Origin of the sequence: Aeromonas sp. R7-5 (genome assembly GCF_040908015.1) — a bacterium.
Taxonomy (GTDB): Bacteria; Pseudomonadota; Gammaproteobacteria; order Enterobacterales; family Aeromonadaceae; genus Aeromonas; species Aeromonas caviae.
The window spans coordinates 443,461-499,668 of record NZ_JBFOCZ010000026.1 but is presented as its reverse complement, the minus strand read 5'-3'; the positions used below and the strand labels follow the sequence as shown (position 1 = coordinate 499,668).

The 56,208-nt window shown below is 63.4% G+C and carries 49 protein-coding genes (2 of these 49 cut by a window edge); 25 read left to right on the top strand and 24 right to left on the bottom strand.

The window, feature by feature from the left end; all coding sequences use genetic code 11:
• From AB5Y53_RS10815 to aroG, 4 genes are all read left to right on the top strand, one after another.
• A protein-coding gene (locus tag AB5Y53_RS10815) for an electron transfer flavoprotein subunit alpha/FixB family protein (protein ID WP_368181958.1) crosses the window boundary here: on the top strand, positions 1 to 634 show its 3' portion. The gene continues 296 nt to the left of window position 1, outside the view; only the last 634 of its 930 coding nucleotides appear in the window; the start codon falls outside the window, past its left edge; its stop codon occupies positions 632 to 634.
• A gap of 224 nt (positions 635 to 858) precedes the next feature.
• Positions 859 to 1,947: a 3-phosphoserine/phosphohydroxythreonine transaminase gene (gene serC, locus AB5Y53_RS10810; protein ID WP_010674452.1), complete on the top strand. Its 1,089-nt coding sequence runs from the start codon at positions 859 to 861 to the stop codon at positions 1,945 to 1,947.
• Between the two features lie 170 nt (positions 1,948 to 2,117).
• Positions 2,118 to 3,398, top strand: a complete 1,281-nt coding sequence (aroA, locus tag AB5Y53_RS10805; protein WP_049636217.1) for a 3-phosphoshikimate 1-carboxyvinyltransferase — start codon at positions 2,118 to 2,120, stop codon at positions 3,396 to 3,398.
• A 198-nt stretch (positions 3,399 to 3,596) separates the two neighbouring features.
• The gene (aroG, locus tag AB5Y53_RS10800; RefSeq protein WP_041212942.1) at positions 3,597 to 4,652 is read left to right on the top strand and encodes a 3-deoxy-7-phosphoheptulonate synthase AroG; all 1,056 of its coding nucleotides are present in this window, start codon (positions 3,597 to 3,599) and stop codon (positions 4,650 to 4,652) included.
• Positions 4,653 to 4,738: 86 nt separating this feature from the next.
• On the opposite strand, the gene AB5Y53_RS10795 is transcribed toward aroG, so the two are convergent.
• A complete protein-coding gene (locus AB5Y53_RS10795) occupies positions 4,739 to 5,461 on the bottom strand; it encodes a TerC family protein (RefSeq protein WP_010674455.1) in 723 nt (240 codons plus the stop codon).
• 117 nt (positions 5,462 to 5,578) lie between these two features.
• Between AB5Y53_RS10795 and AB5Y53_RS10790 the strand changes: the two genes are divergently transcribed.
• The 3 genes from AB5Y53_RS10790 to AB5Y53_RS10780 all read left to right on the top strand — a co-directional run bounded on the left by AB5Y53_RS10790 (position 5,579) and on the right by AB5Y53_RS10780 (position 8,844).
• Positions 5,579 to 6,694, top strand: a complete 1,116-nt coding sequence (locus AB5Y53_RS10790) for an ATP-NAD kinase family protein (RefSeq protein WP_368181957.1) — start codon at positions 5,579 to 5,581, stop codon at positions 6,692 to 6,694.
• A 107-nt stretch (positions 6,695 to 6,801) separates the two neighbouring features.
• Complete coding sequence (locus tag AB5Y53_RS10785) at positions 6,802 to 7,080, top strand: YfcL family protein (RefSeq protein WP_010674457.1); 279 nt, start codon at positions 6,802 to 6,804, stop codon at positions 7,078 to 7,080.
• Between the two features lie 99 nt (positions 7,081 to 7,179).
• Positions 7,180 to 8,844 (top strand): AMP-binding protein, encoded by a 1,665-nt coding sequence (locus AB5Y53_RS10780; protein WP_010674458.1) that lies wholly within the window; start codon positions 7,180 to 7,182, stop codon positions 8,842 to 8,844.
• Positions 8,845 to 9,641: 797 nt separating this feature from the next.
• Here AB5Y53_RS10780 and cdd read toward each other — a convergent pair.
• The 3 genes from cdd to AB5Y53_RS10765 form a co-directional block, all read right to left on the bottom strand.
• Entirely contained in the window at positions 9,642 to 10,523 is an 882-nt protein-coding gene (cdd, locus tag AB5Y53_RS10775; protein ID WP_368181956.1) for a cytidine deaminase, read from the bottom strand.
• A 226-nt stretch (positions 10,524 to 10,749) separates the two neighbouring features.
• On the bottom strand, positions 10,750 to 11,436 hold the full coding sequence (locus AB5Y53_RS10770; protein ID WP_041212945.1) for an LrgB family protein: 687 nt from the start codon (positions 11,434 to 11,436) through the stop codon (positions 10,750 to 10,752).
• Entirely contained in the window at positions 11,433 to 11,792 is a 360-nt protein-coding gene (locus tag AB5Y53_RS10765) for a CidA/LrgA family protein (protein WP_368181954.1), read from the bottom strand. The genes AB5Y53_RS10770 and AB5Y53_RS10765 overlap by 4 nt, the downstream gene beginning before the upstream one ends.
• A gap of 129 nt (positions 11,793 to 11,921) precedes the next feature.
• Between AB5Y53_RS10765 and AB5Y53_RS10760 the strand changes: the two genes are divergently transcribed.
• A complete protein-coding gene (locus AB5Y53_RS10760; RefSeq protein WP_368181953.1) occupies positions 11,922 to 13,637 on the top strand; it encodes a glycoside hydrolase family 36 protein in 1,716 nt (571 codons plus the stop codon).
• Positions 13,638 to 13,694: 57 nt separating this feature from the next.
• Here AB5Y53_RS10760 and AB5Y53_RS10755 read toward each other — a convergent pair whose 3' ends face one another.
• The 3 genes from AB5Y53_RS10755 to AB5Y53_RS10745 all read right to left on the bottom strand — a co-directional run bounded on the left by AB5Y53_RS10755 (position 13,695) and on the right by AB5Y53_RS10745 (position 16,666).
• Positions 13,695 to 14,201: a hypothetical protein gene (locus AB5Y53_RS10755; RefSeq protein ID WP_010674463.1), complete on the bottom strand. Its 507-nt coding sequence runs from the start codon at positions 14,199 to 14,201 to the stop codon at positions 13,695 to 13,697.
• A gap of 148 nt (positions 14,202 to 14,349) precedes the next feature.
• On the bottom strand, positions 14,350 to 15,777 hold the full coding sequence (sbcB, locus tag AB5Y53_RS10750) for an exodeoxyribonuclease I (protein WP_368181952.1): 1,428 nt from the start codon (positions 15,775 to 15,777) through the stop codon (positions 14,350 to 14,352).
• A 178-nt stretch (positions 15,778 to 15,955) separates the two neighbouring features.
• Entirely contained in the window at positions 15,956 to 16,666 is a 711-nt protein-coding gene (locus AB5Y53_RS10745) for a metallophosphoesterase (protein ID WP_368181950.1), read from the bottom strand.
• Positions 16,667 to 16,885: 219 nt separating this feature from the next.
• Here AB5Y53_RS10745 and mprF point away from each other — a divergent pair, with 219 nt between their 5' ends.
• On the top strand, positions 16,886 to 19,441 hold the full coding sequence (gene mprF / locus AB5Y53_RS10740; protein ID WP_368181949.1) for a bifunctional lysylphosphatidylglycerol flippase/synthetase MprF: 2,556 nt from the start codon (positions 16,886 to 16,888) through the stop codon (positions 19,439 to 19,441).
• A gap of 10 nt (positions 19,442 to 19,451) precedes the next feature.
• Positions 19,452 to 20,165, top strand: a complete 714-nt coding sequence (locus tag AB5Y53_RS10735) for an AcvB/VirJ family lysyl-phosphatidylglycerol hydrolase (RefSeq protein ID WP_368181948.1) — start codon at positions 19,452 to 19,454, stop codon at positions 20,163 to 20,165.
• 92 nt (positions 20,166 to 20,257) lie between these two features.
• Here AB5Y53_RS10735 and AB5Y53_RS10730 read toward each other — a convergent pair whose 3' ends face one another.
• From AB5Y53_RS10730 to AB5Y53_RS10720, 3 genes are read right to left on the bottom strand one after another with little or no spacing between them, the layout of a single operon-like run.
• Entirely contained in the window at positions 20,258 to 21,028 is a 771-nt protein-coding gene (locus tag AB5Y53_RS10730) for an ABC transporter substrate-binding protein (protein WP_139737327.1), read from the bottom strand.
• A gap of 53 nt (positions 21,029 to 21,081) precedes the next feature.
• Positions 21,082 to 21,897, bottom strand: a complete 816-nt coding sequence (locus AB5Y53_RS10725) for a carbon-nitrogen hydrolase family protein (protein ID WP_368181945.1) — start codon at positions 21,895 to 21,897, stop codon at positions 21,082 to 21,084.
• Positions 21,898 to 21,905: 8 nt separating this feature from the next.
• Entirely contained in the window at positions 21,906 to 23,057 is a 1,152-nt protein-coding gene (locus AB5Y53_RS10720) for a methionine aminotransferase (RefSeq protein ID WP_226044337.1), read from the bottom strand.
• Between the two features lie 115 nt (positions 23,058 to 23,172).
• On the opposite strand from AB5Y53_RS10720, the gene AB5Y53_RS10715 reads away from it, so the two are divergent.
• Positions 23,173 to 24,066 (top strand): LysR family transcriptional regulator, encoded by an 894-nt coding sequence (locus AB5Y53_RS10715; protein ID WP_368181944.1) that lies wholly within the window; start codon positions 23,173 to 23,175, stop codon positions 24,064 to 24,066.
• Positions 24,067 to 24,162: 96 nt separating this feature from the next.
• Here the strand turns inward: AB5Y53_RS10715 and araA are convergent, their stop codons facing one another.
• Genes araA through AB5Y53_RS10700 form a run of 3 tightly spaced genes read right to left on the bottom strand, consistent with a single transcriptional unit; the run spans position 24,163 to position 28,048 of the window.
• Positions 24,163 to 25,662, bottom strand: a complete 1,500-nt coding sequence (gene araA, locus AB5Y53_RS10710; RefSeq protein ID WP_167826327.1) for an L-arabinose isomerase — start codon at positions 25,660 to 25,662, stop codon at positions 24,163 to 24,165.
• 14 nt (positions 25,663 to 25,676) lie between these two features.
• Entirely contained in the window at positions 25,677 to 26,375 is a 699-nt protein-coding gene (locus tag AB5Y53_RS10705) for an L-ribulose-5-phosphate 4-epimerase (protein WP_042863753.1), read from the bottom strand.
• Complete coding sequence (locus tag AB5Y53_RS10700) at positions 26,372 to 28,048, bottom strand: ribulokinase (protein ID WP_113724936.1); 1,677 nt, start codon at positions 28,046 to 28,048, stop codon at positions 26,372 to 26,374. Before AB5Y53_RS10700 ends, AB5Y53_RS10705 begins: the two co-directional genes overlap by 4 nt.
• Positions 28,049 to 28,408: 360 nt before the next feature.
• Here AB5Y53_RS10700 and AB5Y53_RS10695 point away from each other — a divergent pair, with 360 nt between their 5' ends.
• The 4 genes from AB5Y53_RS10695 to araC all read left to right on the top strand — a co-directional run bounded on the left by AB5Y53_RS10695 (position 28,409) and on the right by araC (position 33,049).
• Positions 28,409 to 29,392 (top strand): arabinose ABC transporter substrate-binding protein, encoded by a 984-nt coding sequence (locus AB5Y53_RS10695; RefSeq protein WP_045524711.1) that lies wholly within the window; start codon positions 28,409 to 28,411, stop codon positions 29,390 to 29,392.
• A gap of 66 nt (positions 29,393 to 29,458) precedes the next feature.
• Positions 29,459 to 30,955: an L-arabinose ABC transporter ATP-binding protein AraG gene (araG, locus tag AB5Y53_RS10690; protein WP_368181942.1), complete on the top strand. Its 1,497-nt coding sequence runs from the start codon at positions 29,459 to 29,461 to the stop codon at positions 30,953 to 30,955.
• Positions 30,956 to 31,003: 48 nt separating this feature from the next.
• Positions 31,004 to 32,005 carry an L-arabinose ABC transporter permease AraH gene (gene araH, locus AB5Y53_RS10685; protein ID WP_010674477.1) on the top strand — a complete coding sequence of 334 codons (1,002 nt, stop codon included), beginning with the start codon at positions 31,004 to 31,006 and terminating at the stop codon, positions 32,003 to 32,005.
• 132 nt (positions 32,006 to 32,137) lie between these two features.
• On the top strand, positions 32,138 to 33,049 hold the full coding sequence (gene araC / locus AB5Y53_RS10680; protein WP_048207522.1) for an arabinose operon transcriptional regulator AraC: 912 nt from the start codon (positions 32,138 to 32,140) through the stop codon (positions 33,047 to 33,049).
• 67 nt (positions 33,050 to 33,116) lie between these two features.
• Here araC and ykgO read toward each other — a convergent pair whose 3' ends face one another.
• Positions 33,117 to 33,242 (bottom strand): type B 50S ribosomal protein L36, encoded by a 126-nt coding sequence (gene ykgO / locus AB5Y53_RS10675; RefSeq protein WP_010674479.1) that lies wholly within the window; start codon positions 33,240 to 33,242, stop codon positions 33,117 to 33,119.
• Positions 33,239 to 33,508: a type B 50S ribosomal protein L31 gene (locus AB5Y53_RS10670; protein ID WP_039040091.1), complete on the bottom strand. Its 270-nt coding sequence runs from the start codon at positions 33,506 to 33,508 to the stop codon at positions 33,239 to 33,241. Before AB5Y53_RS10670 ends, ykgO begins: the two co-directional genes overlap by 4 nt.
• A gap of 225 nt (positions 33,509 to 33,733) precedes the next feature.
• On the opposite strand from AB5Y53_RS10670, the gene AB5Y53_RS10665 reads away from it, so the two are divergent.
• Positions 33,734 to 33,988 (top strand): DinI family protein, encoded by a 255-nt coding sequence (locus AB5Y53_RS10665; protein WP_010674481.1) that lies wholly within the window; start codon positions 33,734 to 33,736, stop codon positions 33,986 to 33,988.
• Positions 33,989 to 34,757: 769 nt separating this feature from the next.
• Here the strand turns inward: AB5Y53_RS10665 and AB5Y53_RS10660 are convergent.
• The 5 genes from AB5Y53_RS10660 to dcuC all read right to left on the bottom strand — a co-directional run bounded on the left by AB5Y53_RS10660 (position 34,758) and on the right by dcuC (position 41,241).
• Positions 34,758 to 35,570, bottom strand: a complete 813-nt coding sequence (locus AB5Y53_RS10660) for a DUF2927 domain-containing protein (RefSeq protein ID WP_045524714.1) — start codon at positions 35,568 to 35,570, stop codon at positions 34,758 to 34,760.
• A gap of 20 nt (positions 35,571 to 35,590) precedes the next feature.
• Complete coding sequence (locus AB5Y53_RS10655; RefSeq protein WP_010674483.1) at positions 35,591 to 36,094, bottom strand: M48 family metallopeptidase; 504 nt, start codon at positions 36,092 to 36,094, stop codon at positions 35,591 to 35,593.
• Between the two features lie 131 nt (positions 36,095 to 36,225).
• On the bottom strand, positions 36,226 to 37,869 hold the full coding sequence (locus AB5Y53_RS10650) for a hypothetical protein (protein ID WP_279987947.1): 1,644 nt from the start codon (positions 37,867 to 37,869) through the stop codon (positions 36,226 to 36,228).
• A 279-nt stretch (positions 37,870 to 38,148) separates the two neighbouring features.
• Positions 38,149 to 39,798 (bottom strand): bifunctional UDP-sugar hydrolase/5'-nucleotidase, encoded by a 1,650-nt coding sequence (locus AB5Y53_RS10645; RefSeq protein ID WP_368181940.1) that lies wholly within the window; start codon positions 39,796 to 39,798, stop codon positions 38,149 to 38,151.
• A 90-nt stretch (positions 39,799 to 39,888) separates the two neighbouring features.
• Positions 39,889 to 41,241, bottom strand: coding sequence for an anaerobic C4-dicarboxylate transporter DcuC (gene dcuC / locus AB5Y53_RS10640; protein WP_368181939.1), 1,353 nt, complete (start codon positions 41,239 to 41,241; stop codon positions 39,889 to 39,891).
• A 323-nt stretch (positions 41,242 to 41,564) separates the two neighbouring features.
• Here dcuC and AB5Y53_RS10635 point away from each other — a divergent pair, with 323 nt between their 5' ends.
• Positions 41,565 to 42,170, top strand: a complete 606-nt coding sequence (locus AB5Y53_RS10635; RefSeq protein WP_045524720.1) for a DUF922 domain-containing protein — start codon at positions 41,565 to 41,567, stop codon at positions 42,168 to 42,170.
• A 118-nt stretch (positions 42,171 to 42,288) separates the two neighbouring features.
• Here AB5Y53_RS10635 and mnmC read toward each other — a convergent pair whose 3' ends face one another.
• The gene (gene mnmC / locus AB5Y53_RS10630) at positions 42,289 to 44,304 is read right to left on the bottom strand and encodes a bifunctional tRNA (5-methylaminomethyl-2-thiouridine)(34)-methyltransferase MnmD/FAD-dependent 5-carboxymethylaminomethyl-2-thiouridine(34) oxidoreductase MnmC (RefSeq protein ID WP_368181938.1); all 2,016 of its coding nucleotides are present in this window, start codon (positions 44,302 to 44,304) and stop codon (positions 42,289 to 42,291) included.
• A 90-nt stretch (positions 44,305 to 44,394) separates the two neighbouring features.
• Here mnmC and fabB point away from each other — a divergent pair, with 90 nt between their 5' ends.
• The gene (fabB, locus tag AB5Y53_RS10625; RefSeq protein ID WP_052815292.1) at positions 44,395 to 45,606 is read left to right on the top strand and encodes a beta-ketoacyl-ACP synthase I; all 1,212 of its coding nucleotides are present in this window, start codon (positions 44,395 to 44,397) and stop codon (positions 45,604 to 45,606) included.
• 69 nt (positions 45,607 to 45,675) lie between these two features.
• Here fabB and AB5Y53_RS10620 read toward each other — a convergent pair whose 3' ends face one another.
• The 3 genes from AB5Y53_RS10620 to AB5Y53_RS10610 all read right to left on the bottom strand — a co-directional run bounded on the left by AB5Y53_RS10620 (position 45,676) and on the right by AB5Y53_RS10610 (position 47,992).
• Positions 45,676 to 46,200, bottom strand: a complete 525-nt coding sequence (locus AB5Y53_RS10620; RefSeq protein ID WP_151027722.1) for a GNAT family N-acetyltransferase — start codon at positions 46,198 to 46,200, stop codon at positions 45,676 to 45,678.
• Positions 46,201 to 46,297: 97 nt separating this feature from the next.
• Positions 46,298 to 46,612 carry a DUF4377 domain-containing protein gene (locus tag AB5Y53_RS10615; RefSeq protein WP_221366464.1) on the bottom strand — a complete coding sequence of 105 codons (315 nt, stop codon included), beginning with the start codon at positions 46,610 to 46,612 and terminating at the stop codon, positions 46,298 to 46,300.
• A gap of 93 nt (positions 46,613 to 46,705) precedes the next feature.
• Positions 46,706 to 47,992, bottom strand: a complete 1,287-nt coding sequence (locus tag AB5Y53_RS10610; protein WP_010674492.1) for a citrate synthase — start codon at positions 47,990 to 47,992, stop codon at positions 46,706 to 46,708.
• 423 nt (positions 47,993 to 48,415) lie between these two features.
• Here AB5Y53_RS10610 and sdhC point away from each other — a divergent pair, with 423 nt between their 5' ends.
• From sdhC to sucC, 7 genes are all read left to right on the top strand, one after another.
• A complete protein-coding gene (sdhC, locus tag AB5Y53_RS10605; RefSeq protein WP_029314418.1) occupies positions 48,416 to 48,805 on the top strand; it encodes a succinate dehydrogenase cytochrome b556 subunit in 390 nt (129 codons plus the stop codon).
• Entirely contained in the window at positions 48,799 to 49,143 is a 345-nt protein-coding gene (sdhD, locus tag AB5Y53_RS10600; RefSeq protein WP_010674495.1) for a succinate dehydrogenase, hydrophobic membrane anchor protein, read from the top strand. Before sdhC ends, sdhD begins: the two co-directional genes overlap by 7 nt.
• Before the next feature lies 1 nt (position 49,144).
• Positions 49,145 to 50,911 carry a succinate dehydrogenase flavoprotein subunit gene (sdhA, locus tag AB5Y53_RS10595; RefSeq protein WP_029314421.1) on the top strand — a complete coding sequence of 589 codons (1,767 nt, stop codon included), beginning with the start codon at positions 49,145 to 49,147 and terminating at the stop codon, positions 50,909 to 50,911.
• A gap of 17 nt (positions 50,912 to 50,928) precedes the next feature.
• Positions 50,929 to 51,645, top strand: coding sequence for a succinate dehydrogenase iron-sulfur subunit (locus AB5Y53_RS10590; RefSeq protein WP_010674497.1), 717 nt, complete (start codon positions 50,929 to 50,931; stop codon positions 51,643 to 51,645).
• Between the two features lie 114 nt (positions 51,646 to 51,759).
• Positions 51,760 to 54,570, top strand: coding sequence for a 2-oxoglutarate dehydrogenase E1 component (gene sucA, locus AB5Y53_RS10585; RefSeq protein WP_368181934.1), 2,811 nt, complete (start codon positions 51,760 to 51,762; stop codon positions 54,568 to 54,570).
• 87 nt (positions 54,571 to 54,657) lie between these two features.
• Positions 54,658 to 55,851 carry a 2-oxoglutarate dehydrogenase complex dihydrolipoyllysine-residue succinyltransferase gene (odhB, locus tag AB5Y53_RS10580; protein ID WP_042863770.1) on the top strand — a complete coding sequence of 398 codons (1,194 nt, stop codon included), beginning with the start codon at positions 54,658 to 54,660 and terminating at the stop codon, positions 55,849 to 55,851.
• A gap of 106 nt (positions 55,852 to 55,957) precedes the next feature.
• A protein-coding gene (sucC, locus tag AB5Y53_RS10575) for an ADP-forming succinate--CoA ligase subunit beta (protein WP_005300220.1) crosses the window boundary here: on the top strand, positions 55,958 to 56,208 show its beginning. It continues 916 nt past the right edge of the window; only the first 251 of its 1,167 coding nucleotides appear in the window; its start codon is at positions 55,958 to 55,960; the stop codon falls past the right edge of the window.

Below are 56,208 nucleotides of genomic sequence, written 5' to 3'. Positions count from 1 at the left end.
GCCGCGAGTGGCGGCCAGGCTCGGGGTGGAGATGATCGCCGAGGTGACCGGCATCGAGGGGCCCGACACTTTCCTGCGTCCCATCTATGCGGGCAACGCCATCGCCCGGGTGGCGAGCAGCGCCCCCATCAAGGTGCTCACCGTGCGGCCCACCGCGTTCGCCAAGGCCGGGTCCGGGGAGGAGCGTGCCGTGATGGAATCGCTGCCGGTGGGCGAGGTGTGCTGCCGTACCCGGCTCATCGAGCGGCGTGCGGTGCGCTCCGCCAGACCCGAGCTCGGGGCGGCCCGGGTGGTGGTCTCCGGCGGGCGGGCGCTCGGCTCGAAAGAGCACTTTGCCCTCATCGACGCACTGGCGGACAAGCTGGGGGCTGCCGTCGGGGCATCGCGGGCCGCCGTGGATGCGGGTTATGTCTCCAACGACCTGCAGGTGGGGCAGACCGGCAAGGTGGTGGCCCCCGAGCTCTACATCGCGGTGGGCATCTCGGGCGCCATCCAGCATCTGGCGGGGATGAAGGAGTCCAAGGTGATCGTCGCCATCAACAAGGACGCGGAGGCCCCCATCTTCCAGGTGGCGGACTACGGTCTGGTGGGGGATCTCTTCACCCTGCTGCCGGAGCTCACCGCCAAGCTGTAAATTTGCCACAAAGGGGCGAAGAAAGCCGTCCGTGCTGTCTCGCCCCCGTTTCCATGCATATTCTCTGCAAGCCCTGGCCCGTTCAGGGCTTTTGTCTGATGGGTGCCCGGTGGCGCCAGGGCAAAAGGTTGCGCTGGATCCCAAAAAGCCTTTGCCCCCACGGGGGGCTGTCGTGTAAAAACGTTCGAGTCACCGATCACACACATCCATTCACGGAAAGCGTCATGAGCAAACAGATTTACAACTTCTGCGCCGGCCCCGCCATGTTGCCGGTTGAAGTCATGGAGCGCGCCCAGCGCGAATTTTGTAATTTCCAGGGGCTGGGAGCCTCGGTCATGGAGCTTTCCCATCGCGGCAAGCCCTATATGGCGGTCGCCGAGAAGGCCGAAGCGGACCTGCGCGACCTGCTGGCGGTGCCGGACAACTACAAGGTGCTCTTCATGCACGGCGGTGGCCGCGGCCAGTTCTCCGCCGTGCCCATGAACCTGCTGGGTGGCGCCAACAAGAAGGCAGATTACCTGGTGACCGGCGTCTGGGCCCAGAGCGCCGTGGATGAAGCCCAGAAATACGGTGACATCCAGACCTTCCAGGGGGTAGCCAAGAACGAGCAGGGGGTCTCCCACCTGCTGCCGACGCCGGCATTTCGCGCCGATGCCGCCTATGTACACTACTGCCCGAACGAAACCATCGATGGCATCGAGATGTTCGACATCCCGGCCACCGGCGATGTGCCCCTGGTGGCGGATCTCTCCTCCACCATCCTCTCCCGTCCCCTCGACGTGAGCCGCTTCGGCATCCTCTACGCCGGTGCCCAGAAGAACATAGGCCCCTCTGGTCTGGCCATCGCCATCGTGCGCGATGACCTGCTGAACCAGGCCCGCGCCGATGTGCCGTCCATCTTCGACTACCAGCTCACCGCCAAGAACGACTCCATGTTCAACACGCCCCCCACCTACGCCTGGTATCTGGCCGGTCTGGTGTTCGAGTGGCTCAAGGAGCAGGGTGGCCTGGCGGCGATGGAAGCACGCAACAAGGAGAAGGCCGACTTCCTCTACGGCTACCTCGATCAGTCGAGCTTCTATGGCAACAAGGTGGATGTGGCCTGCCGCTCCCGCATGAACGTGCCCTTCCAGCTGAAAAACGAGGCCCTGGACAAGCTGTTCCTGGCGGAGTCGGAAGCGGCCGGTCTGCTGGCCCTCAAGGGACACCGCATCGTCGGTGGCATGCGCGCCAGCCTCTACAACGCCATGCCCCTGGAAGGGGTCAAGGCCCTGGTCAGCTTTATGGATGACTTTGCCAAACGCCACGGTTGAGGCGTGTCTCCCCATTGCCAGACGCCGGGGACTCCCCGGCGTCTGTTTTTCAGACCCATCCTGACCCAGGCTGCCCTCTCCCGCGGTCGTGCCACTGTCGAACTTGCCGCGGGGGACGCGGGCTGTTAACGTCCGGTCAGGTGATTTAATTGAGATCGAACAGGAAGTCTATGAATTCGTTGCGTTTGGAACCCATTTCTAGCGTGGCCGGGGTGGTCAATCTGCCCGGCTCCAAGAGTGTCTCTAACCGGGCTCTGCTGCTGGCGGCTCTGGCCCGGGGCACCACCCGGCTGACCAACCTGCTCGACAGCGATGACATCCGCCACATGCTGGCGGCGCTGACCCAGCTCGGCGTCAAGTACAAGCTCTCCGCCGACAAGACCGAGTGCACCGTGCACGGTCTGGGTCGCAGCTTCGCGGTCTCGGCACCGGTCAACCTGTTCCTCGGCAATGCCGGTACTGCCATGCGCCCCCTGTGCGCCGCCCTGTGCCTGGGCTCCGGCGAGTACACCCTGGGCGGCGAGCCGCGCATGGAAGAGCGCCCCATCGGCCACCTGGTGGATGCCCTGCGCGAAGCGGGTGCCCACATCCAGTACCTGAAGAAAGATGGCTATCCGCCCCTGGTGGTGGATGCCAAGGGGCTCTGGGGTGGCGATGTCCACATCGACGGCTCCGTCTCCAGCCAGTTCCTGACGGCGTTTTTGATGGCGGCCCCCATGGCGGCCGGCGACACCCGCATCCACATCAAGGGGGAGCTGGTCTCCAAGCCCTACATCGACATCACCCTGCACATCATGAAGCAGTTCGGGGTGGTCATCGAGCACGACGACTACAAGGTGTTCTACATCAAGGGCAACCAGACCTATGTCAGCCCAGGCGACTTCCTGGTGGAAGGGGATGCCTCCAGCGCCTCCTACTTCCTCGCGGCGGGCGCCATCAAGGGCAAGGTGCGGGTTACCGGCATCGGCAAGCACAGCATCCAGGGGGACATCCACTTCGCCGACGTACTGGAGAAGATGGGGGCCCGCATCACCTGGGGCGATGACTTCATCGAGGCCGAGCAGGGGCCGTTGCACGGCATCGACATGGACATGAACCACATCCCGGATGCGGCCATGACCATCGCCACCACGGCGCTGTTTGCCGAGGGCACCACCACCATCCGCAACATCTACAACTGGCGGGTGAAGGAGACCGACCGCCTGCACGCCATGGCGACCGAGCTGCGCAAGCTGGGCGTGGAAGTGGAGGAGGGGCACGACTTCATCACCGTGATCCCGCCCGCACAGCTCAAACACGCGGCCATCGACACCTACAACGATCACCGCATCGCCATGTGCTTCTCCCTGGTGGCGCTCTCCGATACGCCGGTCACCATCAATGATCCGGGTTGCACCTCCAAGACCTTCCCGGACTACTTCGACAAGCTGGCCAGCGTCAGTCAGGCCTGAGCCCTTTCGGCCCGCTTCGTGCGGGCCTTTTCATCTCTGCCCCCCGCTTTTTTTCATGCCTCCTAGCAGCATTATGCAAACTTGCAAGGTGCGATAATAAAATTCCTTGCCGAAGAATGTAATTTTCTATTTACACCGACCCGGCACAGGGCTAGATTGAGATCTCTTTATCGCAGTCATCTAGCAGGAAACTTGGTCATGCAGCATCAAACCGACGACGTTCGTATCAGTGAAATCAAAGAGTTATTGCCCCCGGTTGCGGTGCTTGAGAAGTTTCCGGCGACCGACACCGCCTCGGCCACCGTGTTTGAATCCCGTCAGGCCATCCACAACATCCTGGCCGGCGACGATGATCGCCTGCTGGTGGTGATCGGCCCCTGCTCCATCCACGATCCGGTCGCCGCCCTGGAATACGGCAAACGCCTCAAGGTGCTGCGCGACGAGCTGAAAGATCAGCTGGAGATCGTGATGCGGGTCTACTTCGAAAAACCCCGTACCACAGTAGGCTGGAAGGGGCTGATCAACGACCCCTACCTCGACAACAGCTGCCAGATCAACGACGGCCTGCGCCTGGGTCGCAAGCTCTTGCTGGATCTCAACGACATGGGGCTGCCGACCGCCTCCGAGTTCCTCGACATGATCACCCCGCAATACGTGGCGGATCTGATGAGCTGGGGTGCCATCGGCGCCCGTACCACCGAATCCCAGGTACACCGCGAGCTGGCCTCCGGTCTCTCCTGCCCGGTGGGCTTCAAGAACGGCACCGACGGCACCATCAAGGTGGCCATCGACGCCATCGGCGCCGCCAGCGCCCCGCACCACTTCCTGTCGGTGACCAAGTACGGTCACTCCGCCATCGTCTCGACCGCTGGCAACCCGGACTGTCACATCATCCTGCGCGGTGGCCGCGAGCCCAACTACAGCGCCCGTCACGTGGATGAGGTGGTGAGTGGTCTGGACAAGGCCGGTCTGCCCCAGAAAGTGATGATCGACTTCAGCCACGCCAACAGCAGCAAGCAGTTCAAGAACCAGATGCTGGTGGCCGAGGACGTGGCCGGTCAGCTGCGTGCCGGCAGCAAGGCGGTGTTCGGCGTCATGGTGGAGAGTCACCTGGTGGAAGGGCGTCAGGATCTGGTGGACGGGTGCGAGCTCACCTTCGGCCAGAGCATCACCGACGCCTGCATCGGCTGGGCCGATACCGAGGTGCTGCTGCGCAACCTGGCGGACGCCGTGGCCGCTCGCAACGCCCTCTGAGCCCAAGGCGCCCCGCTGGCGGGGCAATAAAAAAGCGCGACCCTGGGTCGCGCTTTTTGTTTGGCCATCTCTCGGCAGGTCGCGGTTTACTTGGCCCGCTCCTGGTGGCCGCGCAGGCGGATGTTGATCATCTCCACCACCAGCGAGAAGGCCATGGCGAAGTAGATGTAACCCTTGGGAATGTGCAGATCCAGCCCTTCGGCCATCAGCGCCACCCCGACCAGGATAAGGAAGGAGAGGGCCAGCATCTTGATGGTGGGGTGGGTATCGACGAAGTCGCCGATGGCCTTGGCGGCAAACATCATGACGCCGACGGCGATGATGATGGCCAGCACCATGACAGGGACATGATCCGCCATGCCCACGGCGGTGATGACGGAGTCCAGGCTGAAGATGATGTCGAGGATGGCGATCTGCACCAGGGTGGACAGGAAGCCCGCGGTCTTGCTCACCACACCCGCCTCTTCGGCGGCCCCTTCCAGGCTCTGGTGGATCTCGTGGGTGCTCTTGGCGATGAGGAACAGACCTCCCACCAGCAGGATGAGATCCCGTCCCGAGATGGCTTCCCCCAGCACGGTGAAGAGGGGCTCGGTGAGGCGCATCACCCAGGCCAGGGAGAGCAGCAGCAGGATGCGGGTGCCCATGGCGAGCCCCAGCCCCAGGATGCGCGCTTTCTGGCGCTGGGCTTCCGGCAGGCGACCCACCAGGATGGAGATGAAAATGATGTTGTCGATGCCGAGCACGATCTCGAGCAGGGTCAGGGTGGCGAGCGCGACCCAGGCGGAGGGGTCAGCAATCCATTCCAGCATGATTGAACCTTGGTTGAACAGTGATTGAGGTAGAAGCCGCGCATTTTAGCAGGGGGTCATGGCTTGTCCCAGTGGCGGGAAAAGATAAAAATGGCGGCGATCCAACAGGAGGGAAACATGTTTCGATTAGGGCTCATCATCAACCCCGTCGCCGGCATCGGCGGGGCCGTCGGTCTCAAGGGCAGTGACGGCATGGTCGCCGAGGCGCTGGCGCGCGGGGCCGTCCCCAAGGCCCGGGAGCGGGCCCGCCAGGCCCTGTTGCCCCTGTGCGAGCTGACCACCCCCTTCGAGCTGCTGACGGTGGCCGAAGAGATGGGGGCCGACCTCGCCGCCGAGCTGGGGTTGCCCCATCGCATCGTCCATCGGCCTGCCGGGGCGCAGACGAGCGCCGAGGACACCCGAGCTGCCGCCCTGGCCCTGCGCGATGCCGGGGTGGATCTGCTGCTCTTCGCCGGTGGCGATGGCACCGCCCGTGACATCTGCGCGGCGGTGGGGGAGTCCTGCCATGTGCTCGGCATCCCGGCGGGGTGCAAGATCCACTCCGGGGTCTACGGGGTGACGCCGGCGGCGAGTGGCCGGGTGGCGGCCAGAATGATCGCAGGGGAGCTTCTGAGCCTGGTGGATGCGGAGGTGATGGACATCGACGAGGAGGCGTTTCGCGCCGGCAAGGTGCGCGCCCGCCATTACGGCCAGTTGCTGGTGCCCGGGGATCTGCGCTACGTGCAGGCGGTCAAGCAGGGGGGGCGGGAGTCCGAGGAGCTGGTGCTCGCCGATATTGCCGCCGGTGTGGTGGAGCAGATGGAGCCCGATACCCTCTACCTGATGGGGTCAGGGAGCACGGTGGCCGCCTGCATGGGGGAGCTGGGTCTGGAAAATACCTTGCTCGGTGTGGATCTGGTGGAAAATGGCCGGCTTATCGGGCAGGATCTCAGCGCCGCCGAGATCCTGACCCGGATCCGCGGCCGTCGCTGCCGTCTGATCATCACCCTGATCGGCGGTCAGGGACATCTGTTCGGGCGCGGAAATCAGCAATTGAGTCCAGACGTGATCCGGGCCGTCGGGCGCGAGCATATCCAGGTGCTCGCCACCAAAGCCAAGCTGGCGGCGCTAGAAGGCCGTCCGCTGCTGGTGGACACCGACGATCCGGCACTGAACCGGTCGTTGAGTGGTTATCTGCGCATAACCACGGGATACAAGGATCAGGTCATCTACCCGGTGGCCAACCCGGAATAGGACATCAAGGATGCGGCTGGCCTGGCGCCAGAGAGCCGCGATCAACCGGATCGCGGTTCCACTCCCCGAATTTTTTGCCGGCAACCCCGGAAATGAGGCTGCGTTAAATGACGATTCACGATTTTGAACACAAGTTGTTGGGACTGATCGACGCCATGGTCGCCACGGCCAGCGAAGACGAGCTGTTTGCGGGCGGCTATCTGCGGGGGCACATCTCCCTTGCGGTGGCGCGCGCCGAGCTGGAGGGCAAGACCCTGGTGCGGGACGTCAAGAGCTATGTGCTGCGCAGCCTGAACGAGGCCATCTTGCAAGGTGAGCTCTCCGAGCAGGACGAGGTGCTGGTGCAGGAGATGTGGAAGCGTCTGCAGGCCCAGGCGGAAGCTTGATCCCATTCGCAGTTCAAACACAAGTTTAAGTAATCTGCTTCCCTGAGTGTTATCAAAAGGTTAATAATGAGGCTCGCCTTTTGTTTCAGGGATTAAACCATGGCCTCCACCTCACGCATTGCCACCAGACTGCCGCTCGAGATGCTCTATCACTGGGAGCGGCAGTGTCCCGACCGAATCTATCTGCGTCAGACCATCCACCGCGAATACGTCGACTTCACCTGGGGTGAGGTTGCCGACGAGGCGCGGCGCATGGTGACGGCACTGCGCGCCCTGGGCCTGGAGCCCGGTGACAAGGTGGCCCTGCTCTCCAAGAACTGCGCCCAGTGGTTCATCGCCGATCTGGCGATGCAGATGGGGGGATACGTGAGCGTGCCCATCTACCCCACCGCCAACGTCGACACCATCGAATACGTGCTGCGCCACAGCGAAACCAGGGCGATCTTCGTCGGCAAGCTGGACGACTGGAAGAGCCAGGAGGCGGGGGTGCCCGGGGATCTGCTGCGTATCGCCCTGCCTTACGACACCATGCCGGCCGCCCACCAGTGGGACGATCTGCTGGCGCAATACGACCCCATCCCGGACAGCCCGGTGCAGGCGCCGGATGCCCTGCTGAGCCTGGTCTACACCTCCGGCAGCACCGGCAAGCCCAAGGGGGCCATGCTGAGCGTGGAGCGCTACGCCTGGTCCTGCGAGAAGCTGGTGGAGGCGGTCTCCCTCACCGCCGAGGATCGCGGCTTCTCCTACCTGCCCCTTGCCCACATCACCGAGCGGGTCTACATCTACGGCGGCAGCCTGTTCAGCGGTGCTACCATCGCCTTCCCCGAATCCCTCGACACCTTCATCGAGGACGTCAAGCGCTGCCGTCCCACCGTCTTCATCTCGGTGCCGCGGCTCTGGGCCATGTTCCGCATCAAGATCCACGAGAAGCTGCCCCAGAAAAAGCTGGCGCTGCTGCTCAAGATCCCCCTCGTCTCCAGCCTCATCAAGAGCAAGCTGCAAAAGGGGCTGGGGCTGGATCAGGCGCGGGTGCTGGGCTGCGGCTCGGCGCCGGTGGCCCCGGCGCTGCTGGAGTGGTATCACAGCATCGGCATCCATATCACCGAGGCCTGGGGCATGACCGAGAACCACGCCTACTCCACCCTCAACTACCCGTTCCGGGCGGACAAGATAGGCACCGTCGGCAAGGCCGGGCCCGGGGTGACCATCAAGATCTCCGACGAGGGGGAGATCCTCTGTCGCTGCGACGGCATGATGGTGGGCTACTACAAGGATCCCGAGCACAGTGCAGAGGCCATCGACGCCGAGGGCTGGTTGCACACCGGTGACATGGGCAAGCTGGACAGGGAGGGTTACCTCACCATCACCGGCCGCATGAAGGATGTCTTCAAGACCGCCAAGGGCAAGTACGTGGCCCCGGTGCCCATCGAGGGGATGCTCGGGCAGGAGCCCATCATCGAGCAGCTCTGCGTCATCGGCTACGGCATGCCGCAGCCGGTCGCCCTGGTGCAGCTCGCCGAGAGCGCCATGAAGGGGGACAAAGCCGGGGTGGAAGCCCAGCTGGAGGCCGCCCTCAATCGGGTCAACGACAAGCTGGAATCCCATGCTCGCCTGCGGGGCATCCTGGTGGTCAAGAGCCCCTGGAACATCGAGAACGGGGTGCTGACCCCCACCATGAAGATCCGCCGCCACCTGCTGGAACAAAAATACGCGGACATCGGCGAACGCTGGTCCGGCAGCCAGCGCATCCTGTGGGAGTCCTGACAGGGGCCGGCGCCGCCATATGGGCCACATCAATGACAGTCGGGGGAGCCAGTGGCTCCCCCGCTGTATTTCAGGGGGAAGCAAGCCGACAGGGGGCGGGCGGGGCTGGGGCATTGACCCCTTACCCGAGGTTTCTCGCCGCCATGCCGCCGCGCATCGAGGGAACAGGCAGGGAAAGGCATTTGCAAAATCCATGGAGAGGGGTGATCCCAGTGGCTGGGCGAATGCATCTTGGGGTCACACACGGGGGCCGCAAGGGGCGGGGGCGAGGTATTTATCCCTTCCCCGAGGTTTCCCGCCGCCACCATGCCGCCCCGCGTCGAGGGAACAGGCAGGGAAAGGTATTTGCAAAATCCATGGAAAGGCGGGATCCCAGTGGCTTGGCAAATGCATCTTGGGGTCACACACGGGGGTCGCAAGGAGCGGGGTGGGGCATTGGCCCCTTACCCGAGGTTTCCCGCCGCCATGCCGCCCCGCGTCGGGGGAATCGGCAGGGAAGGTATTTGCAAAATCCATGGAGAGGCGGGATTCCAGTGGTTTGGCGAATGCATCTTGGGGTCACACACGGGGGCCGCAAGAGGCGAGGGCAGGGCATTGACCCCTTCACCGACGCTTCCCGCTGCCGCAGAGGAGGTCTGCCAATAAGGTCATCGGAGGGAGACCGCCCTCACATGGGGCAGGGGGGCATCTGGTGCACGGCGCCAGAGGCGCAGAGAAAGGGGGTGAGGGGCAGGATGAGAGCCGCAGAGAGCAAGAAGGGGAGCCGCAGCTCCCCTTCCCGTTGGTGGATGCCGGGGTCAGACGGCTTTGTACTCAAGCTCGACCGAGCCCAGGGCCTTCAGGGTGGACTGGGCCGAATCCCGCTGACTGATCTGGCCATCCTTGCTCTCCAGCAGCACGGCGCGGTGCACGGTGGCGAGATCCTCGCCACCCAGCACAGCGTGGGCGCAGGCCATCTGCATCGGCGGCAGGCTCGGGTTGAAGGCGGCGTTCTCGGCATAGCGGCCGCAGAAGATGCGCCCGTCCTCGAACTGCAGCGCCACCGCGGCATAGCCCTGGCTGTAGGGGGCATAGCTCTGGCGGGCGGCGGCGAGCGCAGCCTGCCACAGGGGGTCGTCGCTCTCGAGCACCAGCTCGTCGTGAGCCTGGGGGCTCATCAGGGCATCGGTGATCTCGAGATCGGCGGGGCCGAAGGAGTGGGGCAGGAAGGATTGCAGCTCGCTGAGATCGTCCGGCAGGGAGACCTTCAGGGTCTTGGCGGTGCTCAGCTCGTTCATGAACTGGCGGCAGTGGCCGCAAGGGGTGTAGTTCACGGTGATCTCGGAGATCCCGGTCTCGCCACCCAGCCAGGCGTTGGAGATGGCGGACTGCTCGGCGTGGACCGAGTGGAACAGCCCCTGGCCCGCGAACTCCATGTTGGCGCCAAAGTACCAGGTGCCGCTCAGGCCGCAGGCGATGGCGCCGACGAAGAACCTGGAGATGGGGGCCACCGAGCAGGCGGCCGCCAGCGGCAGCAAGGCCAGACGCAGGGCCCTGTCATCCAGCCCGGTGGCGGCCTTCAGGGTCGCGACCTGGTCCGGGGTGAAACGGGCCTGGAAATCGTCCCCCAGCATGGGCAGCAGGGCGGCCTGGAGCGGGGCGGAAAGGGTCTCGAATGGCTTGGCAAAGCGGGGATGCATACTGTGTCCTCAAAGGCCAATTGGGGGGCCATTGTAGGGAGCAAGCGCGGCAAATTGTGTGAGCGCGCTCACGCCTTGATGGGCAAAGGGGCGGGGATGGTAAAGGAAACGTTTGTCTTTCGCAATCTGTGCGCCAGCTCCCGGCATCAGGGAGGCGAGGGTATCGGATGGAAACGGTGAAAGGGCACAGAGGCCATGACCGCAGGGGCGGCCACGGCAACGGGGATCAGGTCAGCCAGTGGTAGAGGGCGAACAGCAGGGGGGCGATGGCCGCGGTCAGCACACCGCACACCACCATGGCCAGCGACGAGAAGGCGCCCTGGGTCACCCCCTGCTCGGCGGAGGCGGCGGTGCCGATGGCGTGGGCGCAGGCACCCATGGCGAGTCCCTGGGCCTCGGGGTCGGTGACCCGCATCAGCTTGAGCAGGGGATAGCCCGCCAGGGCCCCCAGGATCCCCACCACCACCACCACGGCGGCGGCGATGGCGGGAATGCCGCCGAGGGACTGGCTGACGCTCATGGCGAGCGGCGTGGTGATGGACTTGGTGGCGATGGAGGCGAGCAGCGCCGGATCCGCCCCCATCAGGTGGCCGACCCCCAGGGTGGTGCAGACCGAGATGAGCACCGCGGTGAGGGTGCAGGCCAGGATGGGTGTGAGCTTGTCGCGGATCTGGCGTGCCTGCTGGTACAGCGGCAGGGCCAGGGCCACCACGGCGGGTTCCAGTAGGGCGGTGAGGGGCGAGGCCCCCTGCTGGTACTGATCCAGGGGCAGATCGAGCCAGAGCAGCAGGCCGATGATGACGGCGGTGGGGATCAGCACCGGATTGATGACGGGCCAGGGCAGGCGGCGGTAGAGGGCCCGGGTCATGAAATAGAGGGCCAGGGTGAGGGGCAGGGCGAACCAGAGGATCATGGCTTGTTCATCCTTTGATAGAGGTGGCCGACCGCGCCCAGGATGAGCACGATGCCGAGTACGACGCAGAACATGATGAGACCGAAGGATTGGCGCAGGGGCTCGAGCCAGGCCACCAGGCCCACCGCCACCGGCACGAACAGCACCCCCATGTGGCGCAGCAGCAGGCCGCCCCCCAGCTCGACCCAGGAGAAGCGGACGATCTGCATGGAGAGCAGCACGAACAGCAGCAGCATGCCGATGATGCTGCCGGGGAAGGCGAAGGGCAGGATGGCCGCCACGGCCTTGCCTGCCAGCAGACAGGCGATGATGACCAGAAAATCACGAAGGTAGCGCAGGGTGCGTTGCAGCAGCACGGGGGCCTCATCTTGGCAAGTGTGAGCGAGGTCGCAGTTTAACAGGCACGGGGGGGAGGGAACAGGGTCAACTGGCCCGCAGGGGATACAATGGCCCGGCTTCAACCCCATTCACAAGAAGGAGTTCCCATGTCGACCCCCTCTCTCCTGGCCCGGTTGCGCCAACTGCCCGCCGATCCCGCCCTCCCTGACACCCTGCTGCAAACCCGCCAGTGGGAGGGGCCGCTTTGCCGGGTGAGGCTCGACAACACCGGGAAGCAGTCCGAGGCCGTCCACCACTGGCGGCTGTTTGAGGGGGATCTCGGACTTGCGCCCGACGCGGCCATCTACGGAGAGGGGTTCCAGATGCTGGCCCAGACCGGGGGACGCTGGAATGCCCCCGAGCACCTGGGCCGCTGCCCCGATGCGTCTGTCTATCGCATCACCGCCGACGATAGCTACCACACGGTGCACAACCTGCTGCTGGTGGCGCTGGAGGGGGGCTGGCTGCTGCTGGCCTTTGCGAGCTGCCAGCGTTTTGGCGGGGAGTTTCGTCTCCATCCCGACGGGCGCCTCGAGATAGTGATGAACACCGAAGGGCGCACTCTGGCGCCGGGTGCACACTGGCAGAGCGAGGCGCTGATCTGCCTGGAGGGGCCGGACAGGGAGGCCCTGCTCGCGACGCTGGCGCAGCATATCGCCGCCGAGCACGGCTCCCTGGTGGGGGAGGTGCCCACGCGCCCGAGCGGCTGGTGCTCCTGGTATCACTACTACGCGAACGTGAGCGCGGCGGACATTCGCGAGAACCTGGCGGTGCGGGCCGAGCGTTTCCCGGCCCTGCGCTACGTGCAGATAGATGACGGCTATCAGGGGAAGATGGGGGACTGGCTCACCCCTTCCGCCAAGTTCGAGGAGGGGGTGGCGGCCCTGGCAGGGGAGATCCGCGCCGCCGGTTGCGAGCCGGCGCTCTGGGTCGCCCCCTTTATCGCCGAGCCCGGCTCGCAAGTGTTCCAGGATCACCCTGACTGGTTCGTGAAAGGGGAGGATGGCCTGCCGCTCCCCTCGGAGCGGGTCACCTACGGGGGCTGGCGCTGCACCCCCTGGTACGTGCTGGATGGCACCCACCCCGAGGTGCAGACGCACCTGGAGCAGGTATTTCGCACCCTGCGTACCCAGTGGGGCATTCACTACTTCAAGCTCGATGCCAACTTCTGGGGGGCCATCCACGGTGGTCGCTTCCACGACCCCGCCGCCACCCGGGTGGAGGCCTATCGGCGCGGCATGGCCGCCATCCTGCGCGGCGCCGGGGAGGGGGCCTTCCTGCTCGGCTGCAATGCGCCGCTGTGGCCGAGCCTCGGCCTGGTGCACGGCATGCGGGTGAGCGATGACGTGGAGCGCCAGGGCCCCCGTTTTCGCCAGATAGCGCGAGAAGCCTTCTGCCGCGCCTGGCAGCACGAGCGGCTCTGGGTGCTGGACCCCGACTGCGTCTGCCTGCGGGATATTCCGGGCCAGCACGGGAGCCGCGCCGAGTACGACTTTCACCTGGCCGCCCTGGTGGCGAGCGGTGGCATGGTGCTGGCGGGGGACAGATTGCAGGATCTGGACGAGGCGCAAGGGGCGCGCCTTGGCAAGCTGCTCGCCCTGTGCGCCGCGCGCACCCCGGCGGCCCGCTTCGAGGGGATGGCATTCGAGCGCGGGCGGGTGGCGCTGCCCGGGGGCGGCGAGCTGCTCTGCCTGTTCAACTGGGGGGAGCACCCCTGCGAGTTCCCGTTGACGCCGGGGGGCACGGACTTCTGGGACGAGACGCCCCTGGGGAGCACCCTGGTGCTGCAAGGGGGGCAGGGGGCGGTGATCCGCTACCCCTGATGGCGTTGCACTGCAAAAAGGCTCCCTCGGGAGCTTTTTTACGTGGCGAAATGGTCTCTAGAAGTGCCACTCCATCCCGATGGCGTAATTGGCGGAGCCATAGCCCGGGATCTCGTTGCTGGAGGCGAGCGCCTTGACGGTGAGGCGAGTTGTCAGGGGGATGCCGAGCCCCATGCCGATGGCGATCTCGTCGCTCTGATCCCCCATCATGTCCACCCGCAGGGTGCGATAGAGGGAGAGATCCTGGCTCATCTGGGCATAGATCTGGGACGACTTGTTGTAGAGCTGGCCGAACACCTCCATCTGGAAGCCGTTTTGCGGCGTGATGGCCAGGGGAATGCCGGCGAAGCGGTAGAGATCCGAGTGGTTGAAATAGCTGTTGGTGATTTGCGGGGTGAAGTCGGTCTGCTGGTAGAGGGTGCTGAAGTTGTGCTCGATGAGCCGATAGGTCTGCTCCGGCAGGCGCAAGAGGTAGTCTGGCACCTCGAACCGGGCGCCAGCGAGGGCGGCCTGGGGCAGCAGGGCACAGGCGACGAGTGTCAAAGCAGGCAGAGCTGAACGCATAAAACGAGAGTTCCCCAACAGTCGAAAGCACGGCATCCATGCCGTCAGCGCATCTAAATATTCACACTATCAGGAGCTTGGGCTCCCTGCCCATTATGTCGCGAGCCGGGGAAACGCATCGGTTTTTAACTGTGAAACGGCTCACATCTCACAGATTTTCAAGGTAGTGATAGAGACTCTTTAGAATCGCAAAGTTCCGTTCGTTACTCTGGTTCTGCTCGGCCAGTGCCTCGAGACGGGGCACGTAGTCCGGCAGACGGCGGCTGAAGTAGTCGCTGCAGTGCAGGCGCCAGCGTTTCTGCTCCGCTTCGCTCAAGGTGTGTGGCCAGTTGCGGGCGCGGTAGCGAAACAGCATCTCCGGTAGCCGGGCGTCGGTAAAGGCGAACTCCCGTTCACCCAGCAGATCCGCGGGGGTGGCACGCACCAGATCCATGGTGGACTTGTCGCCATGGCCAAAGAATCCTGCGTAGAGCTGGGTATCGGGGTCGCTCTCATTGCTGCCGGCGAACTCCTGATTGAACACCTCCACCAGTTTTTCCCGCACCTCGGGGTGGGCGCGCAGCAGATCCAGGCTCTTGCGGCACTGCTCCCGATCGATGCCCAGCTCGTCTGCCCGCTCCGGCGTCAGGGTGGCGGCCGGCGCCAGCACCGGGCACTTGTTGATGTGCACCAGTTTGACCGGAATGCCCGCCAGATCCCCCAGCTCCTCTTTTTTGGTGTAGAGGCGCTCGCGGATCTCCTCGCTGGTGAGCTCGATAAGCGGAGTCGGGTCACGGGTCAGATCCACCATGATCACCGCGTTCTGGTTGGTGGGGTGCCAGGCGAGCGGCGAGACCCAGCTTGCACACCCCTGCCAGGGGGAGAACATGCCGGAGACGTGCACCAGGGGTTTCATGGTCACCACGTCGATGAGGGCCTTCACCTTGTTCTTGTTGCGAAGATCAAAGAGGTACTCGAAGAGCTTGGGCTGGGCTTTTTTCACCAGCCTGGCCATCTCGATGGTGGCCAGCACATCCGAGAGCGCATCGTGGGCGTTGGCGTGGGCCACGCCGTTGGCCACCGTCAGCTTCTCCAGCCTGAAGCTCGGCTTGCCCTCTTCATCGAAGGCCCACTCTATCCCCTGCGGGCGCAGGGCGTAGCAGGCCCGCAGCATGTCGAGGATGTCCCAGCGGGAGTTGCCGTTCTGCCAGGCGTAGGCATAGGGGTCATAGAAGTTGCGATAGAGGGTGTAGCGGGTCACCTCGTCATCGAAGCGGATGCTGTTGTAGCCGAGCACGCAGGTGCCCGGGGTGGCGAACTCTGCGTGGATCTGGCGGATGAAGTCCGCCTCGCACAGGCCGTCCTTCATCGCCTTTTGCGGCGTGATGCCGGTGATGAGGCAGGCTTCCGGCTCCGGCAGGTAATCCGCCGGCGGCTTGCAATAGATGACCAGCGGCTCGCCGATGAGGTTGAAATCCGCGTCGGTGCGAATGCCCGCAAACTGCGACGGCCTGTCTTTGGCCGGACTGATGCCGAAGGTCTCGTAGTCGTGGAAGTAGAACGTGGGCCCGCTGGCCGGGTGCGCTGATGTGCTCATGTTGCTCGAAAGGAGTATCCGATGACGGCGGCGCCTGGCGCCTGGGTGGGGGTGCCATGCACCGCAATTGCCTGCATGGTAAACCATCGCGCTGGCAGAGCGAAGTCCGGGGCGTTCGCCTGGCGCTTTAATGGGCAGTGGGCGTTGTCCGTGAGCCTGGTCATCCCATCGGCCCGGCTCAGGGCTGGGGAAAGTGAGGAGTCAGGGTATTGAGGTCCAGCAGGGTGAAGTAGCCGCCCTCCTCGGGATACCAGCCGCCGGTGTCGATGTAGTGGACGTTGCCAAGGCGCACCGGCACCCTCACCGGGGTGTGGCCCACCACCAAGGCAGCGAGATCCGCGACCCCGCTCTCGTCCAGCCGTTCGATACGGCGCCTTGACCAGAGGCAGACGTTCTTGATGGCCCGAAGCCGTCCGCCGCTCACCCCGGCATCGAGTTGGTCCAGCAGCCCCTGCCAGGAGGAGAAGGGACAATCGGCGTGAAGCAGCCCGACCGGACCGGCCGGGGTGGCCACCTCGATGGCCAGGGGCAGGCTGCGGTAGTGGACGGCGAACGCCGCCTGCTCGGCAGGGGTCAGCTGCTGAAACCAGCCGCCGCCGTTTCGGATCCAGTTCTCCCGATCGCAGCTCTCGTAACGGCAGACGTAGTCGTCGTGATTGCCGCAGACCGGGTGAAACCAGGGCCTGGCCAACCAGTGGATCACCTCGCTGCACTCGGGCCCGCGATCCGCCAGATCCCCCACGGAGAAGAGGCGATCCCGAGCGGGATCGAATCCCGCCTGATCCAGCGTCTGTGCTAGCCGCGAAAAATAGCCGTGGATATCGCCGACGGCCAGATCGCGCCCCAGGGCGTTTTGGGGGAAGCGTCTTATCAGGGGAGAGGGTGTCATGGCGTCTCCTGCCTCTATCCCGGACGGGGATGTTTTGTCTGCCTGTACATAAGGTTACAGAAGAAAAGTGGCGAGCGGGCTGGGCCTGGTAAATCATAGGATTGCCCCCGTGAACGTGCGGCGTCACGCGCCGCCTGTGGGGGAGTCACTCCGGGAGGGCGCCTTGTCCGCCCGCTTTCGGAGCCTCTCTTTCTCCACGCTTTTTGACAGGAATCTTGAATGCGGCGTCAGCTGTTGATCTGGATAGGCCCCCTGTGCAGCCTGCTGCTGCTGGGGGCGGCCTTGACCGTCCTCTATCATTTGACCCACCTGTGGCACTGGCACGACATCCGCCAGGCCATCTGGTCACAACCCTTGCCGCAGTTGGGGGGGGCCCTGCTGCTCACCCTGCTCAGCTATGGTTGCCTCTGCTGCTACGATCTGCTGGCCCTGAAGGTGCTGGACAAGCGACTGCCCTGGCAGCAGGTGGGGATGACCTCCTTCATCGCCTACACCTTCTCCAACACCCTGGGCTTTGCGCTGCTCACCGGCTCCTCGGTACGCTACCGGCTCTACTCCTCCCTGGGGCTTGGCACCGGGGAGGTGGCCAGGGTGATTCTCTTTTGCTCCATCACCTTCTTCCTCGGTCTGCTGGGCTGGGGGGGCAGTGCCCTGTTGCTGGGGCAGGGGGCGGCCCTGCTGATGGACTGGCCCCGCTGGGCGACCGGGTTGTTGCAACTGGCGGGGGGCCTGGCCCTGCTGACGGTGCTGGCATATCTGGTGTGGCCGGGGACAGCCCTGGTCTGGGGCGGGCACCCGCTGTTCCTGCCGCGCATCAGATACCGCCTGCTGCAACTGCTCATCGCCCTGCTCGACTGGATGGCCGCCGCCGCCGTGCTCTATGTGCTGCTGCCATCGGGCAGCGTGCCCTATCCGGTGCTGCTCAGTGCCTTCGTGCTCTCCAGCCTGCTCGGGGTGCTGGCCCATGTGCCGGGGGGCATCGGGGTCTTCGAGGCGAGCATGAGCCTGCTGCTCACCCACTATCTGCCGGTGGACAAGCTGCTCGCCTCCCTGCTTATCTACCGCTGCGTCTACTACTTCCTGCCCTTCCTCTGTGCCCTGCTGCTGTTCGCAGGTCAGGAGCTGCTGCAACAGCGGGCCCGCCTGCACCGGCTGCAGGGGGTGATGATGGCGACCCGGGAGTTCGTGCCCGCCCTGGTGAGCATGGGTACCTTCGCGGCGGGTACCCTGCTGCTCTGCTCCGGGATGATCCCCACCATGAGGGGGCGGATCGAAGCCTTCCTGGAGGTGCTGCCCCTGCACCTGCTGGAGCTCTCCCATGTGCTCGGCAGTGTCAGCGGCGTGTTGCTGCTGTTGCTGGCCCACAGCCTCTACCGCCGTCATGACGGGGCATTCAGGATCACCCAGTGGCTGCTGGGGCTTGGCATGCTGTTCTCCCTGTTCAAGGGGTTTGACTGGGAGTCCGCTCTGCTGCTCGGGGGCTTCTTGCTCATCATCACCCCCTGCCGCCCTCTCTTTTATCGCAAGGGTTCCCTGCTTCACGCCCGGTTTACCCCTTCCTGGCTGATGTCGGTGGGGGCCGTGCTGCTGGGGGCCTTGTGGTTGCTGCTCTTCTCCTACCGCCATGTGGAGTACGACCCCTCCCTCTGGCTGCACGTCTCGGCCCACGGGCCCGGGGCCGCCTCCCGTGCCCTGCGCGCCATGGGGAGCGTCATCGGCGTGCTGGCGGTGGTCGGGGTGGCCCATCTGCTGGCTCCCTTGCGTCTGGCCGTCGGCAAGCCGGATGCCGAGGCGCTCTCCCGTGCCCATGGGCTGGTGATGCGGGCAGGGGGAGGCCACGGCTACCTGGCCCAGCTCGGGGACAAGTCCCTGCTGTTCCACCCAAGCGGCGAGGCCTTCCTCATGTACGGGGCCGAGGGCAGCAGCTGGATAGTGATGGGGGATCCCGTCGGTCAGCCCTCCCTCGTGGAGGAGCTGCTCTGGCAGTTTCGCGAGCGCTGTGACGAGCACGACGTCAGCCCGGTCTTCTACCAGGTGTCGGCCCGATATCTGCCTGTCTATCTGGATCTCGGGCTCATCCCCTTCAAGCTGGGGGAGGAGGCCATCGTGGATCTGCCGAGCTTCGATCTCGCCGGCAGTCGCCTGCGCAACCTGCGCCAGAGTCACGCCAAGGGCAAGCGGGAAGGGCTGCGCTTCGAGGTGGTGGCCCCCGGTGAGATTGTCGCCTTGCTACCCGAGTTGAAGGGGATCTCCGACAGCTGGCTGCACAGCAAGCAGGGCAAGGAGAAGGGCTTTTCCGTGGGCAGTTTCGATCCCGCCTACCTCACCCTCAACCCGATGGCGCTGGTGCGGCGGGAGGGGCAGATCGTCGGGTTTGCCAACCTCTGGACCAGCGACAACAAGGAGAGCCTCTCCATCGATCTGATGCGCTACAGCCTGGACACGGGGGCGGCGCCGGTCATGGATTTCCTGTTTGTCGAGCTCCTGCTGTGGGGCAAGCAGGAGGGGTATGCCAGCTTCAACCTGGGGATGGCCCCCATGTCGGGCTTCAACGACAACCCCCTCGGCGGTTACTGGGCCCGCCTTGGCAACACCCTGTTCACCCGGGGCAGCCGTTTCTACAACTTCCAGGGATTGCGGCGTTACAAGGAGAAGTTCGGCCCAAGGTGGGAGCCCCGCTACCTGCTCTGTACCGGTCATCTGGTGCTGCCCCGCACCCTGACCCACCTCGTCTCCCTCATCAGTCGCGGCCCCTTCGGGCTCATGAAAAAATAGGAGTTGGCCCATGAGAGCCATGTTGTTGCTGTTGATTTGCTGTCTCGTCTCCTCGTTCACCCTCCCAGCGGTGGCCGCCCAGCCGGGCCGGGTCGGCGCGGATCTGGGGCTGGTGGAGTTGCCCGTGGCGCAAGCCTCGTCCGCCCCCATGGTGGTCTTCATGAGCGGGGATGGCGGCTGGGCGGCGCTGGACAAGGGGCTCAGCGCCCAGTTGCAGGCCCACGGCATGCCGGTGGTGGGTTGGAGCTCGCTCTCCTATTACTGGAAGAAGAAGACGCCGGAGCAGGCGACGGCGGATCTGGTGCGCATCCTCACCGAGTACCAGTCCCGTTGGGGGCGCCAGCGCTGGTTGCTGGTGGGTTTCTCCTTTGGTGCCGAGATAGTGCCCTTCGTCATCAATCGTCTGCCGCCGGCCTATCGCGACAGCCTGGCGGGGGCCGTGATGCTCTCCCCCTCGACGGCGTCGGATTTCGAGATCCACGTCAGCGACATGGTGGTGCACGGCAAGGGGGGCAGCTATCCCACCCTGCCGGAGGTGACACGGATCCAGACTCTGCCGCTGCTCTGCGTGCAGGGGGCGGAGGACGACTCCCCGGTCAAACTCTGTCCGCGCTTGCAGCAGCCGAACGTGACGACGGTGACCCTGCCGGGATCCCACCACTTCGACGACAACTACCAGACCCTGTACCAGCAGATTGCCGGGCACCTGGGCCTGGCCCAATAACGGCGAGAGGCCGGGAAAACGACACAGGGCGGCCAATGGCCGCCCTGTTGCCATGGCCCCTTGCAACTGTCCAGGGGGCCGGCATGCCGGGATCAGAGCAGGTCTTCGAGCTGGTACTTCTTGAGCAGGGTGTTGAAGGTGCCGTCGGCCTTGACGCTCTCGATGGCGGCATCGAAGCGGGCCTTGAGCTTGTCATCGTGCTTGCGAAGGGCCACCGCCACCCCTTCTCCCAGGATCTTGTCCTGGGTGCCGTTGAACTGGGGACCGACGAAGGCGAACTGCTTGCCCATCTCCTTGTCGAGGAAGCCCACCTTCAACTGCACCATGTTGCCGAAGGTGTAGTCGGCGCGGCCGGACTGCAGATCCAGCATGGGGGACTGGGCATTGACGTAGCGCTTGATCTTGGCCACCTCGCCATAGCGGGCGGTGATGAAGTTGTCCTGGGGAGTGCCCTCCTGCACCGCGATCACCTTGCCCTTGAAGTGGGCCGGATCGTCTGCAAAGTCGGCCGCCTTGTCGCTGCGCCCCACGAAGCGGTTCTGCATCATGTAGTAGACCTGGCTGAAGTCCACTTTCTGGCGCCGCTCGTCCGTGATGTTCATGGAGGACATGATGGCGTCGTACTTGCGCACCTGCAGGCCGGGCAGCAGGGCATCCCAGGGCTGGTTGATCACCTCGCACTCGGTCTTCATGGCCGCGCACAGGGCATAGGCGAGATCGACCTCGAAGCCGCCGAGCTTGCCGCTGCTGTCGACCATTTCGAAGGGGGGATAGGTGGCATCGGTGGCGATCACCAGGGGTTTGGCGGCGGCCTGGCCGGCGGTGGCCAGGGCCATCAGCATCATCAGTGTGTTGAGTTTCATGGTCAGTCCCTTGAAGTGTGGTGTCATTCCTAGCGTGCTAAAGGGTGCCGGCCTCAAGGGCCGACGGCTATCTTGCGATGGGTGAGGGCCGGCAACTGGCTGCGCACCGTGCGCTGTGCTGCCAGATCCAGGGTGGCGATGGCCATGCCCTGACCCTCCTCTACCTGGGCCAGTATCCGGCCCCAGGGATCGATGATCATGCTGTGGCCGAAGGTGCGCCGCCCACCGGGGTGGTGTCCCCCCTGGGCACTGGCAAACACGAAGGCCAGGTTTTCCACCGCCCGGGCCCGCAGCAGCAGCGCCCAGTGCGCAAGCCCGGTGGTGTGGGTGAAGGCCGCGGGCAGGGCGATGAAATCGGGGGCGGGCCCCAGGCGAAACAGCTCCGGGAAGCGCAGGTCGTAGCAGATCCCGATGCGCAGCACGCCCCAGGGCAGGGGATGGCTCACCACCTCCCGGCCCGGGGTCATGGTCGCGGCCTCGTCATACTGCTCCTGCCCGGTGCAAAAGCCAAACAGGTGCAGCTTGTCGTAGCGGCTTGCGAGCTGCCCTTGCGGGTCGATGAGCAGGCTGCTGTTGTGCATCTTGCCGGGCTCGTGGCTGGCAAGCGGCAATGTGCCGGCCAGGATCCAGACGCCGAGCTCCCGGGCCAGCCTCTGTACCCAGGCCAGCAGGGGGTGATCGCCAGCGGGGGCGGCCAGGGCCACCCGCGCCCGCTCATCGACCGGCATCAGGTAGAAGTATTCGGGCAGCAGGGCCAGCTCGGCCCCCTCGGCCGCGGCCTGACGCAGCAACGCTTCGGCCTGGGCCAGGTTGTGGTCAAGGTCATCCCCGGAGACCATCTGGAGGACGGCAACGCGCAGTGAATCCATGGTGCCCCCTAGACGGCGCACAGGCGCTCGGCGCCCGCCAGCAGGGTGTCGTCATCCTTGGAGAAGGAGAGGCGGATGACCCGCTGATCCGTGCCGTCGTGATAGAAGGCGGAGACCGGAATGGTGGCGACCCCGTGATCGCGGATGAGCCGCTGCACGAAGAGGCTGTCCGGCTCGTCGCTTACCCGCTCGTAGCTCGCCAGCATGAAGAAGCTGCCTGCCGAGGGGAGCAGGGTCAGGCGCGAACCGGCCAGGGCCGTGGCGAGCAGGTCACGCTTGCGCTGGTAGAAGGCTGCCAGCCCCTGATAGTGGGCCGGTTGCTGCAACAGGTGGGCGAAGCCGTACTGCATGGGGGTGTCGGCGGCGAACATGGCGAACTGGTGCACCTTGCGGATCTCCTCCATCAGGGGGCGGGGCGCCACGCAGTAGCCCACCCGCCAGCCGGTGACGTGGAAGGTCTTGCCGAAGGAGAAGACGGCGACGGAGCGCTCCACCAGCTCCGGATAGCGGATGACGCTCTGGTGCAGGGCGCCGTCGAACACCACGTGCTCGTACACCTCGTCCGAGAGGATCAGGATGTCGGTACCGCGCACCAGGCGGGCGAGGCGCTCCTGATCCCCTGCCTGCCAGACGGTGCCGGTGGGGTTGTGGGGGGTGTTGAGCACTATCATGCGGGTGCGGGGGGTGATGCGGGCGGCTACCTCGTCCCAGGGAATGGCGAAATCCGGCGCCTTGAGGGCGATCACCACAGGGGTGGCGCCCTGCAACTGGATCATGGGGCGGTAGCTGTCAAACGCCGGCTCGAACATGATCACCTCGTCGCCGGGGTGAACCAGGGCGGTGATGGCGCAGAACAGGGCTTCGCTGGCGCTGGCGGTGATGGTGATCTCCTCGCCCGCGTCATAGTGATGGCCGTAGCTGGCTGCAATCTTGGCTACCAGTTGTTCGCGCAGGGCAGGCAGCCCCGTCATGGGGGCGTACTGGTTTTCACCGGCCAGCATGGCCTCGTGGGTCACCCGGATGAGCTCGGGATCGCAGGGGAAGCTCGGCGCCCCCTGGGAGAGGTTGATGCTGGGGTGGCGGGCGGCCAGATCCCCGATCACGGTGAAGATGGTGGTGCCCACCTGGGGCAGTTTGCTGGAAACCTGGGGGATGGACATGGGGCCGTCACCTGCGTGTGTGAAAGAGGTCCCTTTTTAGCCCCCCCAAGGCTTGCCGGACAACGGATTATTCGGCATGGTATGCATGAGTTTTTCTCAAGCATGGAGGCTTGTCATGTTGTCCACCCAGCCGCGTACTCAGTTGCCTCTCTATGGCCTGCAGGTCTTCGAGTGTTCTGCCCGCCACCTGAGTTTTACCCTGGCTGCCGACGAGCTGTGCGTGAGCCAGGGGGCGGTGAGCAAGCAGATCGCCCAGCTGGAGGCGCGCCTGGGCCACCTGCTGTTCGTGCGCGGCACCCGTTGTCTCACCTTGACCCCCGCCGCCGAGCGGCTGCTGCCTTTCGTTCGTGAAGGGCTGGCCCGCATGGGGGAGGGGCTCAGTGCCTTGCAGACCCTGCCCCACGAACAGGCGATCAGCATCAAGGTGCCCTCCTGCGCCAGCCGCTGGCTGCTGCGGCGGTTGCAGGCGTTCGAGGGGGAGGCGGTGGAGGTGCGTGGCAGCCACAGCCATGGCATCGACTTCTCCCGGGAGCCCTTCGATCTCGCCATCGTCTACCAGCCCTGCCTGGGGCGCTATCCCCACAGCCAGCCCCTGTTTCGGGAACGGCTGACCCCGGTCTGCGCCCCGGCGTTTGCTGCCAAGCATCGTCTGTTCGAGCGCGACCTGAACGAGCTGCCCCTGCTGCCCCTCATCCATGCCAGCGCCGATAGGCGGGACTGGCGCAACTGGTTTGCCGCCTTCCTTGACATCCCCTGGCAGCCCCAGGGGGGGCAGCTGTTCGATACCCTGGACTTGGCGATGAATGCCGCCTTGCAGGGGTTTGGCCTCTCTCTCGGGGATCCCACCATAGTGGCCGAGGAGCTGGAGAGCGGCGCCCTGGTCGCTCCCTTCGCCCCCGTGCTGGAGACGGATCACGAATACGCCCTGATCGCCCGGCCCGACAGCCAGCGCCACGGGGTGCAGCGAGTCTGTCACTGGCTGCTGGAGGGGGAGGAGGGTCATCCCTGAGGGGACGCGAAATGAAACAGCCCCACGTGCGGGGCTGTTGTCAGGCGAATACCATATCCATACAGTCATGGTGATGGCCGCTGGCCGATTAAAGGGTCACTGGCAGATCTTGTAGTAGACCTCGTTCCAGCGCAGTTGCTCCTTGAGCGCGGGGATGCGGGTGTGCTCGTCGATGACCACAAACTCGATGCCCATGATGTCGGCGAAGGTGCGCAGCTGCTCGATGTCCACCGCCTGGGTGAACACCGAGTGGTGGGCGGCGCCCGCCAGGATCCAGGCCTCGGCGCTGGTCTGCAGGTCCGGCAGGGGTTTCCACAGGGCGCTGGCCACCGGGAGTTTCGGCATGGCCTCTGGCAGGTCCACCACTTCCAGCTGATTGACCACCAGACGGAAGCGGTTGCCGAGATCGATGAGGCTGGCGTTGACCGCCTTGCCCGCCGGGGCCGCGAACAGCAGGCGGGCCGGATCGGCCTTCTTGCCTATGCCTAAATGCTGGGCGTCCAGCACGGGTTTGCCTGCGGCGATGGAGGGGCAGACCTCCAGCATGTGGGCCCCCAGCACCAGGTTGTTGCCCGCCTCCAGGTGGTAGGTGTAGTCCTCCATGAAGGAGGCACCCCCCGCAAGGCCATATCCCATCACTTTCAGGGTGCGCAAGAGGGCCGCGGTCTTCCAGTCCCCTTCAGCCCCAAAACCGAAGCCTTGTTCCATCAGGCGCTGGCAGGCGAGGCCCGGCAGCTGGTGCAGACCATAGAGATCTTCGAAGGTGGTGGTGAAAGCGCCAAAACCACCGTCGGTGAGGAACTTCTTCATCCCCAGCTCCTGGCGCGCCGCCTCATACAGGGAGGCACGAAGCCCCCCGCCCGCCTGCACCGCCTCGGTCAGGGTGTAGGTCGCCTCATACTCGGCTAGCAGCGCCTCGATGTCGCTTTCGGGCACGGCATCGATCACCTTGACCAGATCGCCGACCGGGTGGTAGTTCACCTGGTAGCCGAACTGGATCTGGGCCTCAATCTTGTCGCCCTCGGTGACCGCCACGTTGCGCATGTTGTCGCCAAAACGGGCGATCTTGAGGTGGCGGCTGTCGTGGATGGCGGCGGCGATGCGCATCCAGTTGCCAATCTTCTGTCTGGCCTCTTCATCCTGCCAGTGACCCACCACCACGGTGCGGGGCAGCCGCAGGCGGGCCCCCATGAAGCCGAACTCGCGTCCGCCGTGGGCGGTCTGGTTCAGGTTCATGAAGTCCATGTCGATCTCGCTCCAGGGGAGATCCCGGTTGAACTGGGTGTGGAACTGCAGCAGGGGCTTTTGCAACTGGCTCAGCGCCGGGATCCACATCTTGGCAGGGGAGAAGGTGTGCATCCACACCATGAGCCCGGCGCAGCGCTGGTCGTGGTTGGCATCCCGGGCCACCGCGCTGATTTCATCCAGGGTGGTGCCGGTGGGTTTGAGCACTATCTTGAGGGGCAGGTTCGCCCCTTCGTTGAGCTGGCTGGCGATGGTGTGGGCGTGATCGGCCACCTGCTTCAATGTGGTGGCGCCATACAGGTGCTGGCTGCCGACCAGGAACCACACTTCCAGCTGTTTCATCAATTCCATGAGTTTGTCCTCTTTTAGGCTTTTGTTTGGCCGTAATAGGCGTGTTTGCCATGCTTGCGCTGGTAGTGCTTCTCCAGCAGGTAATCGGGCAGGGGGCGGGCCCCCGGGTTGATCTGGCCGGTGAGCCAGGCCATGCGGGCCACCTCTTCCAGCACCACGGCGTTGTGTACTGCATCCTCGGCGCTCTTGCCCCAGCTGAAGGGGCCGTGGTTGGCCACCAGTACCCCCGGCATGGTGAGGATGGGGGTCTGCTTGAGGGTTTCGACGATGAGATGACCGGTCAGCCCCTCGTAGTCCTCCTCCACTTCGCCCGGGGTGAGCAGGCGGGAGCAGGGGATCTCGCCGTGGAAGTAGTCGGCCTGGGTGGTGCCGAAAATGGGGATGGGGCGCCCCGCCTGGGCCCAGGCGGTGGCGTGGGTGGAGTGGGTGTGCACCACGCCGCCAAGCTCCGGATAGGCGCGATAGAGCACCAGGTGGGTGGCGGTGTCGGAGGAGGGGCGCAAGGCGCCCTCAACCTGCTTGCCCGCCAGATCCAGCACCACCATGTCCTCGACCCGCATCCGCTCGTAGCTGACGCCGCTTGGCTTTATCACCACCAGATTGCGCTCTCGGTCGATGCCGCTCACGTTGCCCCAGGTGAAGGTCACCAGGCCATGGCGCGGCAGATCCAGATTGGCGGCGAGCACCTGCTCCTTGAGGGTCTTGAGGTTCATGCCGGCACCCCCCGGTTGTAGAGCGGTTCGGCGGCGGCGCCCCAGGCGAGGTAGCGCTGGTAGAGGCGTTCATACTCGGCGACCCGCTCGGGGTGTGGCTGGTGGGTGCGCTCCACGGCGCTCGCCATGTGGTGCTGGGCCTTGGCCACATCGGGATGGATCCCGGCCGCCACGGCGGCAAAGATGGCCGCTCCCAGGGCGCAGCACTGATCCGAGGCCACCACCTGGATGGGCCTGTTCATCACGTCGGCGCAGGTCTGCATCACAGTGGTGGACTTGCGGGCGATGCCGCCAAGGGCGATCACCTGCTCCACCGGCACCTGCTGACTGGTCATGCACTCCATGATGCTGCGGGCGCCGAAGGCGGTGGAGGCCACCAGGGCGCCGAAGAGATCGGGGGCATCGGTGCCGAGGTTGATCCCCGTGAGGGTGCCCTGCAGGCGCTGGTTGGCATAGGGGGTGCGCCGGCCGTTGAACCAGTCGAGTACCACCGGCAGGTGCGCCAGGTCGCGCTGCTGATCCCAGGCGGCGGCGAGGCTGGGTAACAGGGCCTGCTTGTGGCGCTCGATGGCGGTGCGAAGCTCCGGATACTGGGCGGCGAGGCTGTCCAGGGGCCAGCCGAGCTGGCGCTGATACCAGGCATAGATGTCACCGAACGCGGATTGTCCCGCCTCCAGCCCCACCATGCCCGGCACCACGCTGCCATCTACCTGGCCGCAGATCCCGGCAATGGCCCGATCACCTATGGTGGCCTCGTCGGCGATCAGGATGTCGCAGGTGGAGGTGCCGATCACCTTCACCAGGGCATTGTTGCCGGCCCCGGCCCCCACCGCCCCCATGTGGCAGTCAAAGGCGCCGCCGGCAATCACCACCTCGCAGGAGAGGTGCAGCCGCTCCGCCCACTCCGGTGTCAGGGTGCCGACCGGGAGATCGGCGGTCCAGCTGTCGGTAAAGAGGGGGAAGTCGAGATCCTCCGTCAGCAGGGGATCCAGGGCATTGAGGAAGTCGGCGGGGGGCAGGCCGCCCCAGCTCGGGTGCCAGAGGGACTTGTGGCCGGCGGCGCAGCGCCCGCGCTTGAGGGTGGCCGGGGCCTGGGTGCCGCTCAGGATGGCGGGTACCCAGTCACACAGCTCGACCCAGTTGCAGGCGGCGGCGCGCACGGCGGCATCGGCGCGGGAGACGTGCAGGATCTTGGCCCAGAACCACTCGGAGGAGTAAATGCCGCCGATGTAGCGGCTGTAGTCGGGGAACTGGCCGCCGTGGCACAGGGCAGTGATGGCCTCCGCCTCCTCGATGGCGGTGTGATCCTTCCACAGCACGAACATGGCGTTGGGGTTGTCGGCAAACTCCGGACGCAGGGCCAGCACGCGCCCCTCTCTGTCGATGGGGGCGGGGGTGGAGCCGGTGCTGTCCACCCCGATGCCGCGCACGGCGGTGCGCTGACTCGGCGTGAGCTGGCTCACCACCGCCACCACCGCCTGCTCCATGGACTCCAGATAGTCGAGGGGGTGGTGGCGGAACTGGTTGTTGACCGGTTGGCAGTAGTGGCCAGCCTGCCAGCGCGGGTAATAGACGACATGGGTCGCCAGCTCGGCGCCGTCCTGGCAGCGCACGGCGAGTGCCCTGACCGAGTCGCTGCCGAAATCGAGTCCGATGACGATGTGCTCAGACATAAGTGCTCCTGACCATCAATGAGGGGTGACTGGGGGGAACCATAGGAGATGGGCAGGAGGGGCGGTTAGCCATTGGCTGCTGGAAATATGGATTTTAACGCTGTCAGTGCGACAGGGTGACGGCTCTCTAAAATTCAACATGTGACGAAATTGCTAATTATATAGACGAAATGGCTGCAATCTCATGGCGTGATCCTGCTCTCCATTTTTAATTGTGAAAACGATTACAACTTGGTTCGCTCAACCAGTAACAACAATAACGTCCTGTTTAAGCATGTTTTTATATGGCTGCGACTTGATTGACTCAACGAGCAGCACTGCGTGGATACATGGATTGATAGAACCGTTGGAGACATTCGCATGAACAAAATCGTTAAAGGCATGATCGCGATGGGGTTCGCCCTTGGTATGGCAAATTCTGCTTTTTCGGCCGAAGCGCTGAAGCTGGGCTACCTGGTCAAGCAGCCCGAGGAGCCCTGGTTCCAGACCGAGTGGAACTTCGCCGACAAGGCGGGCAAGGATCTGGGCTTCGAGGTGATCAAGATAGCCGTCCCCGACGGGGAGAAGACCCTCAATGCCATCGACAGTCTGGCGGCGAATGGCGCCAAGGGCTTCGTCATCTGTACCCCGGATCCCAAACTCGGTGCCGCCATCATGGCCAAGGCCAACAGCATGGATCTGAAGGTCATCACGGTGGATGACCAGTTCGTCAACGCCAAGGGCCAGCCCATGGAGCAGGTGCCGCTGGTGATGATGGCCGCCACCAAGATTGGCGAGCGTCAGGGGCAGGAGCTCTACAAGGAGATGCAAAAGCGCCAGTGGGACGTAAAGGCGACCGGGGTGCTCGCCATCACCGCCGACGAGCTCGATACCGCCCGTCGCCGGGTCGAGGGCTCTTTGAGCGCGCTCAAGGCTGCCGGTTTCCCCGAGGGCCAGATCTTCCGCGCGCCCACCAAGAGCAACGACATTCCGGGGGCGCTGGATGCCGCCAACTCCATGCTGGTGCAACACCCCGAGGTCAAGAACTGGCTCATCGTCGGCATGAATGACAACACGGTGCTCGGCGGCGTGCGCGCCACCGAAGGGCAGGGCTTCAAGGCGGAGAACGTCATCGGCATCGGCATCAACGGGGTGGATGCGGTGAACGAGCTCTCCAAGTCCAGCGCCACCGGCTTCCTCGGCTCCCTGCTGCCCAGCCCGGACGTACACGGCTACAAGAGCATCCAGATGCTCCATGACTGGGTCGTCAACGGCGCCGAGCCTGCCAAGTTCACCGAGGTGACCGACGTGGTGCTCATCACCCGCGACAACTTCAAGGCCGAGCTGCAAAAGAAAGGGCTGTGATCCCCATCCCTTGATACCCATGCCGGCATGGCGGAGTGCGCCGTGCCGGCTGGCTGGAGTCATCTCATGAATCAAGTTCCATATCTGGAGTTTTGCGGCATCAGCAAGGAGTTTCCCGGCGTCAAGGCGCTGCAGAACGTCTCCTTCGCCTGCCAGCAGGGCACGGTACACGCGCTGATGGGAGAGAACGGGGCCGGCAAGTCCACCCTGCTCAAGATCCTGAGCGGTTTTCAGGCGCCCACCCGCGGGGTGGTGAAGCTGGCGGGTCAGAAGAAAGTGTTCCAAAACACGGTCGATGCCCTTGAGAGCGGGATCGCCATCATCTATCAGGAGCTGCACCTGGTCCCTGAAATGAGCGTGGCGGAGAACATCTACCTGGGGCAGTTGCCGACCCGGCGCGGCGTCATCGATCGGGAGAAGCTCTATCAGGATGCGGCCAGGCAGCTGGCACGCCTCGGGATGGACGTTTCCCCCGAAACGCCGCTCAAGTACCTGTCCCTGGGTCAGTGGCAGATGGTGGAGATCGCCAAGGCCCTGACCCGGGACGCCAGCGTCATCGCCTTCGACGAGCCGACCAGCAGCCTGTCGTCCCGCGAGATTGAGCAGCTGTTTCGGGTCATCCGCCAGTTGCGGGACGAGGGCAAGGTCATTCTCTACGTCTCCCACCGCATGGACGAGATCTTCGCCCTGTGCGATGCCATCACGGTGTTCAAGGATGGCCAGTTCGTGCGCACTTTCGCTTCCATGGCCGAGGTGGACCGGGATCTGCTGGTCAAGACCATGGTGGGGCGCGAGCTGACCGACATCTATGGCTACAGCCCAAGGCCGCTTGGCGAGGCGGGCCTCAAGGTGGAACACTTGATGGGACCCGGCCTCAAGGCGCCGGTGTCGCTCGAGGTGAAACGCGGGGAGATCCTCGGCATCTTCGGGCTGGTGGGGGCCGGGCGCAGCGAGCTGATGAAGCTTATCTTCGGCGCCGAGACACCTCGAGGGGGCGAGATATCGGTGTTTGGCAAACAGGTGGTCATTCAGAGCCCCATCGACGCCATTCGCAGCGGCATCATGCTCTGCACCGAAGACAGGAAGGCGCTCGGCATCATCCCCATCCATTCGGTGCAGGAGAACATCAACATCAGCGCCCGCCGTCACCACGCGTGGGGAGGCTTCTGGATCAACCAAAAGTGGGAAGACGAGAACGCGAGGCTGAGGATCCGCGATATGCGGGTCAAGACCCCGTCTCCCCAGCAGGCCATCATGAACCTCTCCGGCGGCAACCAGCAGAAGGCCATTCTGGGGCGCTGGCTGTCGGAAGACATGAAAGTGATCCTGCTCGATGAACCGACCCGGGGCATCGACGTCGGGGCAAAGAACGAGATTTACAACGTGATTTACGATCTGGCCAAGGTGGGCATCGCCGTGGTGGTGGTCTCGAGCGAGCTGCCGGAGGTGCTGGGCATCGCGGACCGGATCCTGGTCATGCGGGAGGGGGAGATCGCCGGCGAGCTTTCCCACGACGAGGCCAACGAGGTCAAGGCGCTCAATCTGGCCATGCCGGCCCGTTGATCTGCTGACCGCAACGAGATAGCACCCGGAATTTTCAGGAGAAATACCATGACAACAACGACCTCGGTCGGCCAAGCCGCCAACGACACCGCGGCGAGCGGTACCCGCCTGCAACTGACCCGCATCTGGGATCAGTACGGCATGCTGGTGATCTTCGCCATCCTGTTCCTGCTCGCCTGCGTGCTGGTCCCCAACTTCGCCAGCCTGATCAACATGCGGGGGCTCGGGCTTGCCGTCTCCATGTCGGGCATGGTGGCCTGCGGCATGCTGTTCTGCCTCGCCTCCGGCGAGTTCGACATGTCGGTGGGCTCCGTGGTGGCCTGCTCCGGGGTTGCCTGCGCGGTGGGCATCAACGCCACCGAGAGCATCCCCCTTGGCATTCTGGCCGGTCTCTCGGTGGGCCTTGTCTTTGGCCTCATCAACGGCATCGTCGTGGCCAAATTCAAGATCAACGCCCTCATCACCACCCTTGCCACCATGCAGATGGCGCGCGGGGTGGGCTACATCATCTCCGACGGCAAAGCGGTGGGCATCGTGGAGGAGGGCTTCTTCGAGCTTGGCAACTCCGCCCTGCTCGGCATCCCGACGCCCATCTGGCTGACGGCTGTCTGCTTCGTGTTGTTCGGTCTGCTGCTCAACAAGACCACCTTCGGGCGCAATACCCTGGCCATGGGGGGTAACGAGGAGGCCGCACGTCTGGCCGGGGTCAACGTGGTGCGCACCAAGATCATCATCTTCACCATGACCGGGCTCATCGCCTCGCTCGCCGGCATCATCCTCGCATCCCGCATGACCTCGGGTCAGCCCATGACCTCCATCGGCTTCGAGCTGGTGGTGATCTCCGCCTGCGTGCTGGGTGGGGTTTCCATGAAGGGGGGGATCGGCAAGATCTCCTACATCATCGCCGGGGTGCTGATCCTGGGGCTGATGGAGAACGCCATGAACCTGCTCAACATCTCCCCGTTTGCCCAGTACGTGGTGCGTGGCCTCATCCTGCTCGCCGCCGTGCTGTTCGACCGCTACAAGCAGGTGCGCAAAGCCCGTATCTGAGCGATGTTTTTCCTCGTCACCAGGCCGGCCTCGCGCCGGCCCGGTGTTTTCCCCGGCAAGCTGTGAGCCAGTTCAACAATTTCACAACGAACAGCTTGCGAACATAGGGGGTTCCTACGCCGGATCTCTACAATGGCCCATGTCGACTTTTTTACCGAAACCCTGTTTTCCGCCATGTCCTCGATGCAAAAAGAGAAGCCGAAACAACTCAATCCCCTGCTGCCTGGCTACGCCTTCGACGTCTTCCTGGTCTCGGGGATGACTCCCATCGAGCAGGGGAGCGCGCTGGATTTCACCATCGACAGGCCCCACGGCATGAAGGGGTTCATCGTCAATCTGACCATCAAGGGCAAGGGACAGATCTTTCAGGGGGACAAGGCCTTCACCGTGGAGCCCGGCGACCTGCTGCTCTTTCCACCAGCGGCGGTGCACCATTACGGCCGGGCGCCGGATGCCCGGGAGTGGTATCACCGCTGGGTCTATTTCCGGCCGCGGGCCTATTGGGCTGACTGGCTCAAGTGGCCCCAGGTGACGGAGCAGGTGGGGCGACTGCAACTGGCGGACAACCAGCTGCTCACCGAATTCGACACCCTCTTCCTCGACATCGAGGAGACCCACAAGCAGCTGCGGCCCATGTCGGAGCAACTCGCCATGAACCTCCTGGAGCGGTTGCTCATCCGCTGCTACGAGGCATCGTCCCAGAATGCCTATCCCGCCATCGATCACCGGGTCCACGAGGCGTGCCAGATCCTGAGCGAGTCCCTCTCGGCCGAGATCTCGGTGGAAGCGCTGGCGGAGCAGGTGTTCTTGTCCCCCTCGCGCCTCGCGCACCTGTTTCGCGAGCAGGTGGGGGTGAGCATAGTGCGCTGGCGCGAGGATCAGCGCATCATGCGAGCCAAGCTGCTGCTGCAGACCACGCCGCTGTCGGTCGCCACCATAGGCCAGCAGGTGGGCTATGACGATCAGCTCTACTTCTCGCGGGTATTCCGAAAGCGGGTAGGGGTCAGCCCCACCGAATACCGCAAGTGCGCCACCCCGCTGTGAGCAGAGCCCAGAGATGACAAAGCCCTCATGACGAGGGCTTGTGTTATTCAGGGAGGGCAGGGCGCGATCAGCCCTGGCGAGCCTTGAATCTGGGATTGCTCTTGCAGATGACGAACAGCTTGCCGCGCCGACGCACGATCTGGCAGTCCGGGTGACGCGACTTGGCGGATTTCAGGGAGGCGAGGACTTTCATTGTTTCTCTTTTCCTTTGCTGAAGAACTGACCGAATCGCTGGCCGAAGCGAGCGACCTGGCCTTCCTTGCCGACCTGCTTCTGTTTGCCGGTATAGAAGGGGTGGGACGCGCTGGAGACATCCAGCGTCACATAGGGGTAGGTGTTGCCATCTTCCCACTCTCTGGTGCGATCGGTGGCCAGCGTGGAGCCGATCAGAAAGTAGGTATTGCTGGCGAGATCGTGGAACAGAACCTTGCGGTATTCAGGGTGAATATGGGGGCGCATGATTGCCTTTTTTGTTATGTTATAACAAGTCATGAATAATGCGATGGATGAGAATCAATATCAACTGTTTTTTCCATGATGACAGCGATGGGGGAAAATCGGGGCCGTTCGGCTGCACATCGTCAGCAAGAAGGCATGGGCGGTGAGGGCTTATGTGCAGCCACCATCTTTACTTTTCAAAATTACTGTATAAAAATACAGTAAACTATCATGGAGACGTACCCTATGCGCCTGGAAATCATCATCGACAGAAAACACCAGATCCCCACCTCGACCATGGAAGCCTTGCGCCAGGAGCTGCTCAAGCAACTGGGTGAGCGCTTTCCCGATCTGCATGTGCGGGTGGCACCGGGTAGTGCCATGGCTCTGACGGTCAGTCGCGCCAGCAAGGAAGACAAGGAGCTGGCCGAAGCCATGGTGCAGGAAGTGTGGGAAAACGCCGATAGCTGGATGCCGGAAGAAGAGGCTCTGGAGGCCTGAAGATAAGCTCTCAGCAACAAGCATCGTCGTGATCTGCCAGGGCGCGAGGAGGAACCTCCAGCCGGATGATGATCCCTGTACAGGCTTTGCCGAACCGCTCTTCAAAACACGCAGCCATGGGCTGCGTGTTGCGTTGATGGGGTAAGCGCATGACCATGAAGGCGAAAGGCGAAAGGCGAAAGGCGAAAGGCGAAAGGCGAAAGGCGAAAGGCGAAAGGCGAAAGGCGAAAGGCGAAAGGCGAAAGGCGAAAGGCGAAAGGCGAAAGGCGAAAGGCGAAAGGCGAAAGGCGAAAGGCGAAAGGCGAAAGGCGAAAGGCGAAAGGCGAAAGGCGAAAGGCGAAAGGCGAAAGGCGAAAGGCGAAAGGCGAAAGGCGAAAGGCGAAAGGCGAAAGGCGAAAGGCGAAAGGCGAAAGGCGAAAGGCGAAAGGCGAAAGGCGAAAGGCGAAAGGCGAAAGGCGAAAGGCGAAAGGCGAAAGGCGAAAGGCGAAAGGCGAAAGGCGAAAGGCGAAAGGCGAAAGGCGAAAGGCGAAAGGCGAAAGGCGAAAGGCGAAAGGCGAAAGGCGAAAGGCGAAAGGCGAAAGGCGAAAGGCGAAAGGCGAAAGGCGAAAGGCGAAAGGCGAAAGGCGAAAGGCGAAAGGCGAAAGGCGAAAGGCGAAAGGCGAAAGGCGAAAGGCGAAAGGCGAAAGGCGAAAGGCGAAAGGCGAAAGGCGAAAGGCGAAAGGCGAAAGGCGAAAGGCGAAAGGCGAAAGAGTAATGTCTCTGGCTGCGTTCAGAGTCCCGCCCAACGCTTGAGGCTGTCGACCTGCACCCGTTGGGTGGCCTGTGCGATGTCGCCATTGGCACGTAGTGCCTTGAGGGCGGTGGGGAGCGCCGCGCGTACCTCGTCCGCCGTCATGCCCGGTTGCAATGCCGGGTGGTAGGCAAGCCTGAGCAACACGTAATCGAGCCCGGTCAGAAAGCTGTCGATGCTGCTGTCATTGAAGATGGAGGGGAACACCTTGTCCGAGTCGTTGGGCAGCCCCATCACCTGGCTCAACTCTTCCACCACGCAATCCAGAAAACGGCCCTTTGCCCGGCTGTAATCCACCGGAATGATGATGGTGGCACGGGTGATCTCGTAGCGAGCGTTGGTGGCGAAATTGGCCAGGCAAATCCCCTCCTTGAGGGCGATGCGCACCGACTCGTCCTGGCGCATGGTGCGCGCAGCCCAGCTCGCCATCTGTTTGTGCCTGGTCATGATGAGGGTGAGATTGGGGTTGTCGTTGACAATCTCGATGGGGTGACCGGTGATCCTGCTCAGGTGACGGGTCTGTACCTTGACGACCTCGGCCTGCAGCGGCTTGTCGCCGAATTCGTTGACGAGCTTGAGACGCACGGGGCCCGGCCAGCGGGAGAAGTGCTCCTGTTGTTCATGGCCATACTCCCGTTTCATGGCGATTTCCATGAAGCTCTGGACAAGGTAGTCATCACGCTGCCAGCGTTCGGTGGCCGACAGCGGCAGGGAGAAGAGCCAGAGCATCAGCCCCGGGAGCAACCAGTGCCCATGGCGAACGGGCTGGACAGGTGTGTGCCATGGGCGCATCTTGCCTCCTTGCAAGGGGATCAGCGGGCGGTACGCTCGATATCACGCCAGGTGAGCCAGAGCCTGAGATCGAACTCCAGTTGATGATAGTCCGGTTCCATGTGCTGGCAGAGCTGGTAGAAAGCCTTGTTGTGATCCTTCTCCTTCAGGTGGGCCAGCTCATGCACCACTATCATCTTGAGAAAGGCGGGATGGGCCTCCTTGAACAGGGCGGCGATGCGGATCTCGTTCTTGGCCTTGAGCTTGCTGCCTTGCACCCGGCTGACATAGGTGTGCAGTCCCAGGGCATCCTTGATCACGTTGATCTTGCCGTCGAAGATCACCTTGGAAAGCGGCGCCGAGCTTTTCAGGTATCGGTTCTTCAGCTCCATGGTATAGGCGAGCAGCGCCTTGTCACTCTGGACGAGGTGGGTTTGCGGGTAGCGCTTGGCCAGCATCTCGCCGAGTTTGCCCGCCGCAATCAACTGCTGCACCTGAGCCTTGAGTGGCTCCGGATAGCCCCCCAGATAAGTCAGCTCCGCCATGATTCTTCCCTCTGCCGCAAAAAAGAGCGCCATTGTAGTCAGGATGGGGCCCCTTGAACATGGTCGACCTCCCTCTTTATGACGACAACGAAAAGGGGCCATCACCAGGATGGCCCCTTCTATGTGCCTGATTAGCGGCGCCGGTACAGGCCCGGGTCTACCTCTTCATACTGGGCTGCCAGATACTGGTAGAAGGCAAGGTGGGAGGGGGAGGTCGGAGTCTTGAGCTCCTGTGCCACCCGCTCCGGTTTGGCGATGATGAATTTGGGTTGTTGGCGCTGGATGTCAGCCAGCACCCGCTCGCGCACATCGTAGGGCGGGTTGACGTTGGCAAAGAACAGATAGGCGGAGGCCGGCTGGCGATCGGTCCATAGGTAGTATTGCGGCTGGATGCCATCGACCCAGATCTTGTCGGTGGGCGCCGTCTCGGCCAGGATACGATCGACCCTGACCTGGGCGGGGGGATTGAACGGCCTGCCCTTGAGATTGCCTTCCCAGGCGTTGTTGACCAGCAGTACCAGCATGGCCAGCGAGGCGAGCCAGGGGGTGGCGCTTCGCACGTCCCAGGCGCGCCAGAGCGGGACCAGAATGAGCACGGGCAAGGCCCACAGCAGGCTGTTGCCGAGCACCTCGCGTACCCGCTCCAGAGACCACTCCTTGGTGCTCCAGCCGTAACCAAGCTGCTGGGCCAGCAGCCAGCTGGCGGTCAGCACCACCAGGGAGATGCAAAGCAGCCCCAGGGCATCGGATCGCTGCTCGCTTCTGTCCAGCAGGCAGGCGAGCGGCAGCAGGCCAAGCTGCAGATAGAGCACGTCATAGTGATCGAACACATGGCCGGAGACCGAGTTGGCGATCAGGGTGAACAGCACCCCCAGGAGGGTGGCGCACAGCGCGGGCAGATACCACTCCTGGCGGCGCCCGAGCATCAGGACGAGGAAGGCGGGCAGCAGCATGATGAGGCCGGTGCGCAGCAGACCGACGGCGCCCACCTCAGGAGAGAAGCCGTTGCCGTAGCTCCCTTCAAAGAAGATGCCGAAGGCGTAGTATTTGAACTCTGCCAGCACGTCGTGGTGCTGGAAGTAGGCATAGAGCGGGCCGCCGACGAGAGCCAGTCCAAGCAGGCTGGAAAAGAGCAGGGCAAAGGCGCAGCGCCACTGCTCGCGCAGGCACCAGTGACAGAAGAGCACCAGATACCAGGCCCCCCAGAAGGCGCCGTTGTTGGTGCGCATCCAGGCCACGATGGCGAAGGTGAGTGCGGCGACCAGAGCCGGTCCCCAGCTGAATCGCTTGTCCAGCAGCAAGGTGATGAAAGCCCACTGGGCGATGAGGGCCAGATGGAATGTCCAGTCCTCTGTCATGTTGCCGTAGTAGTAGCGAGTGCTGTAGAGCGCCAGCAGGGCCAGCATGCTGCCAAGTCGCGCCCGCACCGAGAGCCCGAGCTGCGAAAAAGCCTGCCAGCTCGCCATGAGGCCCAGCCAGCAGAGCACCCACTCCAGCAGCCAGATCCCGAAGAAGCCACCAAGGCCATAGCCCAGTGCATCGAGGGCGAAGATCATGGGACCCTTGATGTCGATCATGTCCCGATAGAGTACGCCCCCCTCGCTCCACATCTTGCCCATTACCGCAAACAGGGAGGCATCAAATCCCGGGGCCATGCCGTGGAACAGCGGATTGCGCAGACAGAACAGCAGTGCCATCAGGGCGGTGAGCAAGATGACCGACGGCCTGATCCCGGGATTGTGGCGGTGCGGGGTAAAGCGGATGGCGTGATTCATGGGTGACCTGTTCCTGCGGGAAAGACTGAAAAAGCGGGCTTATCTTGCCGAGCCGGGCTGCACGATGCAATGGAAGAAGTGTAGGCACCTGAAATAATTCGTAAAAGTATCGTTTTCACGCCTCTGGCTGCATTGGCAGGCCCCATCACAAGACAGGGCAGGCGTAGTCGGGCGTCACAGCCTGAGGTTGCATGGTAGGGGGCCTGCGCCTGGGAGCGGACCAGGATTCCCCTATGCGGCGAAAAGGCGGCACCGACCCGGGATGGGCCGGTGCCAGATTCACTGGCCGTGATACTCCACCAGGGCCGGCAGGGTGCTGAGCTCCGGCAGGTGGCGTGCCCAGCGCAGGAAGGCATCCGCCAGGGTGATGCCGAGCTCCTGATTGTGCTGGGTCAGGGTGCGGGCAAGGGCCGTGTAGCCCTCCTTGCCGGAGGCAGTATAGGCACTGGAGACCCCGCGATAGATGGCATTCGGCTCGACGTGCAGCCACTGACCCGGGCTGGCTTCCCATTCCAGGCGAGTGATCCTCTCCCCTTTGGGCCTGTCGGCCTGATAGCAGAAGCGCACCCCGGCGGTGTAGGGGAAGCTGCCGCTGCCATTGCCCGTCACCCCGTTGTTGGTGGCGTTGTCGATGGCCCCCTCCAGTGCCTCGGCCAGTTCATGGCCGTGCACCCGGTAGAGGGTAAGGGGAATGGCAAAGGGCAGCAGGCGTCCGGCAACATCTGCTTCGGTCAGGGGGCCGGGCTCGAGGGAGCAGCGCACGCCCCCGGCATTGTGCAGGGCAAAGTCCACCTGACCCACCTGTTCGCGGGCACTGGCCAGCATGGCACTCGCTACCAGGGGGGCGACCTGGCTGCCGGCGGGCAGGTTGGCATCGGGCAGGCGCTGGTGGGGGAGCGGATCGGCGAGCCGGGTCACCACGCGCCGGGTCATGGTTTCGAGCTCGGGGCGATAGCGTCTGGCCAGATGCTGCTCGAGCTCGGGGGCCGGTTCGCAGAAGTGCAGCCCCGCAGGAGGCGGGGAAGCAAAGGGCCAGGGATCCCAGGGTAACCACTCCAGCTGGCCGCGGCTTTGGCACACGCGTCCCTGCTCGTCGAAGGTGAGTTCGCACACCCCGAGACAGAGGGCGCTGTGGGCGGCGTGCAGGATGGCCACCCCGTTCACCATGAGGGGATAGCTGCCTTCGCTGTCGAGCCCGAGCGGCGCCAGATCCCCCAGCAGGCTGTGGGTGTGCCCGCCGACGATGAGGCTGAGCTCGGGGAAGCGGGTCGCCAGTCGCTTGTCCTGCGCCAGACCCAGGTGGCTGAGCAGGATAATGTGCTGGATGCCGGCGGCCTTGATCTCGCCGAGGGCACGGCTCAAGGTCTCTTCGATACCGTGGAAACGGGTGTGGGGATCGGGGCTCGCGATGGCGGCCATCTGCGGCAGCGTGATGCCGAGCAGGGCGAAGGGCACGTCGTCGATGACGCGCTTGTGCCAGGGGCGGCTTGCGTCAAACAGCTGCGGCAGTCCCTGTAGCCGCAGCGGGGCATCGGCGGGCTCCTGACGGTTGTCGATGTTGGCGGCGAGCACCGGGAAATCGAGCTGGCGCATAAACTCCACCAGCGGCCCGTTGCCCAGATCGAATTCGTGGTTGCCGATCACCATGGCATCCGGTCGCAAGAGGGCCAGCAGGTCCGCATTGGCCCGCCCTTTGAAGCGGTTGAAGTAAAGTGACCCCTGGAAGGTATCGCCGCCATGCAGCAGCAGGCAGGTCTGGCCGACTACCTCGGCCTGTTGGCGCAGGGCGGTGAGCCGGGTCAGGATGCGGCCATAGCCGCCGCACTGGGTGCGCCATTCGGACTCGCCATCGGGGGAGAAGCGCATGGGGGCGCCATCGAAATGGGAGTGGCAGTCGCTGAAGTGGGCAAGTTGAACCGTCATACTCAAGGCTCGGTCCTCCTTAGGAAAAAAGAGCACCGAGTCTACTGCATGGGGTGGGGGGGATACCAGCCCGGCGGCAGCCGGGCCGGTAAAGAGTCAGGCGGGAACCATGATCTGGGTGGCGAGGATCACCACCAGCAGGCCGACGGCCACCGGCAGCGAGGTTCGTTTGACCACTTCGAACGGAGAGAGATTGCCCATCCCCGCACAGGCGACCACCACCCCGGAGACCGGCGAGATGGTGCGGCCGAGGTTGGATGCCTGCAGCATGGGGATCACCAGATAGGCCGGGTTGACGCCGAGGCTGGTGGCCAAATGGGGGATGAGCTCCACGAAGGCGTAGAAGGGGGCGTTGCCGGAACCCGTGGTGAAGGCCGCCAGGGTGGTGATGACCACCAGCACCAGCATGATGACGATGCCGCCGGTACCGAAGCTCTGGGCCAGATCCAGGAGGTTGGCGATGAAACCGAGCCCCATCAGACCCTGGGCAAAGACCCCGGCACCCACCAGCAGCATCACCACGCCGGCGAAGGCGTCGGCCATGTTGCGCCAGCACACCTGCAGCCCGTCCAGCAGCTCGCGGCCGTTGCGCTTGCGCACCAGCTCCAGCAGGGCGGCCAGCACCAGGCAGATGACGATGATGGTGACGATATCGAGCTTGGGCCCCAGTTTGCCGTCAAACAGCAGCACACCGATGATGGGGGTGAAGGGCAGGATGGCGTAGAAGCCGGGGGCGTCGGTGACGAGATCGCTTGGGGCGACCGCGGCGTTGTGCTCCCCGGCCTTCTGATCCAGATAACGCTGCCAGAAGAAGTGGGTCACCGCCATGGCGGCGATGGCCACCAGGGAAATGGGCAGGGTCAGCTTGAAGGCAAACTCGATGAGCTCCATGTTCGCGGCCTGGGCGGCCATCACCACGTCCCCCGAGGTGGGGGAGAGGATGATGGCGGCCGGCGAGGCGCACACCGCCGCCGCCGCGCCACGGGAGATCCCCATGTTGACCATCAGCGGGAAGAGGGTGGCCATCAGCAGAACCCCGAGGCCGGTTGCGGAGCTCACCGCCAGCGACATGGCGCAGGCGACCAGATAGGCGGCCACCAGCAGGATGTAGGGGGACTTGATGACACCGAGGGGTTTGCTCGCGAGCTTCACCAGTATGGTGTTGGCGCCGATGTGGCTCATGTAGCCGGCAAAGCCGCACAGCACCATGATGAGCATGCCGAGGCCACCCCCCCTGTCGACCAGCAGGAAGCGCACGTATTCGAAGATGTCGGTGGCCATGTGGCCGGTGGAGGGGACGCTCGCCGGCAGCACCGCCTTGCCCATCAGGGCGGTGATCGCCAGCAGCAGCAGGCCGCCGCTGAGCAGTACCCCGGTGGCGGAGTAGCCCTTGAAGATGTAGCGACCCACGACCAGGGTGACCAGGGTGCCGATCAGGAGTTCTATCATAAAACCTTCCCAAAAGTTGAAATGAGGGGGTGGCCTGCCAGGGCTCACCAGAGGGTTGCGCTGGACTATCCGGCATCGGCCAACAAAAACACTGCGGATATTACCCACTAAGGAGTATTTCACCATCCATTCGATGGCAGCTTGTGATCTCGACTGCAAATCCCCGCCTGAGCCGGGGTGATGACTCGCACGTTTGCAGCAAGCGGGTGCCAAGAGCGGATGACAGGGGGCTGGATCAGGGGTAATCTCCCAATCGGGTTATTAATGCATTGATTATTAATTGAAATTAAGCTGGGACTCACAAGGAGCAAAGCCGCGGACAGATGGGACTCTTCAGCAAGACAGGGGTGACGGTGGCCCTCATTTATGCCGCCTCAATCGGTGCTGTACCTTCCCACTATGCCGGTGTGAAGGTCGCCCCCGATATCAAGGTCGACTTCCAGTTCTATCGGGTCTCCGGGGCCGATGTGGGGGCCGTGATGCGCCAGATCACCGCCTTGTCGCCCACCCAGGCGGACGGGCACATCGGCAAGGCCAGCTATCAGCTCTCCTGGCAGTTGCAGACGAAGGCGACGGCGACACGCTGCGAGCTGGAGCAGGCCAGCGTTCGTGCCCGCATCCAGGTCAGGGTGCCCAACTGGATGGACAAGGCCCGTGCGCCCGCGAAGGAGCGCCAGAAGTGGGACAAGCTGGTGGCCGCCATGTTTGACTACGAGAGCCGTCACAAGGACATCCTGCTGGAGAGCGTGAGCCAGCTTGGCACGCGCCTCGCCCAGTTGCCGGTGACCCGGGATTGCCCAACCCTGGAGCATCAGGGCTGGCAGGCAGGGCAGGCGGTGCTGGAGGCAACCCGGGCGCGGTTCGACACCCTGGCCAGCCAGACCGATCAGGGGCGCAAGCTGGGGGTCGTCTGGCCCAGGGCTGGCTGATAACACGTGTACAGGCCCATGGCCACTCATGGGAAACATAAAAAAACGGGCTGATTGAGCCCGTTTTTTTGTTGGTACGCCAATGGGGTGGAGGCGGGCAGCCCCGGCTCCTGGGTGGCTAGTCGCGCAGTGGCTTGCCCCTGCGCAGTCTTCGCACCCAGTAGCGGGCGGGGTGGAGCGCCTCCAGCAGATCGGCGGCCAGCGGCAGGGGATCGCCGCAGATCTCGCTGGCGACCAGCTCGCCGCACAGGGGCGCCGAGCAGAGCCCCCGGGAGCCGAGCGCCCCCAGCACGTAGAGGCCGGCGTGCAGGGGCAGCGCGCTCTGCTGATCCGCGGGGGCGTTGACGTCATGATCCACCAGCGCCGCCAACCGGACGACGGGTCCGGCGACCGGCAGGTGATCCCGGCTGGCGCAGCGCACCCCGACACGGGCCTGAGCGCCGCTCACATCCACCTCGGCAGGCCAGCGCTGCTGGGGCACACAGGCTTGCAGCCGCGCCCTGTTCTGGTCCTGCTCGTCGGCGCGGTAGGCAAGGTCGGTCTGGTTGCGGCCATAGCTGGCCCCGATGCAGTGCGCACCGTTGTGGGCCGGGGTGAGGTAGCCATCGTAGCAGAGCACAGTCCTGAGCTGACTTAACCGCGCCGTGGTCGGCACATGGCTCACCTGACCGCGCACGGGATACAGCGGCAGCTCCGCGAAGGGGAGCAGGGCGGGCAGCTTGTGACCGGCGGCCACCACCAGGTTTGGCGCCTGCCAGGCTCGGCCATCCTGGCTCTCCACCCGCCAGCCATCGACCTCTTCGGCAATGCGGTTCACCGCGGCATTGAACACCACTTCCAGCCGCCCGCTGGCCTGCGCCTCCCTGATGGCGGCGCGGGTGAGATCCGCCGGACAGAGCCAGCCCCCCAGGGGATAGCTCACACCATCCGCATCGCAGGGCAGGCCGACCACCTGCTCAACCTCCGCGGCCGAGAGTGGGTGCATCAGCTCGGGGGGGAAGGGGCCCTGGCTCATCTTGGCAAGCTTGGCGGCGGATTTGTCGTCGTAGCCGAGTTGGGTGACGCCACACAGCGAGAAGGCGACGGGGTGGTGCTTTGCCAGGGCCAGCAGCCGGTTTCTGGCAAAGCCGAAGGCCAGCGAATAGAAGCGCGACAGGGCATCGTGCTCGCCGTTGAGCAGGGGGTAGAGGGCTCCTTGTCGATTGCCGGAGGCGCCGCTGGCCGGTTCGCCATCTTCGCACAGCAAGGTGACATGCCGACCCCGCTCCACCAGAGAGAGCGCCGTCATGGCGGAAGCGATGCCGCCACCGATGATGAGCACCTCTCCCTCCCGCCCTGCGGGGCGGGCATACCAGGGGGCGATGCTCTGCTGCGGCACTTTGCCTTCCCGAACACCCGCCAGCATCTCCCGCTTGCTGCCGTGGCCCTTCACCTTCTTCATGGCAAAGCCGGCGGCAATCAGCCCCCGTCGCACGAAACCGGCGCAGGTAAAGGTCGAGAGGGTGGCATCGGGGCGGGCGAGGCGAGCGAGATCGTCGAAGAGATCCTGGGTCCACATCTCTGGGTTCTTGGCAGGGGAGAAACCGTCCAGATACCAGGCGTCCACCAGACCGGTTGCCGGATGGGGCACCTGAGGCAGCATCTCCTTGATGTCGCCAAACCAGAGATCGAGGCGGATGCGGCCATCGGCAAAGAGCAGGCGATGGCAGCCGGAGACCGGCAACGGCCACTGGTCGATGAGAGGCTGGCTCAAGGGGGCAAGCTCGGGCCAGGCGGCCAGGGCCTTGCGCAGATCGGCCTGGGTAAGGGGGTATTTCTCGACGCTGATGAAGTGCAGCCGGGATCCGTTGCCGGACAGGGGGGCCTGTTCCAGAAAGGCGGCCATTGTGGCCAGAAAGTTAAGTCCTGTACCGAAACCTGTTTCACCAATCACGAAACTGTCACTATCGTGGTGCGAAAATCGCTCTGGCAGTCGATTTTGCTGCAAAAAGACGTAGCGGGTTTCACTTAGACCGTTATCATTGGAAAAGTACACATCCCCGAACTCACTGGAGACTGGAGTTCCCGCTTCGTTCCAGTCCAATCGGGCATGATGTAAGGATGTTTGACTCACGTTTTCCTCGGCTCGCGTCACAAAATCGCGGGCATTCTACGTGAAAGCAGACCAGTTTGGCAGCCGAAAGCGGGTAGACTCGGTGCCAGTTTTTCCAGACGAGATGAATTAATGAGAAGAGCAGTGATCACCGGTATCGGCGTCATCTCCAGTATCGGCAACAACAAGGAAGAGGTGCTGGCCTCCCTGAAAGCAGGTAAATCCGGCATCACCTATTCCGAGCAGTTCGAGCAGTACAACCTGCGCAGCCGTGTCTGGGGTAACATCAAACTCGAACCGTCTGAACTGATCGACCGTAAAGTCATGCGTTTCATGGGTGACGCCGCGGCCTACGCCTACCTCTCCATGCAGCAGGCCATCGAAGATGCCGGCCTGCCGGAAGAGATGGTCTCCAACGAGCGTACCGGCATCGTGACCGGTTCCGGCGGCGCCTCCGGCAAGAACACCTCCGAATCTGCCGATATCGCCCGTGAAAAGGGCGTCAAGCGGGTGGGTCCCTACATGGTGCCGCGTACCATGTCCTCCACCACCTCCGCCTGTCTTGCCACCCCGTTCAAGATCAAGGGTGTCAACTACACCATCAGCTCCGCCTGTGCGACCTCTGCCCATTGCATCGGTCACGCCCTGGAACTGATCCAGCTTGGCAAGCAGGACATCATCTTTGCCGGTGGCGGCGAGGAGCTGGACTGGTCTTCCACCATCCAGTTCGACGCCATGGGCGCGCTCTCCACCAAGTACAACGACAACCCGGAAAAAGCGTCCCGCACCTATGATGCGGACCGCGACGGCTTCGTCATCTCCGGTGGTGGCGGCATCCTGGTGGTCGAGGAGCTGGAACACGCCCTGGCCCGTGGTGCCCACATCTACGCCGAAATCACCGGTTACGGTGCGACCTCCGACGGCTACGACATGGTGGCCCCGAGTGGTGAAGGCGCCGTGCGTTGCATGAAGATGGCGATGCAGGGTGTCGGCAAGGTGGACTACATCAACACTCACGGTACCTCCACGCCGGTTGGTGACACCAAGGAGCTGGAAGCCATTCAGACCCTGTTTGGCAGCAATGCACCCAAGCTTTCCGCCACCAAGGCGATGACCGGCCATGCCCTGGGCGCCGCCGGCGTGCACGAGGCCGTCTACTCCCTGCTGATGATGGAACACGGCTTCATCGCCCCCAGCATCAACATCGAGAACCTGGACGAGAAAGCTGTGGGCCTGCCCATCGTGCGTGAATACGAAGCGGCCGACCTCAATACCGTCATGTCCAACAGCTTCGGCTTTGGCGGTACCAACGCCTCTCTGGTGTTCAGCAAGTTCAAGGCTTGATCTCCCTGTGGGGAGTGCAACGCGAAATAGAAAAAGGCGCCGAAAGGCGCCTTTTTTATTGAACTCTTTTTATTGAACTCTGCTGATGGTTCCCGGTTCTGGACCGTTGTCTGCCAGGGGCAACCGCATATAGACAGCCCCGTCACCATACTCCACCAGCGATTTGCCGGTGTCGGCGGGCACAAACCCCTGCTTGCGCCAGAAGGCGGGGGCATCCTGAACCGCCACCAGGCCTGCATGGCGATATCCAGCATGGCTCGCGAAAGCGAGCGCCCTTGCCAGCAGTCGCTGTCCGACACCCAGGCCGCGTGCCTTGCTCGAGACAGCGAGATCGTGCAGATAGAACTCGTCGTGGCCGGCCAGCGCCTTCATCGGCACCGAGAGGGGCGGGGGCTGGTGGGCACGCCAGGGGTGGCAGAGCAGGTAACCCAGCACCTTGCCCTGACGCTCGGCCACCCAGCAGGAGGCGGGGGCCAGCTCGGTCTTGTTCTGCATCACCTCGAGGGGCTCGGGTTCGAACTGGTGATAACACTCGTGCTGGATGGCCATGATGGCGGGCCAGTCTGGCGTGCGGATGGTGCGGATGGTGATCATGATGCGAGTCGGGTCCGTACTCAAACCGTGGCAAAAAGGGGTGACAGCATACCCCAGAGAGCACACAAACGAAACCGGGTCACCTGTCAGTGACTCGTCAGCGAACCGGCTCCTTGCTCACGATCTTGACCAGCTGGTAGCGCAAGGAAGGGGCATCGGCCGGCACATCGGCAAGTTGCTCCTTGCTCACTTCGAGTTGATAGCGAAAGCCCGGTTCAAAGGTGAAGCCTTCGATCTGCTGATAGAAGAGGCTCCAGTTCTCTCCCGGCTGACTGCGTACCTGCATGCACTTCATGGGGGCGACACCGACGCAGTCTGCCAGCTTGTCCTGGATATAGAGGGTTTCGGTGGTCGGGGCGCTCTGGCAGGCGCTGAGCAGGAGGGCAGAGCTGAGGAGCAGGGGAGATTTCATGATGAGTGTCCTTGGCGTAAAAGGGCGCGATTAAACCTGCAAAAGAAAAGGCGGTCAATGACCGCCTTTGTAACAAACCATGACAGATCGGGCTCAGCGCTGGTCGAGGGGCACGAACTCTCGCAGGGGCTGACCGGTGTAGAGCTGACGGGGACGGCCGATCTTCTGATCCGGGTCCGAGTGCATCTCGTTCCAGTGGGCAATCCAGCCGATGGTACGTGAAATGGCGAAGATCACGGTGAACATGGACATGGGGATGCCGATGGCCTTCATGATGATGCCGGAGTAGAAGTCCACGTTCGGGTAGAGCTTCTTCTCGATGAAGTAGGGGTCGGACAGCGCGATGCGTTCCAGCTCCATGGCCACGTCCAGCAGCGGATCCTTGATCTGCAGCTCGGTCAGTACCTCGTGGCAGGTTTCGCGCATCACGGTGGCACGGGGATCGTGGTTCTTGTAGACCCGGTGACCGAAGCCCATCAGACGGAACGGATCGTTCTTGTCCTTGGCGCGGCCGATGTACTCGGGGATGCGATCCACGGAGCCAATCTCTTCGAGCATCTTGAGGCAGGCTTCGTTGGCACCACCGTGGGCCGGGCCCCACAGGGAGGCGATCCCCGCAGCGATACAGGCAAACGGGTTGGCACCGGAAGAACCGGCCAGACGCACGGTGGAGGTGGAGGCGTTTTGCTCATGATCCGCATGCAGGGTGAAGATGCGGTCCATGGCGCGCTCGACGATGGGGTTGACCTTGTACTCTTCGGTCGGCACGCCAAACATCATGTGCAGGAAGTTGCCTGCATAGGAGAGGGCGTTGCGCGGCTGCATGAAGGGCTGGCCGATGGAGTACTTGTAACACATGGCGGCCAGGGTCGGCATCTTGGAGAGCAGACGGAAGGCACAGATCTCGCGATGCTCCTCGTTGTTGATGTCGAGGGCGTCGTGATAGAAGGCGGACAGCGCGCTGACCACGCCGCACATGACGGCCATGGGGTGGGCGTCGCGGCGGAAGCCACGGAAGAAGAAGGCGATCTGCTCGTGCACCATGGTGTGACGGGTGACCAGACGTTCAAATTCCGCATATTGGGTCTTGGTGGGGGCCTCGCCGTACAGCAGGATGTAGCAGACTTCGAGGTAGCTGGCCTGGGTGGCCAACTGGGCGATGGGGTAACCGCGGTGCAGCAAGACACCCTGGTCGCCATCGATGTAGGTGATGGAAGATTTGCAAGAACCGGTGGCCATGAAGCCGGGGTCGAAGGTGAAATATCCTTGCGTGCCCAGCTTTCTGACATCGATCACATCGGGTCCAACGGTACCGGAGAGGATCGGCAGTTCAACCGGCTCTTTTCCGGGCAGATGTAGGGTGGCTATCTTATCAGCCATAGCACGTCTCCTTTGCTCTTTTATAATTTGGTTCCAGCCCTACTTTATTACGACTGTTATGACGCTGGCAAAGGTTCTTACCCGTACCACGGCGGCTGGAGCGCCTTATTTGAACCAGAGAACCATGTCTTTGTCAATTTTGCTGGATGATCATTAATGACTTGTTAAAGCTGTTGTGAGATCTGGTTTACGGTTTTGGATTTTCTGTGTAGCTATTTGATTGTCATTGGTTAAGGCCGCCGATATACTGCGCCACGTGGGTGATGGTCGTCGGTGTTTGAAACGCTTTCGCAAAGCCAGATGTGATATCAAAAATGTTATTTTTGGCTTTCCTGAGTTGTTTTGGTAACAAAAACCTAACAAATGCCACTCCTCGCCCTCAAAGCGTGTGAAAACAATAACTAACGTGCTCAATGGAGCTGAGTGGGCAAAGCCGTGAAAAACAAACAGAGACCTGTAAACCTCGACCTACAGACGATCAGCTTTCCTGTCACCGCCATCGCTTCCATCTTGCATCGTGTCTCAGGGGTCATCACCTTTGTGGCACTGGCCATCTTGCTGTGGATGCTTGGTACTTCACTCGCCTCTCCCGAAGGATTTGAATCGGTCGTTGCCATCATGGACAACTTCCTGGTCAAGTTCGTGCTGTGGGGGATCCTGACCGCGCTGGCTTACCACATCGTGGGCGGTCTGCGGCACCTGGTCATGGACATGGGCTATTGGGAAGAGCTGGAATCCGGTAATCAGAGTGCCCGTGTGGCCTTCGTGATCACCGCGGTTTTGGCGGTATTGGCGGGGGTACTGGTATGGTAACCAATTCTGCAACTTTCGGGCGCAGCGGTGTTCATGATTACATCCTGATCCGCGCCACCGCCCTCATCATGACGTGCTACGTCCTCTATCTGGTTGGCTTTGTCGCGTTCAACGACATCACCTACGAGGTGTGGACCGGCTTCTTCTCCAACACCTTCACCAAGGTCTTCACCCTGCTGACGCTCGTATGCGTCTTGATCCACGCCTGGATCGGTCTGTGGCAGGTGCTGACCGACTATATCAAGCCGGTCGGACTGCGCGGTGCGCTGCAGTTTGTGCTGGTGGTGGTGCTGTTTGTCTATGTGATGACTGGTTTCGTCGTGCTGTGGGGTGTGTAAGGTGACTATTCCAACTCGTGAATTTGATGCGGTCGTGATCGGTGCCGGTGGCGCCGGTATGCGCGCCGCGCTGCAGATTGCCCAGTCCGGCAAGAGCTGCGCCCTGTTATCCAAGGTTTTCCCGACCCGTTCCCACACGGTCTCCGCCCAGGGCGGGATCACGGTCGCCTTGGGCAATGCCCACGACGACAACTGGCAGTGGCACATGTATGACACCGTCAAGGGCTCCGATTATATCGGTGATCAGGAAGCCATCGAATACATGTGCAAGACCGGCCCCGAGGCCATCTATGAGCTGGAGAACATGGGCTTGCCCTTCTCCCGCTTTGACAACGGTACCGTCTACCAGCGTCCGTTCGGCGGTCAGTCCAAGAACTTCGGCGGCGAGCAGGCTGCCCGCACCGCGGCGGCAGCCGACCGTACCGGTCATGCCCTGCTGCACACCCTGTATCAACAAAACGTCAAGAACAAGACCACCGTCTTCTCCGAGTGGTATGCCCTGGATCTGGTGAAGAACCAGGATGGTCATATCGTCGGCTGTACCGCTATCGACATGGAGAGCGGCGAGGTCGTCTACTTCAAGGCCAAGGCCACCGTGCTCGCCACCGGCGGCGCCGGTCGCATCTACCAGTCCACCACCAACGCCCACATCAACACCGGTGACGGCGTCGGCATGGCGCTGCGCGCCGGGGTCGGCGTGCAGGACATGGAGTTCTGGCAGTTCCACCCCACCGGTATCGCCGGGGCAGGGGTACTGGTCACCGAAGGTTGCCGTGGTGAAGGCGGCTACCTGCTGAACAAGGACGGCGAGCGCTTCATGGAGCGTTATGCGCCAAACGCCAAGGACCTGGCCGGTCGCGACGTGGTGGCCCGCTCCATCATGATCGAGATCCGCGAAGGCCGTGGCTGCGACGGTCCCTGGGGCCCGCACATCAAGCTCAAGCTGGATCATCTGGGCAAAGAGGTACTGGAATCCCGTCTGCCGGGTATCTGCGAGCTCTCTCGCACCTTCGCACACGTGGATCCGGTCAAAGAGCCCATCCCCATCATCCCGACCTGCCACTACATGATGGGCGGCGTGCCGACCAGCGTGAACGGCCAGTGCCTGACCCAGGACAAGGATGGCAACGACGTGCCGGTGGTCGGTCTGTTCGCGGTGGGCGAGATCGCCTGCGTCTCCGTGCACGGTGCCAACCGTCTGGGCGGCAACTCCCTGCTGGATCTGGTGGTGTTCGGTCGTGCTGCCGGCATGCACCTGGTGGAGACCCTTGGTTCGATGGAGCACGGTGTGGAAGCCACCGACGCCGACATCGCCAAGGCGCTGGAGCGCTTCAACCGCTGGGAAAACAACCGTGACGGGGAAGACCCGGCCCAGATCCGCAAGGACCTGCAGCGCTGCATGCAGAACAACTTCTCCGTATTCCGGGAAGGGGATGCCATGGCAGAAGGGCTGGCCGAGCTGAAACTCATCCGCGAGCGTCTCAAGAACGCCCGTCTGGACGACACCTCCAAGGAGTTCAATACCCAGCGCATCGAGTGCCTGGAGCTGGACAACCTGATGGAGACCGCCTATGCCACCGCGGTGGCGGCGAACTTCCGTACCGAGAGTCGTGGCGCCCACAGCCGCTTCGACTTCCCGGAGCGTGACGATGAGAGCTGGCTGTGCCACAGCCTCTATCATCCGGACACCGAGTCCATGACCCGTCGCGCTGTCAACATGTCACCCAAGACCCGTGAGGCGTTCCCGCCCAAGGTCCGGACTTACTGATTGCGGAGCCAAGCACAATGAACGTCACATTCTCTGTCTACAGATACAATCCGGACGTTGATAACGTCCCGTATATGAAGGATTATCGTCTTGATATTCCTGAAGGTTCCGACATGATGGTGCTCGACGCACTGATCCAGCTCAAGGAGCTGGATCCCACGCTCGCCTTCCGCCGCTCCTGCCGCGAAGGGGTCTGTGGATCTGACGGTCTCAACATGAATGGCAAGAACGGTCTGGCCTGCATCACGCCGCTCTCGGATCTCTTGAAGAAGGGCAGCAAGGTCGTCATTCGACCCTTGCCCGGTCTGCCGGTGATCCGGGATCTGGTGATCGACATGACCCAGTTCTACACCCAGTGGGAGAAGGTCAAACCCTTCCTCATCAACGACGAAAAACTGCCGCCCGTGCGTGAGCACCTGCAATCCCCCGAAGAGCGCGCCAAGCTGGATGGCCTGTACGAGTGCATACTCTGTGCCTGCTGCTCCACCTCTTGCCCCTCCTTCTGGTGGAACCCGGACAAGTTCATCGGTCCGGCCGGCCTGCTCGCCGCCTATCGCTGGCTGGCGGACAGCCGCGACACTGCGGCCAGTGAGCGACTGGGCAACCTGGATGACGCCTTCAGCGTGTTCCGCTGCCACGGCATCATGAACTGCGTGAACGTCTGTCCCAAGGGCTTGAACCCGACCAAGGCCATCGGTCAGATCAAGTCGATGTTGCTCAACCGGGCCGTGTAGTATCGGGGCCAGGGCGCCTTGCGCCGGGCCCGACCTCTGGATAGCCATCCCGCCCCGGGATGGCTATGACCCTACAAGCTGCAGTGCAGCGAACAAGATGTACAAGGGATAGAAATGCATAACGGCGTGATGAAGGCCTGGTTGGAGTCATCTCACCTGGCTGGTGCGAATGCAAGCTACATTGAGGATTTGTACGAATCCTTCCTGGAAAACCCCGACTCCGTTGCCGACGAATGGCGCAGCCTGTTCCAGTCGCTGCCCCAGGTCAACGGACATGCAGTAGAACAACCCCACTCCCAGGTTCGCGACTATTTCCGCCGCCTGGCCAAGGACTCCTCCCGTTACAGCGCTCCCGTCTCCGATCCCCAGGTGGATGCCAAACAGGTTCGCGTACTGCAACTGATCAACGCCTTCCGCTTCCGCGGTCACCAGAACGCCAACCTGGACCCCCTGGGTCTGTGGCAGCGCGAGCCGGTCGCCGAGCTGGATCCGGCCTTCCACAACCTGCAAGGTGCAGACATGGAGGCCACCTTCAATGTGGGCTCCTACGCCATCGGTCGCGAGACCATGGTGCTCTCCGATCTGTATGCCTCGCTGAAGAAAACCTATTGCGGCAGCATCGGCGCCGACTACATGCACCTCACCTCCACCGAGGAGAAGCGCTGGCTGCAAGACAGGCTGGAATCCATCGAAGGGAAGGGCAACTATACCCTTGAAGAGAAGACTCGCTTCCTCGAGAGCCTGACCGCCGCCGAAGGGCTGGAAAAATACCTGGGTGCCAAGTTCCCGGGGGCCAAGCGTTTCTCCCTGGAAGGGGGCGATGCCATGGTGCCCATGCTCAAAGAGCTTATTCGCCGCGCCGGTGAGCAGGGTTGCAAGGAAGCCGTCATCGGCATGGCCCACCGCGGTCGCCTCAACGTGCTCATCAACGTGCTGGGCAAGCGCGCCCAGGACCTGTTCGACGAGTTTGCCGGCAAGCACGGCGAATCCTGGGGCACGGGGGATGTGAAGTACCACATGGGCTTCTCCTCCGACTTCGCCACCCCGGGCGGCAACGTCCACCTGGCGCTGGCGTTCAACCCGTCGCACCTCGAGATCGTCAACCCCGTGGTCATCGGCTCCGTGCGTGCCCGTATGGACCGCCGCGGTGACAAGGACGGATCCAGCGTCCTGCCCATCACCATCCACGGTGACTCCGCCATCGCGGGGCAGGGGGTCGTTGCCGAGACCTTCAACATGTCCCAGACCCGTGCCTATGGCGTGGGTGGCACGGTGCGCATCGTCATCAACAACCAGGTAGGCTTCACCACCTCCTATATCCGTGACCTGCGCTCCACCGAATATTGCACCGACATCGCCAAGGCGGTGCAGGCCCCTGTGCTGCACGTCAACGGGGATGACCCGGAAGCCGTGGTGCTGGTGACCCAGATCGCCCTGGATTACCGCAACACCTTCAAGCGCGATGTGGTGATCGAGCTGGTCTGCTACCGTCGTCACGGCCACAACGAGGCCGACGAGCCGAGCGCGACCCAGCCCCTGATGTACCAGAAGATCAAGCAGCACCCGACCCCGCGCAAGATCTACGCCGATCAGCTGATCGCCGAAGGAGCCATCGCGCCGGAGCTGGCCACCACGCTAGTCAACGACTATCGCGATACCCTGGATCGGGGCGAGCGGGTGAGCAAGGAGTGGCGCCCCATGGAGCTGCACTCCGTGGACTGGACCCCTTATCTGGGTCACGACTGGGCCATGGCCTATGACAGCACTGTGCCCATGGATCACCTGAAGGCCCTGGGCGAGCGCATCAGCCAGTACCCGGCCACCCATGTGCTGCAACGTCAGGTCGAGAAGATCTACGAAGACCGTCGCCTGATGGCCGCCGGTGAGAAGCTGGTGGACTGGGGCTTTGCCGAGACTCTGGCCTACGCCACCCTGGTGGACAAGGGATCCCGCATCCGCTTCACCGGGGAAGACTCCGGCCGCGGTACCTTCTTCCATCGCCACGCCGTGCTGCACAGCCAGACCGATGCCAGCACCTACACTCCGCTGTGCAACCTGCACGACGAGCAGGGCCCGTTTGAAGTCTATGACTCCGTGCTGACCGAGAACGCGGTACTGGCGTTTGAATATGGCTACGCCAGCGCGGAACCGGCCGGTCTCACCATCTGGGAAGCCCAGTTCGGTGACTTCGCCAACTGCGCCCAGGTGGTGGTGGACCAGTTCCTCTCCTCCGGCGAGCAGAAGTGGGGCCGGATGTGCGGCCTGACCATGCTGCTGCCCCACGGTTACGAGGGTCAGGGCCCGGAGCACTCCTCCGCCCGTCTGGAGCGTTACCTGCAGATGTGCGCCCAGCACAACATGCAGGTGTGCGTGCCCTCCACCCCGGCGCAGGTGTTCCACATGCTGCGTCGCCAGGTGGTGCGCCCCATGCGCCGTCCGCTCATCGTGATGACGCCCAAATCCCTGCTGCGCCACCCGCTGGCGGTGAGCAAGCTCGAAGAACTGGCAGAGGGCACCTTCCAGAACGCCATCGGCGAGATCGATGCGCTGGATCCCAAAAGCGTCAAGCGCGTGGTCTTCTGCTCCGGCAAGGTCTACTACGACCTGCTCGATGCCCGTCGCAAGGCCGAGCAGCAGGACGTGGCCCTGGTACGGATCGAGCAGCTCTACCCCTTCCCTGAAGAGGAAGTGCGCGCCATCCTGGCCGATTACAGCCATGTCACCGACTTCGTCTGGTGTCAGGAAGAGCCGCAGAACCAGGGCGCCTGGTACAGCACCCGTCATCACTACGACAGCGTGCTGCCAAGCCATGCCCGTCTGCGTTATGCCGGTCGCCCGGCCTCGGCCTCACCGGCTGTCGGTTACATGTCCGTCCACGCCAAGCAGCAAAAAGCCCTGGTGGAAGACGCCCTTACCCTGGAATGAACGAGTTGTGGATGAGAGGGCCCGTGTCGGGACCCTCTCTGACCTGGAACAAGCCTGCTGGCCAAGAAGTAACAAGGAACTGATTACATGACTATCGAGATCAAGGTACCGGACCTGCCGGAATCAGTGGCAGATGCCACCATCGCGACCTGGCACAAGAAACCGGGTGATCTGGTTGCCCGTGACGAAGTGCTGGTTGACATCGAAACCGATAAAGTCGTGCTGGAAGTGCCCGCACCGGAAGCCGGCGTACTGGGCGACATCCTGCAGAGCGAAGGGGCGACCGTGCTCTCCCGCCAGCTGATCGCCATGCTCAAGCCGGCCCCCGTTGCCGGTGAAGCGACCAGCGAAAAGCCGGTGGAAGCCGTGGCCGATGACGCTGCCGATGGCCTGAGCCCTTCCGTGCGCCGCATGGTGGCCGAGCACGACATCGACGTCGCCAAGCTGACCGGCACCGGCAAGGGTGGTCGTGTCACCAAGGAAGACGTGGAAGCCTTCATCAAGAATCTGGGCAAGGCTCCGGTGGCTGCACCGACTGCTGCCGCTCCCGTGGCTGCCGCACCGGTCGCGCCGCTGGCCGGTCGCACCGAGAAGCGCGTGCCCATGACCCGTCTGCGCAAGCGCATCGCCGAGCGTCTGCTGGAGGCCAAGAACACCACCGCCATGCTGACCACTTTCAACGAGATCAACATGGCGCCCATCATGAAGCTGCGCAAGCAGTACGGCGAGATCTTCGAGAAGAAGCACGGCATCAAGCTCGGCTTCATGTCCTTCTATGTGAAGGCCGTGGTCGAATCCCTCAAGCGCTACCCGGAAGTGAACGCGGCGCTGGACGGTGACGACATCGTCTACCACAACTACTTCGACGTCAGCATCGCCGTCTCCACCCCCCGTGGTCTGGTGACCCCGGTGCTGCGCGACTGCGACAACATGAGCCTGGCGGACATCGAGAAGGCCATCAAAGACCTGGCCGGCAAGGGCCGTGACGGCAAGCTGACCGTGGATGAACTGACCGGCGGCAACTTCACCATCACCAACGGTGGCGTGTTCGGCTCCCTGATGTCCACCCCCATCATCAACCCGCCCCAGAGCGCCATTCTGGGTATGCACAAGATCCAGGACCGCCCCATGGCCGTCGACGGCAAGGTCGAGATCCTGCCGATGATGTACCTGGCGCTCTCCTACGATCACCGCATCATCGACGGCCGCGAGTCCGTGGGCTTCCTGGTCTCCATCAAGGAGCTCCTGGAAGACCCGACCCGTCTGCTGCTAGATGTCTGAGCAAGCGTGACTGAAAGATAACGAGGGGCCGCCCAGGCCCCCATTCACAGGGGATTGAGAAACACGAGCCCCGGACGGAAATACCTACAACACGGATAGAGCATCTATGAATCTGCATGAATATCAGGCAAAACAGCTGTTTGCCGAGTATGGCCTGCCGGTCTCCGAAGGTTATGCCTGTGCCACCCCGCAGGAAGCGGCCGAAGCGGCCGACAAGATTGGCGGCAACACCTGGGTCGTCAAGTGCCAGGTCCACGCCGGTGGCCGCGGCAAGGCGGGCGGCGTCAAGCTGGCCAAGAGCAAGGACGAGATCCGCGCCTTCGCCCAGAACTGGCTCGGCAAAAACCTGGTGACCTA

What these genes read in the sequence shown, in the direction of transcription:
- serC (WP_010674452.1), top strand. Translation starts at nt 859, where the DNA reads ATGAGCAAACAGATTTACAACTTCTGCGCCGGCCCCGCCATGTTGCCG.
- aroA (WP_049636217.1), top strand. Translation starts at nt 2,118, where the DNA reads ATGAATTCGTTGCGTTTGGAACCCATTTCTAGCGTGGCCGGGGTGGTC.
- aroG (WP_041212942.1), top strand. Translation starts at nt 3,597, where the DNA reads ATGCAGCATCAAACCGACGACGTTCGTATCAGTGAAATCAAAGAGTTA.
- AB5Y53_RS10795 (WP_010674455.1), bottom strand. Translation starts at nt 5,461, where the DNA reads ATGCTGGAATGGATTGCTGACCCCTCCGCCTGGGTCGCGCTCGCCACC.
- AB5Y53_RS10790 (WP_368181957.1), top strand. Translation starts at nt 5,579, where the DNA reads ATGTTTCGATTAGGGCTCATCATCAACCCCGTCGCCGGCATCGGCGGG.
- AB5Y53_RS10785 (WP_010674457.1), top strand. Translation starts at nt 6,802, where the DNA reads ATGACGATTCACGATTTTGAACACAAGTTGTTGGGACTGATCGACGCC.
- AB5Y53_RS10780 (WP_010674458.1), top strand. Translation starts at nt 7,180, where the DNA reads ATGGCCTCCACCTCACGCATTGCCACCAGACTGCCGCTCGAGATGCTC.
- cdd (WP_368181956.1), bottom strand. Translation starts at nt 10,523, where the DNA reads ATGCATCCCCGCTTTGCCAAGCCATTCGAGACCCTTTCCGCCCCGCTC.
- AB5Y53_RS10770 (WP_041212945.1), bottom strand. Translation starts at nt 11,436, where the DNA reads ATGATCCTCTGGTTCGCCCTGCCCCTCACCCTGGCCCTCTATTTCATG.
- AB5Y53_RS10760 (WP_368181953.1), top strand. Translation starts at nt 11,922, where the DNA reads ATGTCGACCCCCTCTCTCCTGGCCCGGTTGCGCCAACTGCCCGCCGAT.
- AB5Y53_RS10755 (WP_010674463.1), bottom strand. Translation starts at nt 14,201, where the DNA reads ATGCGTTCAGCTCTGCCTGCTTTGACACTCGTCGCCTGTGCCCTGCTG.
- sbcB (WP_368181952.1), bottom strand. Translation starts at nt 15,777, where the DNA reads ATGAGCACATCAGCGCACCCGGCCAGCGGGCCCACGTTCTACTTCCAC.
- AB5Y53_RS10745 (WP_368181950.1), bottom strand. Translation starts at nt 16,666, where the DNA reads ATGACACCCTCTCCCCTGATAAGACGCTTCCCCCAAAACGCCCTGGGG.
- mprF (WP_368181949.1), top strand. Translation starts at nt 16,886, where the DNA reads ATGCGGCGTCAGCTGTTGATCTGGATAGGCCCCCTGTGCAGCCTGCTG.
- AB5Y53_RS10735 (WP_368181948.1), top strand. Translation starts at nt 19,452, where the DNA reads ATGAGAGCCATGTTGTTGCTGTTGATTTGCTGTCTCGTCTCCTCGTTC.
- AB5Y53_RS10730 (WP_139737327.1), bottom strand. Translation starts at nt 21,028, where the DNA reads ATGAAACTCAACACACTGATGATGCTGATGGCCCTGGCCACCGCCGGC.
- AB5Y53_RS10725 (WP_368181945.1), bottom strand. Translation starts at nt 21,897, where the DNA reads ATGGATTCACTGCGCGTTGCCGTCCTCCAGATGGTCTCCGGGGATGAC.
- AB5Y53_RS10720 (WP_226044337.1), bottom strand. Translation starts at nt 23,057, where the DNA reads ATGTCCATCCCCCAGGTTTCCAGCAAACTGCCCCAGGTGGGCACCACC.
- AB5Y53_RS10715 (WP_368181944.1), top strand. Translation starts at nt 23,173, where the DNA reads ATGTTGTCCACCCAGCCGCGTACTCAGTTGCCTCTCTATGGCCTGCAG.
- araA (WP_167826327.1), bottom strand. Translation starts at nt 25,662, where the DNA reads ATGGAATTGATGAAACAGCTGGAAGTGTGGTTCCTGGTCGGCAGCCAG.
- AB5Y53_RS10705 (WP_042863753.1), bottom strand. Translation starts at nt 26,375, where the DNA reads ATGAACCTCAAGACCCTCAAGGAGCAGGTGCTCGCCGCCAATCTGGAT.
- AB5Y53_RS10700 (WP_113724936.1), bottom strand. Translation starts at nt 28,048, where the DNA reads ATGTCTGAGCACATCGTCATCGGACTCGATTTCGGCAGCGACTCGGTC.
- AB5Y53_RS10695 (WP_045524711.1), top strand. Translation starts at nt 28,409, where the DNA reads ATGAACAAAATCGTTAAAGGCATGATCGCGATGGGGTTCGCCCTTGGT.
- araG (WP_368181942.1), top strand. Translation starts at nt 29,459, where the DNA reads ATGAATCAAGTTCCATATCTGGAGTTTTGCGGCATCAGCAAGGAGTTT.
- araH (WP_010674477.1), top strand. Translation starts at nt 31,004, where the DNA reads ATGACAACAACGACCTCGGTCGGCCAAGCCGCCAACGACACCGCGGCG.
- araC (WP_048207522.1), top strand. Translation starts at nt 32,138, where the DNA reads ATGGCCCATGTCGACTTTTTTACCGAAACCCTGTTTTCCGCCATGTCC.
- ykgO (WP_010674479.1), bottom strand. Translation starts at nt 33,242, where the DNA reads ATGAAAGTCCTCGCCTCCCTGAAATCCGCCAAGTCGCGTCACCCGGAC.
- AB5Y53_RS10670 (WP_039040091.1), bottom strand. Translation starts at nt 33,508, where the DNA reads ATGCGCCCCCATATTCACCCTGAATACCGCAAGGTTCTGTTCCACGAT.
- AB5Y53_RS10665 (WP_010674481.1), top strand. Translation starts at nt 33,734, where the DNA reads ATGCGCCTGGAAATCATCATCGACAGAAAACACCAGATCCCCACCTCG.
- AB5Y53_RS10660 (WP_045524714.1), bottom strand. Translation starts at nt 35,570, where the DNA reads ATGCGCCCATGGCACACACCTGTCCAGCCCGTTCGCCATGGGCACTGG.
- AB5Y53_RS10655 (WP_010674483.1), bottom strand. Translation starts at nt 36,094, where the DNA reads ATGGCGGAGCTGACTTATCTGGGGGGCTATCCGGAGCCACTCAAGGCT.
- AB5Y53_RS10650 (WP_279987947.1), bottom strand. Translation starts at nt 37,869, where the DNA reads ATGAATCACGCCATCCGCTTTACCCCGCACCGCCACAATCCCGGGATC.
- dcuC (WP_368181939.1), bottom strand. Translation starts at nt 41,241, where the DNA reads ATGATAGAACTCCTGATCGGCACCCTGGTCACCCTGGTCGTGGGTCGC.
- AB5Y53_RS10635 (WP_045524720.1), top strand. Translation starts at nt 41,565, where the DNA reads ATGGGACTCTTCAGCAAGACAGGGGTGACGGTGGCCCTCATTTATGCC.
- fabB (WP_052815292.1), top strand. Translation starts at nt 44,395, where the DNA reads ATGAGAAGAGCAGTGATCACCGGTATCGGCGTCATCTCCAGTATCGGC.
- AB5Y53_RS10620 (WP_151027722.1), bottom strand. Translation starts at nt 46,200, where the DNA reads ATGATCACCATCCGCACCATCCGCACGCCAGACTGGCCCGCCATCATG.
- AB5Y53_RS10615 (WP_221366464.1), bottom strand. Translation starts at nt 46,612, where the DNA reads ATGAAATCTCCCCTGCTCCTCAGCTCTGCCCTCCTGCTCAGCGCCTGC.
- AB5Y53_RS10610 (WP_010674492.1), bottom strand. Translation starts at nt 47,992, where the DNA reads ATGGCTGATAAGATAGCCACCCTACATCTGCCCGGAAAAGAGCCGGTT.
- sdhD (WP_010674495.1), top strand. Translation starts at nt 48,799, where the DNA reads ATGGTAACCAATTCTGCAACTTTCGGGCGCAGCGGTGTTCATGATTAC.
- AB5Y53_RS10590 (WP_010674497.1), top strand. Translation starts at nt 50,929, where the DNA reads ATGAACGTCACATTCTCTGTCTACAGATACAATCCGGACGTTGATAAC.
- sucA (WP_368181934.1), top strand. Translation starts at nt 51,760, where the DNA reads ATGCATAACGGCGTGATGAAGGCCTGGTTGGAGTCATCTCACCTGGCT.
- odhB (WP_042863770.1), top strand. Translation starts at nt 54,658, where the DNA reads ATGACTATCGAGATCAAGGTACCGGACCTGCCGGAATCAGTGGCAGAT.